The sequence below is a fragment of the Myxococcus sp. CA023 genome, assembly GCF_010998615.1.
Lineage (GTDB): Bacteria > Myxococcota > Myxococcia > Myxococcales > Myxococcaceae > Myxococcus.
Genome location: NZ_JAAEAH010000055.1, coordinates 1 through 57131, shown reverse-complemented (window position 1 = coordinate 57131; position 57131 = coordinate 1). Strand labels below are relative to the sequence as shown.

51 protein-coding genes, 1 tRNA gene and 1 pseudogene are annotated in these 57131 nt (G+C 68.7%); 19 read left to right on the top strand and 34 right to left on the bottom strand.

Features of this window, described 5'->3' with window-relative positions; genetic code table 11:
- The first annotated feature begins 130 nt into the window (after positions 1-130).
- Positions 131-919 (top strand): hypothetical protein, encoded by a 789-nt coding sequence (locus F8M74_RS23625; protein ID WP_141258461.1) that lies wholly within the window; start codon positions 131-133, stop codon positions 917-919.
- Between the two features lie 72 nt (positions 920-991).
- Here F8M74_RS23625 and fdxA read toward each other — a convergent pair whose 3' ends face one another.
- The 4 genes from fdxA to F8M74_RS23605 form a co-directional block, all read right to left on the bottom strand.
- A complete protein-coding gene (fdxA, locus tag F8M74_RS23620) occupies positions 992-1327 on the bottom strand; it encodes a ferredoxin FdxA (RefSeq protein WP_140862301.1) in 336 nt (111 codons plus the stop codon).
- A 111-nt stretch (positions 1328-1438) separates the two neighbouring features.
- Positions 1439-2527 (bottom strand): aspartate-semialdehyde dehydrogenase, encoded by a 1089-nt coding sequence (gene asd / locus F8M74_RS23615; protein WP_141258462.1) that lies wholly within the window; start codon positions 2525-2527, stop codon positions 1439-1441.
- Between the two features lie 82 nt (positions 2528-2609).
- Complete coding sequence (locus F8M74_RS23610; RefSeq protein WP_141258463.1) at positions 2610-2963, bottom strand: rhodanese-like domain-containing protein; 354 nt, start codon at positions 2961-2963, stop codon at positions 2610-2612.
- 118 nt (positions 2964-3081) lie between these two features.
- The gene (locus F8M74_RS23605; RefSeq protein WP_141256290.1) at positions 3082-4233 is read right to left on the bottom strand and encodes an acyl-CoA dehydrogenase family protein; all 1152 of its coding nucleotides are present in this window, start codon (positions 4231-4233) and stop codon (positions 3082-3084) included.
- Between the two features lie 159 nt (positions 4234-4392).
- Between F8M74_RS23605 and F8M74_RS23600 the strand changes: the two genes are divergently transcribed.
- Positions 4393-4464, top strand: a tRNA-Cys gene (locus F8M74_RS23600).
- Between the two features lie 72 nt (positions 4465-4536).
- Here F8M74_RS23600 and F8M74_RS23595 read toward each other — a convergent pair.
- Positions 4537-6216: a nitrous oxide reductase family maturation protein NosD gene (locus F8M74_RS23595; protein ID WP_141256262.1), complete on the bottom strand. Its 1680-nt coding sequence runs from the start codon at positions 6214-6216 to the stop codon at positions 4537-4539.
- Positions 6217-6301: 85 nt separating this feature from the next.
- On the opposite strand from F8M74_RS23595, the gene F8M74_RS23590 reads away from it, so the two are divergent.
- The 3 genes from F8M74_RS23590 to F8M74_RS23580 all read left to right on the top strand — a co-directional run bounded on the left by F8M74_RS23590 (position 6302) and on the right by F8M74_RS23580 (position 10530).
- Positions 6302-8218, top strand: a complete 1917-nt coding sequence (locus F8M74_RS23590; protein WP_141256263.1) for a SpoIID/LytB domain-containing protein — start codon at positions 6302-6304, stop codon at positions 8216-8218.
- Between the two features lie 119 nt (positions 8219-8337).
- The gene (locus F8M74_RS23585; protein ID WP_141256264.1) at positions 8338-9585 is read left to right on the top strand and encodes an energy transducer TonB; all 1248 of its coding nucleotides are present in this window, start codon (positions 8338-8340) and stop codon (positions 9583-9585) included.
- Positions 9586-9612: 27 nt separating this feature from the next.
- A complete protein-coding gene (locus F8M74_RS23580) occupies positions 9613-10530 on the top strand; it encodes a cation diffusion facilitator family transporter (protein WP_141256265.1) in 918 nt (305 codons plus the stop codon).
- 63 nt (positions 10531-10593) lie between these two features.
- Here the strand turns inward: F8M74_RS23580 and gcvP are convergent, their stop codons facing one another.
- The 3 genes from gcvP to gcvT all read right to left on the bottom strand — a co-directional run bounded on the left by gcvP (position 10594) and on the right by gcvT (position 15090).
- The gene (gene gcvP / locus F8M74_RS23575; RefSeq protein ID WP_141256266.1) at positions 10594-13509 is read right to left on the bottom strand and encodes an aminomethyl-transferring glycine dehydrogenase; all 2916 of its coding nucleotides are present in this window, start codon (positions 13507-13509) and stop codon (positions 10594-10596) included.
- A gap of 78 nt (positions 13510-13587) precedes the next feature.
- Complete coding sequence (gene gcvH / locus F8M74_RS23570; RefSeq protein ID WP_090492958.1) at positions 13588-13977, bottom strand: glycine cleavage system protein GcvH; 390 nt, start codon at positions 13975-13977, stop codon at positions 13588-13590.
- A 30-nt stretch (positions 13978-14007) separates the two neighbouring features.
- Entirely contained in the window at positions 14008-15090 is a 1083-nt protein-coding gene (gcvT, locus tag F8M74_RS23565; RefSeq protein WP_141256267.1) for a glycine cleavage system aminomethyltransferase GcvT, read from the bottom strand.
- Between the two features lie 96 nt (positions 15091-15186).
- Between gcvT and metF the strand changes: the two genes are divergently transcribed.
- The 3 genes from metF to F8M74_RS23550 all read left to right on the top strand — a co-directional run bounded on the left by metF (position 15187) and on the right by F8M74_RS23550 (position 17350).
- Positions 15187-16059: a methylenetetrahydrofolate reductase [NAD(P)H] gene (metF, locus tag F8M74_RS23560; protein WP_141256268.1), complete on the top strand. Its 873-nt coding sequence runs from the start codon at positions 15187-15189 to the stop codon at positions 16057-16059.
- Positions 16056-16478, top strand: a complete 423-nt coding sequence (locus F8M74_RS23555) for a hypothetical protein (protein ID WP_011553094.1) — start codon at positions 16056-16058, stop codon at positions 16476-16478. The genes metF and F8M74_RS23555 overlap by 4 nt, the downstream gene beginning before the upstream one ends.
- Positions 16479-16738: 260 nt before the next feature.
- Positions 16739-17350, top strand: a complete 612-nt coding sequence (locus F8M74_RS23550) for a DUF2378 family protein (protein ID WP_216620398.1) — start codon at positions 16739-16741, stop codon at positions 17348-17350.
- Here the strand turns inward: F8M74_RS23550 and F8M74_RS23545 are convergent.
- Positions 17347-18870: a sensor histidine kinase gene (locus F8M74_RS23545; protein ID WP_141256270.1), complete on the bottom strand. Its 1524-nt coding sequence runs from the start codon at positions 18868-18870 to the stop codon at positions 17347-17349. The genes F8M74_RS23550 and F8M74_RS23545 overlap by 4 nt on opposite strands.
- A gap of 421 nt (positions 18871-19291) precedes the next feature.
- Positions 19292-20242: an ADP-ribosylglycohydrolase family protein gene (locus F8M74_RS23540; RefSeq protein WP_141256271.1), complete on the bottom strand. Its 951-nt coding sequence runs from the start codon at positions 20240-20242 to the stop codon at positions 19292-19294.
- A 183-nt stretch (positions 20243-20425) separates the two neighbouring features.
- On the opposite strand from F8M74_RS23540, the gene F8M74_RS23535 reads away from it, so the two are divergent.
- Complete coding sequence (locus F8M74_RS23535; protein ID WP_141256272.1) at positions 20426-21235, top strand: class I SAM-dependent methyltransferase; 810 nt, start codon at positions 20426-20428, stop codon at positions 21233-21235.
- On the opposite strand, the gene folD is transcribed toward F8M74_RS23535, so the two are convergent.
- Positions 21208-22074: a bifunctional methylenetetrahydrofolate dehydrogenase/methenyltetrahydrofolate cyclohydrolase FolD gene (gene folD, locus F8M74_RS23530; protein WP_141256292.1), complete on the bottom strand. Its 867-nt coding sequence runs from the start codon at positions 22072-22074 to the stop codon at positions 21208-21210. The genes F8M74_RS23535 and folD overlap by 28 nt on opposite strands.
- 53 nt (positions 22075-22127) lie before the next feature.
- Between folD and F8M74_RS23525 the strand changes: the two genes are divergently transcribed.
- Genes F8M74_RS23525 through F8M74_RS23510 form a run of 4 tightly spaced genes read left to right on the top strand, consistent with a single transcriptional unit; the run spans position 22128 to position 25847 of the window.
- Positions 22128-22949, top strand: a complete 822-nt coding sequence (locus tag F8M74_RS23525) for a TerB family tellurite resistance protein (protein WP_141256273.1) — start codon at positions 22128-22130, stop codon at positions 22947-22949.
- Positions 22950-23000: 51 nt separating this feature from the next.
- Positions 23001-23714 carry a Smr/MutS family protein gene (locus F8M74_RS23520; RefSeq protein WP_141256274.1) on the top strand — a complete coding sequence of 238 codons (714 nt, stop codon included), beginning with the start codon at positions 23001-23003 and terminating at the stop codon, positions 23712-23714.
- Positions 23715-23751: 37 nt separating this feature from the next.
- Positions 23752-24747: an adenosine deaminase gene (locus F8M74_RS23515; protein WP_140790716.1), complete on the top strand. Its 996-nt coding sequence runs from the start codon at positions 23752-23754 to the stop codon at positions 24745-24747.
- Between the two features lie 8 nt (positions 24748-24755).
- The gene (locus F8M74_RS23510; RefSeq protein ID WP_141256275.1) at positions 24756-25847 is read left to right on the top strand and encodes a quinone-dependent dihydroorotate dehydrogenase; all 1092 of its coding nucleotides are present in this window, start codon (positions 24756-24758) and stop codon (positions 25845-25847) included.
- Between the two features lie 99 nt (positions 25848-25946).
- Here F8M74_RS23510 and F8M74_RS38005 read toward each other — a convergent pair whose 3' ends face one another.
- From F8M74_RS38005 to F8M74_RS23480, 6 genes are all read right to left on the bottom strand, one after another.
- Positions 25947-26633, bottom strand: coding sequence for a hypothetical protein (locus F8M74_RS38005; RefSeq protein ID WP_228560295.1), 687 nt, complete (start codon positions 26631-26633; stop codon positions 25947-25949).
- A 101-nt stretch (positions 26634-26734) separates the two neighbouring features.
- Positions 26735-27889: a spore coat polysaccharide biosynthesis glycosyltransferase ExoK gene (exoK, locus tag F8M74_RS23500; RefSeq protein ID WP_141256276.1), complete on the bottom strand. Its 1155-nt coding sequence runs from the start codon at positions 27887-27889 to the stop codon at positions 26735-26737.
- On the bottom strand, positions 27879-29159 hold the full coding sequence (gene exoJ / locus F8M74_RS23495; protein WP_141256277.1) for a spore coat polysaccharide polymerase ExoJ: 1281 nt from the start codon (positions 29157-29159) through the stop codon (positions 27879-27881). Before exoJ ends, exoK begins: the two co-directional genes overlap by 11 nt.
- Positions 29160-29309: 150 nt before the next feature.
- The gene (locus tag F8M74_RS23490) at positions 29310-31025 is read right to left on the bottom strand and encodes a DUF6178 family protein (protein ID WP_141256278.1); all 1716 of its coding nucleotides are present in this window, start codon (positions 31023-31025) and stop codon (positions 29310-29312) included.
- A gap of 35 nt (positions 31026-31060) precedes the next feature.
- Positions 31061-31681 carry a ribosome biogenesis GTP-binding protein YihA/YsxC gene (yihA, locus tag F8M74_RS23485; protein WP_141256279.1) on the bottom strand — a complete coding sequence of 207 codons (621 nt, stop codon included), beginning with the start codon at positions 31679-31681 and terminating at the stop codon, positions 31061-31063.
- A 4-nt stretch (positions 31682-31685) separates the two neighbouring features.
- On the bottom strand, positions 31686-32126 hold the full coding sequence (locus F8M74_RS23480) for a cytochrome c family protein (RefSeq protein ID WP_225888846.1): 441 nt from the start codon (positions 32124-32126) through the stop codon (positions 31686-31688).
- Positions 32127-32289: 163 nt separating this feature from the next.
- Here F8M74_RS23480 and F8M74_RS23475 point away from each other — a divergent pair, with 163 nt between their 5' ends.
- Genes F8M74_RS23475 through F8M74_RS23455 form a run of 5 tightly spaced genes read left to right on the top strand, consistent with a single transcriptional unit; the run spans position 32290 to position 35450 of the window.
- Positions 32290-32757 (top strand): hypothetical protein, encoded by a 468-nt coding sequence (locus tag F8M74_RS23475; RefSeq protein WP_141256280.1) that lies wholly within the window; start codon positions 32290-32292, stop codon positions 32755-32757.
- Positions 32758-32767: 10 nt separating this feature from the next.
- The gene (gene coaE, locus F8M74_RS23470) at positions 32768-33364 is read left to right on the top strand and encodes a dephospho-CoA kinase (RefSeq protein WP_141256281.1); all 597 of its coding nucleotides are present in this window, start codon (positions 32768-32770) and stop codon (positions 33362-33364) included.
- Positions 33365-33387: 23 nt separating this feature from the next.
- Complete coding sequence (locus tag F8M74_RS23465; RefSeq protein WP_171410356.1) at positions 33388-34530, top strand: SDR family oxidoreductase; 1143 nt, start codon at positions 33388-33390, stop codon at positions 34528-34530.
- 39 nt (positions 34531-34569) lie between these two features.
- Positions 34570-34965 (top strand): MaoC/PaaZ C-terminal domain-containing protein, encoded by a 396-nt coding sequence (locus tag F8M74_RS23460; protein ID WP_011553075.1) that lies wholly within the window; start codon positions 34570-34572, stop codon positions 34963-34965.
- Between the two features lie 5 nt (positions 34966-34970).
- Positions 34971-35450: a MaoC family dehydratase N-terminal domain-containing protein gene (locus F8M74_RS23455; RefSeq protein ID WP_141256283.1), complete on the top strand. Its 480-nt coding sequence runs from the start codon at positions 34971-34973 to the stop codon at positions 35448-35450.
- A 3-nt stretch (positions 35451-35453) separates the two neighbouring features.
- Here F8M74_RS23455 and F8M74_RS23450 read toward each other — a convergent pair whose 3' ends face one another.
- The 12 genes from F8M74_RS23450 to trmFO all read right to left on the bottom strand — a co-directional run bounded on the left by F8M74_RS23450 (position 35454) and on the right by trmFO (position 51433).
- Positions 35454-36338: a hypothetical protein gene (locus F8M74_RS23450; protein WP_141256284.1), complete on the bottom strand. Its 885-nt coding sequence runs from the start codon at positions 36336-36338 to the stop codon at positions 35454-35456.
- Positions 36339-38180, bottom strand: coding sequence for a molecular chaperone DnaK (gene dnaK, locus F8M74_RS23445; RefSeq protein ID WP_141256285.1), 1842 nt, complete (start codon positions 38178-38180; stop codon positions 36339-36341). It abuts the gene before it with no gap.
- A gap of 18 nt (positions 38181-38198) precedes the next feature.
- Positions 38199-39560, bottom strand: coding sequence for a J domain-containing protein (locus F8M74_RS23440; RefSeq protein ID WP_141256286.1), 1362 nt, complete (start codon positions 39558-39560; stop codon positions 38199-38201).
- A 108-nt stretch (positions 39561-39668) separates the two neighbouring features.
- A complete protein-coding gene (locus F8M74_RS23435; RefSeq protein WP_141256287.1) occupies positions 39669-40913 on the bottom strand; it encodes an acetylornithine transaminase in 1245 nt (414 codons plus the stop codon).
- Between the two features lie 37 nt (positions 40914-40950).
- A complete protein-coding gene (gene hslU / locus F8M74_RS23430) occupies positions 40951-42348 on the bottom strand; it encodes an ATP-dependent protease ATPase subunit HslU (RefSeq protein ID WP_141256288.1) in 1398 nt (465 codons plus the stop codon).
- A gap of 12 nt (positions 42349-42360) precedes the next feature.
- Complete coding sequence (gene hslV / locus F8M74_RS23425) at positions 42361-42888, bottom strand: ATP-dependent protease subunit HslV (RefSeq protein WP_011553068.1); 528 nt, start codon at positions 42886-42888, stop codon at positions 42361-42363.
- Between the two features lie 70 nt (positions 42889-42958).
- A complete protein-coding gene (locus F8M74_RS23420; protein ID WP_141279575.1) occupies positions 42959-44779 on the bottom strand; it encodes an SLC13 family permease in 1821 nt (606 codons plus the stop codon).
- A gap of 59 nt (positions 44780-44838) precedes the next feature.
- A complete protein-coding gene (locus F8M74_RS23415) occupies positions 44839-45120 on the bottom strand; it encodes a hypothetical protein (RefSeq protein ID WP_141258681.1) in 282 nt (93 codons plus the stop codon).
- 28 nt (positions 45121-45148) lie between these two features.
- A complete protein-coding gene (locus tag F8M74_RS23410; protein WP_140862268.1) occupies positions 45149-46051 on the bottom strand; it encodes a tyrosine recombinase XerC in 903 nt (300 codons plus the stop codon).
- A gap of 50 nt (positions 46052-46101) precedes the next feature.
- Complete coding sequence (locus F8M74_RS23405; protein WP_171410545.1) at positions 46102-48360, bottom strand: kinesin; 2259 nt, start codon at positions 48358-48360, stop codon at positions 46102-46104.
- 59 nt (positions 48361-48419) lie between these two features.
- A complete protein-coding gene (locus F8M74_RS23400; RefSeq protein ID WP_141258679.1) occupies positions 48420-50063 on the bottom strand; it encodes a PD40 domain-containing protein in 1644 nt (547 codons plus the stop codon).
- Positions 50060-51433 carry a methylenetetrahydrofolate--tRNA-(uracil(54)-C(5))-methyltransferase (FADH(2)-oxidizing) TrmFO gene (gene trmFO, locus F8M74_RS23395; RefSeq protein ID WP_141258678.1) on the bottom strand — a complete coding sequence of 458 codons (1374 nt, stop codon included), beginning with the start codon at positions 51431-51433 and terminating at the stop codon, positions 50060-50062. The genes F8M74_RS23400 and trmFO overlap by 4 nt, the downstream gene beginning before the upstream one ends.
- A gap of 271 nt (positions 51434-51704) precedes the next feature.
- On the opposite strand from trmFO, the gene F8M74_RS23390 reads away from it, so the two are divergent.
- Positions 51705-52097 carry a TraR/DksA family transcriptional regulator gene (locus tag F8M74_RS23390; RefSeq protein ID WP_141258677.1) on the top strand — a complete coding sequence of 131 codons (393 nt, stop codon included), beginning with the start codon at positions 51705-51707 and terminating at the stop codon, positions 52095-52097.
- A gap of 42 nt (positions 52098-52139) precedes the next feature.
- On the opposite strand, the gene F8M74_RS23385 is transcribed toward F8M74_RS23390, so the two are convergent.
- From F8M74_RS23385 to F8M74_RS23365, 5 genes and pseudogenes are all read right to left on the bottom strand, one after another.
- A complete protein-coding gene (locus F8M74_RS23385; protein WP_011553061.1) occupies positions 52140-52721 on the bottom strand; it encodes a biopolymer transporter ExbD in 582 nt (193 codons plus the stop codon).
- Between the two features lie 3 nt (positions 52722-52724).
- The gene (locus F8M74_RS23380) at positions 52725-53246 is read right to left on the bottom strand and encodes a biopolymer transporter ExbD (RefSeq protein ID WP_141258676.1); all 522 of its coding nucleotides are present in this window, start codon (positions 53244-53246) and stop codon (positions 52725-52727) included.
- Positions 53247-53265: 19 nt separating this feature from the next.
- Positions 53266-54003, bottom strand: coding sequence for a MotA/TolQ/ExbB proton channel family protein (locus tag F8M74_RS23375; RefSeq protein WP_026114210.1), 738 nt, complete (start codon positions 54001-54003; stop codon positions 53266-53268).
- A 160-nt stretch (positions 54004-54163) separates the two neighbouring features.
- Positions 54164-56737 carry a type I DNA topoisomerase gene (gene topA, locus F8M74_RS23370; RefSeq protein WP_141258675.1) on the bottom strand — a complete coding sequence of 858 codons (2574 nt, stop codon included), beginning with the start codon at positions 56735-56737 and terminating at the stop codon, positions 54164-54166.
- An 11-nt stretch (positions 56738-56748) separates the two neighbouring features.
- Positions 56749-57131 (bottom strand): annotated as a pseudogene (locus F8M74_RS23365) (DNA-processing protein DprA); the annotation flags it as partial.

Below are 57131 nucleotides of genomic sequence, written 5' to 3'. Positions count from 1 at the left end.
GCGCATCCCACGCCTGGACACCCGTCCACCCGGCGGTACCGCTTCCGCGGGGACGGCCTGAGGCTCTTCTAGCGACGGGGGCTGGCACGCCCCCTGCTTTGCTCCCCGCGCCTACCGCACGAGGGATGCCATGAAGGTCGACAGTCGCGAGCCCACCAGCGGATCCGGACAGACGAAGTCATCCGCCGACGGAGAGCGCTTCAAGAAGGCGCTCGACGAAGCGGACGCACGCAGCCCCCCACCCAGGCCCCAACGCTTGGGACTGAGCCCCCGAAGCGCCGCGCGCACGGGCCCCTCGCCCACTCTGCTGGCCCGCGCCGCGGGGCCCGTGCTCACCGCACAGCGCGGCGCTGTCTCCAGCCCCGAGAGCCTGGGACTCAAGCGGCAGGCGATGAATGTCGAAGTCCAGCGACTGGGCACCGTCCGGAGCGAGTCCCAGGCCCTGGGCCAGGAACGCACCGAACACCGGCTCCACGACCTCATCGCCCGCGAGCTGTCGAAGGACCTGCGCCCCGCCCTTCCAGTTCAGCCCGAAGCACGGCCGGCTCCCGGGCCACCGCCTCCGGATGAAAAGAGGCCTCTTCAGGAGCCGATTGGCTCGGAGAGCGCCACGGCGGTGACGGCGAGCGCGGGAGGCGCGCACGCTCCGGCCGAGGAAGTGAACCCCGCCGCACGCGCCGAGGCCGCGATGGCGCTCATCGAGCGCATCGAGGTGTTCGTGAAGTCCCAGCGACCCGCGCTCAGCATGAGCCTGCGCGGGCACCTGGACGCCACGGTGGAGGTCGAACGCACGGGCCCGCGCGAAGTGTCGCTGCGCATCCAGGGCCGGCACCGCCCTGTCGCGGCCGAGGACCTGAGCCGACTGCGCGACGCCCTGGAATCGCGCGGGTTGAAGCTGAGCTCTCTGCGCGCGGAGTAGTCCCCCCGCAACGGAGAAGGCCCTCTCGCCGTCGGGCGAAAGGGCCTTCCGGGCCACGCGACGGTCCGTGTGCTACGAGCCCGGCGCCGGATCCAGCAGGGAGCGCTTGCCTTCCTTCGACTTGAACTCCTCGGCCTCGGGCAGCGCGGACTTCTTCTCCGCGATGTTGGGCCACTTGGTGGACAGGTCGGCGTTCAGCGCCTTGTATTCCTTCCACTGCTCCGGGAGTTCCGTCTCCGGGAAGATGGCCTTGGTGGGGCACACCGGCTCGCAAGCACCGCAGTCGATACACTCATCCGGGTGGATGACCAGGAAGTTGGCACCCTCGTAAAAGCAGTTGACTGGGCACACCTCGACACAGTCGGTGTACTTGCACTTGATGCAAGGGTCGGCAACGACGTAGGCCATTGAAAAGTCTCCTCTCGGTTGAAACCAGGCGCGTCCGTGGGCGCGCAGAGTAGTGGTTCGAGCTGACGATGGCATCCTGAATCTGTGCCACCCCTTCGCCGGTAGCGGGGCTCAGCCCACCAAGCCCTGGGCCAACAGCAGCTCGGCCACGAGGATGGCGCCTCGCGCGGCTCCCATCTTGGTGTTGTGCGACACCAGCACGTACTTGAAGCCGTTCTCCAGGACGCCATCCTCGCGGATGCGTCCGACGGTGGTGGCCATACCGCCATGCGTGTCCCGGTCCAAACGGGGCTGGGGTCGGAAGGGATCGTCCAGCACTTCAATCCAGCGCGGTGCGGCGGACGGCAGGTTCCGAGCCAGCTCGGCGCCCTTCCACTCCCGCAGGGCCTGGGTCACTTCGGCCACAGTGGTCTTCCTGTCCAATGAGACGAAGACGGACTCGGTGTGGCCCTCCATCACCGCCACGCGGGTGCAGGTGCAGGACACCCGAACGTCATGCGGCGTGAGGCCGTCACCCGCTGGACGCAGCGCGCCGAGAATCTTCTTCGTCTCCACCTCGACCTTGTGCTCCTCCTTGGGAATATAGGGGATGACGTTGTCGAGGATGTCCATGCCGATGACGCCCGGCGAGCGGCCGGCGCCGGACATGGCCTGGAGGCTGGTCATCAGCACCGCCTTCACCCCGAAGCGCTCCACCAGCGGCGCCAGCGTCACCGCCAGGCCGGTGGTGGTGCAGTTGGGGATGGGGACGATGAAGCCCTTCCAGCCACGCCGGCGCTGCTGCTCCCGGATGAGGGGCGCGTGCGCGGCGTTGACGGGGGGAATCAGCAACGGGACGTCTTCTTCGTATCGGAACGCGCTGGCGGCGGAGAAGACCGGGATGTCCTTCGCCAACCGGGGCTCCAACTCGCGCGCCACGTCCGCCTCCACGGCGGAGAAGACCAGGTCGTAATCCTTGGCCTCGAGCGCGTCACCGGCCACCACCTTCATGCCGGCAAGCTCGGCGGGCAGCGGCTCCGGGACGAACCAGGCCGTCATGCCACTCGCCGTTTTCAGCGCCTCCGCATACGTCTTGCCCGCCGAGCGAGGCGAGGCCGCGAGCCCCGTCAGCTCGATGGAGGGGTGATTCTTCAGGGCGGCGATGAATTGCTGTCCGGCGAGTCCAGTGGCACCGATGAGGGCCGCGCGAAGCCTGGCCATGGGGGCGTTTCTCCAGTCTCCAGAGGAGGATGTCGCCCGCTCCATAACACCGTTTGACGACGCACCGCATCCACCCTGGTGCTCAGCGGGGCATCGCGGCGACGGGCGCCCGGGTGTGCCGCTCCGTGGGGAAGCCACCTGTGACCCACGCGAGCAGTCCGCCGTCGAGACAGACGGCCTCGCGGCCCTTCATCCGGAGCAGCCGGCAGATACGGCGCGTGTCCCTTCCGTCCGGCGAGCAACCACACAAGACGATGAGTTCGTCATCCGGGAGCATGTGGTGGTCGCGGGCGATTTCCGCGGACGTCATCCGCAAGGCCCCTGGGATGTGCTGGTCATAACGCTCCCAATCGGCAGCGTCGCGACAGTCGAGGACGAGCACTTCGTCGTCCCCCAGACGCATGTAAAGCTCGGCACAGACGATGATGGGCTCCACGGTGCCCTCCGCGGGGTCTCTTCGGGTAACCCGGAGCTCCCAGGGCCTCTTCCCACGCCGCCCCCCCGCCTGCCCTCCACGTGACAAGCGGGGCGCCGTGCCGCGCCGCGCCCCCGCCCTACAGGCCGAGCTGCTTGGCGATGATTTCGTTCATCACCTCACTGGTGCCACCGCCGATGGGCCCCAGCCGCGCGTCACGCCAGTGGCGCTGGATGTCGTACTCCATCATGTAGCCCGCGCCGCCATGGAGCTGGAGACACTCATCCGCCACGCGGCAGCACGTCTCGGTGGCCACCTTCTTCGCCATGGACGTCTGCGCCACCGCCCACTCGCCAGCCACGTGCAGGCGCAGCGCGTGGTAGGTGAGCTGACGCGCCGACTCGCGCGCGGTGAAGAGCTCCGCCAGCTTGTGGCGCACCACCTGGAACTGGTGGAGCGACTGGCCGAAGGCACGCCGTGACTTCACGTGCGCCAACACCGTCTCCAGCATGTCCTCCATGGCGCCCACCGCGCCCAACGCGAGCGACAGGCGCTCCCACTGGAAGTTGCCCATGATCTGCGCGAAGCCCTGCCCTTCCCCACCGAGCAGGTTCTCCGCGGGCACGCGGCAGTCCTCGAAGAACAGCTCCGCGGTGTCCGAGGCGCGCCAGCCGAGCTTGTCCAGCTTGCGCCCCACGGAGAAGCCCGGCGTGCCCTTCTCCACCACCACCATGGACAGGCCCTTGTGACCCGCGGACGGATCCGTCTTCGCCGCCAGCACCACGAAGTCCGCGCGCACGCCGTTGGTGATGTACGTCTTGGAGCCGTTGAGGACGTAGCTGTCGCCGTCGCGCCGGGCGGTGGTGCGCAGCCCCGCCACGTCCGAACCCGCGTCCGGTTCGGTGATGCCCAGCGCGCCAATCTTCTCGCCCCGGATGGCGGGGGCCAGCCAGCGGTGCTTCTGCGCGTCCGTGCCGAACTGATGGATGGGCCCCGTGGAGATGGTGAACTGGGCCCCCAGCCCCGCGGACACACCGCCCGAGCCACAGCGCCCCAGCTCCTCCAGCAACACCGCCTCATACAGCTCCCCCGCCGCCGAGCCCCCGTACTCCACCGGATACTTCAGGCCGAGGAAGCCCAGCTCGGCAAAGCGGGTGAAGAGCTCCCGGGGGAACTCCTCCCGGGCCTCCCACTCCTTCACGAAGGGAAGAATCTCCTTCTCCACCACCGCACGTACGGTGCGACGAAACGCGTCATGCTCTTCCAGGTACAGCCCTTGGCCGTGAAGCATCTTTACGAGCACCTCGTCCTTTCGGGTGCCCGTACGCACGCGCACCCGGGGTGGAACCTTCTGGTAACGGCATGGTAACGGGACGCATGCACAGCAGGCAGCTGTTGCAGCCTTGACCGCGTGGTGGCGGGCTGCGTATAAAGCCGACCCCATCGTCTCGGCGCCATAGCCAAGTGGTAAGGCAAAGGTCTGCAAAACCTTCATTCCCCGGTTCGAATCCGGGTGGCGCCTCAAAGAAACAAGGCCCGGTGCGGAAGTCACTCCGCATCGGGCCTTGTCCTTTTCAGGGGCTGAGTGGACGGGTCAGCAGCCCAGCTCCACCGCGCCGATGTCCGGCCCCCCGCCGCAGAACGGGATGCCGACGTCGACACCCGAGTCCACCGCCATGGGCCCCGGCGCGAACGCCGCCCCGAGGTCCGCCGAGCCGAGGCGTGAGGTGGTGTCTCCCGAGGTGGACTGGTAGGCCGTGAGGTCCACGGGCTTGCCGTCCTTCTTGAACTGGGCGCCCGCGGGGAAGAGGTTGTTGCCCAGTTTCATCCCCGGGGCCATCGGACCCATGTTCACCGCGATGGGGGCTTCCGCGAAGATGTTGTTCTGCACCACTGGGGACTGGGTGGGGCCGCCGGTGCCATGGCCGATGATGAGCGCCGTGGCCGCGCGGGTGACGGTGTTGTTCACCACCGTGGTGCCCTTCGAGTTCTCCAGGCGGATGCCCGCGCCCTCCCCGCCTCCGGCCTCGGTCATGTCGTACACGCGATTGCGGCGGATGACGACGCCGGTGGGAATGGCGCCTTCACGGGTGCCGCCCACCGCGATGCCCTTCGCGGCGTCGTAGATTTCGTTGTCCTCCACCAGCACGTTGCTCGCGGAGTAGTGGATGACGACGACATCCCCCCGCGCCGTGGAGGTCGGGAGGAATTGGTGCATCCGGTTGTTGCGGATGGTCACCCCGTAGCACGTCTTGATGTCCACGGCGTTCTCGCGGTTGCCGTAGAAGTGGTTGTTCTCCACCAGCAGGTTCTCCGCGGGCGGCAGGTTGCTGAAGCCCTCGGGCCCCAGGCACTGCACGGAGTCACCGGAGTTGTCGTGAATGTCGTTGTTGCGCACGGTGACGTCGCGCGACGTGGGCTGCACCACGACGCCGTGCGAGTCCTCGTTGTCGGTGGTCTTCACGAAGTCGTGGATGTGGTTGTTCTCGATGATGGGCCCGGTGGCGTTGTTGAACGTCGTCACCGCGCCGCCGCCCGTGCCGCCGTGCAGGTCCGAGTTGACGAGCATCGAGCCCGTCACGTCGCCCTCGAAGGTGACGGCGAAGGGCGTCTGGCCCTTCATATCGATTTCGAAGCCGTCGATGATCCAATGCGGCTGGCGCACCTGCATCAGCCCGTGCTCGCCGGGGCCCAGGACGATGCGCGGGCTGCCTTCGCCCTGGAGCGTGATTTTCGCGTCGGCCGTGCCCGGCTTCGCGTTGTCACCGATGATGACGCGCTCCGCGTAGGTGCCGGGCAGGACACGGATGAGCTCACCCGGACTGGCCAGGCCGATGGCCTTGTTGAGCGTGCGCAGCGGCTGCGCGGCGCTGCCATCCCCGGCGTCGTTGCCAGACGTGCTCACCACCCACTCACGGGTGTAGACGGGCGCCTCTGCGGCGACGACCATCGCCGTGGCGTTGACGGCCGGTTGGGGCGAAGGGTCCTTGATGTTCACGTGGTCCGTGTGTTCCGGCAGCGCGGCCACCGGAGTCCCCGCCACCGCCTGCACGCCGATGGGCGGACGCGTGGCGAAGGTTCGAGTGGGCGTGGGCGACTCCCCCGGCCCAGGCGCGGGCGTGGGCACGGGGCGAGGGACCGGCCTCAGAACGGGCACAGGCATCCCTTCACTGTCGGAGTCCGAGCAGGCCGCCAAGCTCAGCAGGAGCATGCTCGTAGCCAGGAACGTCAGCTTCAGGCAGTTGCCGTGTCGGGTTTTCATGAGCAGGGGCAACGCCGGAAGCCCTGTGCGCTATTCATCCCCTCGGGTCCCGGCACGGACCCGCCAGCCTGCCCGGCGGGCGCACGACGAACGGTCCGTGACAGCCTGGAGGTGCGACAGTACGGTGTCGCCCCCCGTGCGCCACGCCGTCACACAGCTTCTCGCCGCCGTCCTGCTCTCCGCCTGCGTGGCCTCGAAACCCGCGGCTGAAAGTCCCCGTGCATCCGCGACCGGGCCGGCCGTCGTTTCATCGTCCGAGGCCACGTCAGGCCCACAGGACAGCGAAGCGGGCGCTACCGGCACGGATGCATCGGCTTCCGGACCGGCAGCCCCGGGCACACCCGGAGCGTCGTCTGGCGCGACCGACAGCGCACCTGCGACCTCGCCCAACGGCCACGAGGCACCGTCAATGGGCACGGAGACACCGCCGCTAGAGGACCCGCTGGCGCAGGGGATTCCCACGCCGGGAGACCTCAAGCGCCTGGACTTCCGTGGGGGTGAGCCTCGCGTACCCGTGCGCCTGATGGAGGGCCGGAACGAGGTCACCTTCTCTCCGCGAGGCCGGATGCGCCTGCGCTTCGGAGGGCCCGACGAGAAGATGCTCGACGCGGCCGCGGGCACGCGCTGGACGGTCCGGGTGACGCAGGGGAGCCCGGCGGTGCTGTCCGCGCGCGTGCAGTTGGCCGAGTTCCGCATGGCCGACCGCGCGGGACTCCAGGCGGCGCTGGAGTCATGGCGTGAGAAGGGGCTCGCGGTCCGGGCCCAGGTCCTGGGCTCCGTCTACGGCATCGCTGGCAAGGTCATCGACAACCGGCGCACCCTGCTGTTGGTGGACGAGGTCCTCACGCCCGAGGCCGCCGGCCTCAAGCAGGCAGAGCTGCTGCGCAGCCACGGCGTCCAGACGACGCTCTTCGAGGAGGTGCGCACGCCCTCCAAGGCCATCCTGGAGGTGCGCGACGAGGCGGGCGTCGTCGTGGGCATGGCCCAGGACCGGCTGGACGCGGAGACGCCCGACGGCGCGGGCTTCGACGTGCGTCAGGTCGAATATGGCGTGGGCTACGACTTCCACGGCTTCGAGGACCGCACCTTCCGGGGCGCGCTCCAACTCGTCGTGGACCGTTCGGGCCAACTCGCGGTGGTGAACGTCGTTCCCCTGGAGGACCTGCTCAAGGGATTGGTCCCCGCGGAAATCTTCGCCCGCGCCCACTCGGAGGCGCTCAAGGCCCAGGCCGTCACCGCGCGCGGCGAGGTGTTGGCGAAGGTGGGCATCAAGCACCTGGCGGACCCCTACCTCCTGTGCTCGGAACAACACTGCGCCGTCTATCGGGGCCGTACCGGTGAGGCCGCCAGCACCACCGCCGCGGTGGAGGCCACCCGGGGCGAGGGACTCTTCAGTGAGGACGGCCGCCTGGTGGACTCCGTCTACAGCGCAGTCTGCGGCGGCCACACCGAGGACAACGACGTGGTGTGGGGCGGACCTCCGGACCCCAGCCTGCGTGGCCGCCCGGACGTCATCGGCCCCGTGGGCGCCCATCCCCTGCCCGCCAGCCTGGAGCGCTGGCTGACGACCGCCAACCTCCCGGCGGCCTGCCGGCTGTCCAGCTTCGCGCAGCCCAGCAAGTTCCGGTGGGAGAAGCGCTTCACGGCCGAGCAGGTGGACACCCGCCTGAAGCGGCTGGGCGTGGGGCGCGTCCAGGCCCTGGCGCTGACGGACCGGGGCGTCTCCGGCCGCGCGGCCGTGCTGACGGTGTCCGGCGACAAGGGGGCCACCCAGGTGCGCGGCGAGCTCAACATCCGCCGCCTGTTCGGCATGCTCAACAGCAGCATGGCGGTGGTGGAGGCCGAGCGGGACGCCGGGGGCCGACTCACCGGCTGGCTTTTCCGTGGCGGGGGCTGGGGGCACGGCGTAGGAATGTGCCAGACGGGCGCCATTGGCCGGGCGGAGGCCGGGCAGCGCTACCAGGACATCCTCCGTCACTACTTCAACGGTGCCACGGTGGCCCCCATCTATTGAGGCTGGGAGGGGTTATCCTTCAAACCCGTGCGCGGCCCGCGAGTCGACCTGACCTTTTACCTGTTCAGCCGCGAACGCGACGGGACTAGTCCGCCCGTTCGGAGGTTTATCATCCCGCCGTGAGCACGGGTTCTCCAACAAACTGGCGCCGCCGGAGGCGGCAGGGGTCGTCCGCGGGGCGTTTCGCCGCGGCGATTGCGCTCGCCCTGCTCCTCCATGCCGTCTACGTGGGCACCCTGCTTCTGACGAGTTCGTTCCAGGGCGACGGGAAGTCACGCAAGCCGGTGACGCGGCCCACCTCCGTGGCCGTACGTCCGCTCACCGCCGACCAATGGGCGCAGAACCGCGGCAAGGCCTCCCCTCAGACGAAGTCCCAGGCGTCGGAGCGTCCCAAGGCCCAGGACAAGAAGCCGGAGGAGAAGAAGCCCGACGAGACGCCCAAGGGTCAGGTGGTGGACGTCGCGCCCGGCAACAACGAAGTGGACCCGAACGCGAAGTACCTCGCGGAGAGCAACAACCGCGTGAACAAGGAGACGCGCGCTCGGGAGCAGACGCCCTTCTACCGGAACGCCATGCCCCAGCGGACGGCGCCGCAGAATCAAGAAGGTCAGGATACGGACGCGCAGTCGCCGCCGCGCATGGCCGGCAACAACGGCATGGGCAACGACGACCGGCCCGTGTCCCAGGGTGGCCAGAAGCCCGCCTTCGAGATTCCCGACGCCCGCAAGAAGAACGAGGTGGCGATGAAGACGGACCCGACGTCGCCGGGTCCGGGCATGGCGGTGAACAACCAGAACGAGAGCGACGAGGTGGTGGGCAACTCCAAGCGCCTCAACATCCAGCCCGGCACCGGCGGCGAGGAAGCCGGCTCCACGGGCCGCGCGGGCGCTCCGGGGCTGGCGTCGCTGACGCCGTCGCGCGCCGTCATGGACAAGGTCCTGGGCGCCGCGCCCAACGACCACCTGCAGGACGCCGAGGAAGGCGATGGCACCCTCCTCAACACGCGTGAGTGGAAGTACGCCAGCTTCTTCAACCGCGTGAAGCAGAGCGTGGGCATGCACTGGAACCCCAACGAGCAGCTGCGCCGGAGAGACCCCACCGGTGGCATCTACACGGGGCGGGACCGGTACACGCTGCTGCAAATCACGCTCGACGAGCGCGGCCAGGTGACGGACATCCAGGTGGAGAAGAGCAGCGGGCTCGACTTCCTCGACTTCGAGGCAGTGTCGTCCTTCAAACGCGCGCAGCCCTTCCCCAACCCGCCGCCCGGCCTGCTGTCGGACGACTCCAAGGTGAAGTTCCAGTTCGGATTCTTCATGGAAATGGGCGGCGGCCCGAAGATGCGGCTGTTCCGCCAGCCCAACTGAGCACGCACTGAAGTACCGTGCGGCGCCGTGGAAGCAACGACGCTCACCGACAGAAACCTCGCGCAGCAGGAGCGGAACCGGAAGGTCCGCAAAGTGCTGCTGGGCATCCTGGTGGCCAACTGGGTGGTGGCCAGCGCCAAGCTGCTCTTCGGAATGATCAGCCAGTCCGCGGCGGTGACGGCGGACGGGCTGCACTCGTTCATCGACGGCGGCTCCAACGTGCTGGGGCTGGTGGCCATGGGTGTGGCGTCACGCCCGGCGGACGAGGACCACCCCTACGGCCACGGCAAGTTCGAAGCGCTCGCGTCGCTGGGCATTGGCGCGATGATTGGCGTGGGCATGCTGGAGCTGGGGCGCATGGCGCTCGACTCGGTGCTCAACGACAAGCATCCGCAGGTGACGGGCACCATGGCGGCCGTCATGGCCTTCACCCTGGTGGTGAACATGGTGGTGACACGGGTGGAGCGGTACTACGGGCGCAAGTACAAGAGCTCCCTGCTGCTGGCGGACGCGAGCCACACGATGTCCGACGTCTACGTCACCCTCGCGGTACTGGGCTCCCTGCTGCTGGTGTGGCTGGGCTACCCGCGCGCGGATGGGCTGATTGCGCTGGCCGTGATGGTGTTCGTGGCCTGGGTGGCCTACGGCATCGTCCGGCAGGCGGTGGGCATCCTCTCCGACACGGCGCGCCTGGACCCAGACGAGGTGAAGCGGCACACGCTGGCCGTGCCGGGCGTGCGCTCCTGCCGCGACGTGCGCAGCCGCGGCATGGAGGAGAGCGTCTACGTGGACCTCAAAATCGAGGTGGACCCGCAGCTCACCACCGCGCAGGCCCATGAAGTGGCGGACCGGGTGGAGCGCACGCTGCAAGGTGCCTATCCCCAGGTGGTGGACGTGGTGGTCCACGTGGAGCCGGACCGCACCGCACTGGCCACGCCCGCGTAAAGACGAGGGCCGCCTCCCCGACAAGGGAGACGGCCCATGGCATCACCCGATGCGCGGGATGCGTCAGGCCGTGGCGGCCTTCGGCTCCGGCGACATGTAGTCCTCGATGGGCGGGCACGAGCAGACCAGCTTCCGGTCACCGAGCACGCTGTTGAGCCGGCCCACGGAGGGCCAGAACTTGTTGTCGCGGACCCACGGAGTGGGGAACACGGCCTGCTCGCGCGAGTAGGGACGGTTCCACTCCGGCGCGGCGACGACACGCGCGGTGTGCGGGGCGTGCTTGAGGACGTTGTTGTCCTTGGGCATGCGGCCCTCCTCGATGTCCCGAATCTCCTGACGGATGGCGATCATCGCGTCGCAGAAACGGTCCAGCTCCGCCTTGGACTCGCTCTCCGTCGGTTCAATCATGAGCGTGCCCGCCACCGGGAAGGACACGGTGGGCGCGTGGAAGCCGTAGTCCATGAGCCGCTTGGCCACGTCCTCCACCTCCACGCCCGCCGTCTTCTTGAGCGGGCGCAGGTCGACGATGCACTCGTGCGCCACCTTGCCGCGCTTGCCCCGGTACAGCACCGGGTAGTGGGCGTTGAGCCGCTCGGCGACGTAGTTGGCGTTGAGGATGGCCAGCTTGGTGGCCTGGGTGAGGCCCTCGCCGCCCATCATCGCGATGTACATCCAGGAGATGAGCAGGATGCTCGCGCTGCCCCACGGCGCCGCGGAGATGGCGCCAATGGCCTCCGAGCCGCCCGTCTGGATGACGGGGTGCCCCGGCAGGAACTTCACCAGGTGGCTGGCCACGCAGATGGGGCCCATGCCCGGGCCGCCGCCGCCGTGCGGGATGCAGAACGTCTTGTGCAGATTGATGTGGCACACGTCCGCGCCAACCAACCCGGGCGATGTGAGGCCCACCTGCGCGTTGAGGTTGGCGCCGTCCATGTACACCTGGCCGCCGCGCTCGTGGACGATGGCGCAGATTTCGCGAATCTCCTCCTCAAACACGCCGTGGGTGGACGGGTACGTCACCATCAGCGCGGCGAGCGCGTCCTTGTGCGCCTCCGCCTTCGCGCGCAGGTCATCCAGGTCGATGTTGCCGTTCTCATCGCACTTGGTGACGACGACCTTGTAGCCGGCCATCACCGCTGATGCCGGGTTGGTGCCGTGCGCGGAGGACGGAATCAAGCACACGTCCCGGTGCCCCTGGCCGCGGCTCTGGTGGTACGCGCGGATGACGAGCAGGCCCGCGTACTCACCCTGGCTTCCGGCGTTGGGCTGGAGCGAGCAACCCGCGAAGCCCGTCACCTGCGTCAGCATCTGCTCCAGCTGCTCGAAGATGACCTTGTAGCCAGCCGCCTGCGAGGTGGGCGCGAACGGGTGCAGCCGCCCGAACTGGGGCCACGTCACCGGAATCATCTCCGCGGTGGCGTTGAGCTTCATGGTGCAGCTGCCCAGCGGAATCATCGAGTGCGTGAGGGACAGGTCCTTCGCCTCGAGCCGCCGGATGTAGCGCAGCATCTCCGTCTCGGAGTGGTAGCTGTGGAAGACGGGGTGCGTGAGGTACGCGCTCGAGCGGCGCAGCCCCTGCGACACGGCGCTCTCCACGCCGTCACCCACCAGGTCCGCAAGCACCGGCGCGGAGGACTTGCCGGTGCCGGTGGCGAAGGCCGCCAGGATGTCCTCCACGTCCGCGGGCCGCGTCGTCTCGTCCAGGGACACGCCCAGCGTCTTCTCGTCGATGCGGCGGAAGTTCATCCGCGCCGCCTCGGCGGCCCCCAGCACCGCGCGCACGTGCGCGGCCGTCAGCTCCACGCGCAGCGTGTCGAAGTACTGGTCGTGCTTCAGCTTGAGGCCCAGCTTCGCCAGCCCGCGCGCCAGCAGCACCGTCAGGCCGTGCACGCGCTCGGCGATGGCCTTCAGCCCGGAGGGGCCGTGGTAGACGGCGTACATGCTGGCGATGACGGCCAGCAGCACCTGCGCGGTGCAGATGTTGCTCGTCGCCTTCTCGCGGCGGATGTGCTGCTCACGCGTCTGGAGCGCCATGCGCAGCGCGCGGCGCCCCTGCGCGTCCTCGGACACGCCGATGATGCGGCCGGGCATGACGCGGGTGTACGCGTTCTTCGTGGCGAAGTAGCCCGCGTGCGGGCCGCCGTAGCCCATGGGCACGCCGAAGCGCTGGGCGCTGCCCACCGCCACGTCCGCGCCGAACTCACCCGGCGGCGTCAGCAGCGTCAGGCTGAGCAGGTCCGCGGCCACCACGAACAGGCCGCCCGCGGCGTGCACCTGCTCGCCGAAGGCCCGGTAGTCATGCACCGCGCCGTCGGTGGTCGGGTACTGCACCAGCGCGCCCACGAACTTCTTCGAGCTCAAGTCCACCGTGCGGTGGTCGCCCACCACCACCTCCACGCCCAGCGGCTGGGCGCGGGTGCGCACCACGTCCACCGTCTGCGGGTGGCAGCCGTCGGAGACGAAGAAGGCCGCGCCGGACTCCTCGCCCTTCTGGTGCACGGCCAGGGCCAGGGCCATGGCCTCGGCGGCGGCGGTGCCTTCATCCAGCAGCGAGGCGTTAGCCACCTCCAGACCCGTCAGGTCCATGACCAGTGTCTGGAAGTTGAGCAGCGCCTCCAGCCGGCCCTGCGCAATCTCCGCCTGATAGGGCGTGTACTGGGTGTACCAGCCCGGGTTCTGGAAGACGTTGCGGAGGATGACGTTCGGCGTGTGCGTGTCGTGATAGCCCATGCCGATGAAGGACCGGAACACCTGGTTCTTCGCGGCGATGGACTCCAAGGCCGCCAGCAGTTCGTGCTCGCCGCGCGCGGTCGCGAGCTTCAGCGGCTCCTTGGCGCGGATGGCGGGCGGGACTGCCTGGTCGATGAAGGCATCGAGCGAGTCCACGCCCAGCGCGGACAGCAGCTGCTTCAGCTCGGTGTCATCCGGACCATTGTGACGGCCGGCAAACGGCTCCTGATACTTCCAGTTCAAGGACATGGCTTTGTAGCTCGCGGGCGAGTCGTGCGTCGAGAAGTCGAGGACCGTCCCTAACAGCCAGTCCCCTTCCCTTCACTCTCAGCTGTTCTGGAGCAGGGCGGTGTACGCGGCGGCGTCCAGGAGTCCGTCCACCTGCTTGGGGTCCGAGGGCTCGATTTCCACAATCCAGCCCGCACCGTAGGGGTCGGTGTTCACGGTGGAGGGGTTGTCCGACAGCCCGTCGTTCACCTTCACCACCTTGCCCGTCAGCGGCGAGTACAGCTCCGACACCGCCTTGGTGGACTCGATGACGCCGAACTGCTTGCCCTCCGTCACCGTGGAGCCCACCTTGGGCAGCTCCACGTAGACCACGTCGCCCAGGGACTCCTGCGCGTGCTGCGTGACGCCCACCACCACCGAGGTGCCCTGGACGCGGGCCCACTCGTGCTCACGGGTGTACTTCAGGTCGCCGGGGATGTTGTCGGCCATGTCGTTGCTCCTGGTTGGAACGGGAATGCTTCAGGGCTTCTTGTGGAACGGGGTCTTCACCACCACGGCGGGCACCGCGCGGCCGCGGATGTCCACGTCGAAGGTGGAGCCCTCCGCGGACAGCTCGGTGGGCACGTAGCCGATGCCAATGGCCTTCTTCACGGTGGGGCCCATGGTGCCGCTGGTCACCTCCCCCACCGGCGCGCCGTCCTTGAGGATGGCGTAGCCGTGGCGCGGAATGCCGCTGCCGGTCAGCTCGAAGCCCACCAGCTTGCGCTTCACGCCCGCGGCCTTCTGCGCCACCAGCGCTTCCTTGCCAATGAAGGCCGCCTTGTCGAGCTTGACGATCCACCCCAGCCCGGCTTCCAGCGCGGTGTGCTGGTCGTCGATGTCGTTGCCGTAGAGCGCGTACTTCATCTCCGTGCGGAGGCTGTCCCGGGCGCCCAGGCCACACGGCTTCACGCCGTCCTGCTGGCCTTCGGTGAGCAGCGCGTCCCACAGGGCCACCGCGTCCCCGGCCGCGCTGTACAGCTCGAAGCCGTCCTCGCCGGTGTAGCCGGTGCGGGAGATGAGGCACTTCACACCGGCGACCTCGCCCTCGGCGAAGCGGTAGGTGCCAATCTTCGACAGGTCCGTCTTCGTCAGGCGCTGGACCAGGCCGGTGGCCTTGGGGCCCTGCACGGCAATCTGCGCGTAGTCGTCGCTCCGGTCCACGGGTGCCACACCCTTGGCGTGCGTCTTCATCCACGCGACGTCCTTCTCGCGGTTGCTGGAGTTGACGCAGATGAGGATGCGCTCGGGGCTGAAGCGGTAGGCGACCACGTCGTCCACGAAGGTGCCCCGCTCGTCGAGCAAGCCCGCATACACCGCCTGCCCGTCCGCGACGCGGGCCAGGTCGTTGGAGATGAGCGCGTTGACCGTGTCCAGCGCGCCGGGGCCGGAGAACTCCACCTCGCCCATGTGGGAGACGTCGAACAGGCCGACGCCGGTGCGCACGGCTTCATGCTCGCCGATGACGGAGCTGTACTGGACGGGCATGTCCCAGCCAGCGAAGTCGACCATCCGGGCCCCCAGCTTGCGGTGGGCCGCGTTGAGGGGCGTTTGCCGGGCCATCTTCATTCTCCTGGAGGGGTGTGGAAAACGGCGCGGACTATAGCCGCGAGACTTGCCCGATCAAGGACGACGCGGAGCGTCTACACTGGGGGCGACATGAAGATTCGTAATCGGTTGAATCCTTCCGACCCGTGCTTCTCCTTCGAGTTCTTCCCGCCCCGGACGGACGAGGGCGAGGCCAACCTGCTCAAGGCGCTGGAAGACCTGGCGACCCTGCAGCCGGGTTTCGTCTCCGTGACGGAAGGCGCGGGAGGCAGCACTCGGGCGAAGACGGTGGAGTTGGTGCTGCGCATCAAGCAGGAGGCGGGCATCGAGGCGATGGCGCACCTGACGTGCGGGGGGCACTCCCCGGCGGAGTTGCGCACCGTGTTGGAGCGGCTGTCCGCCGCGAAGGTGGACAACGTCCTGGTGCTGCGTGGAGACCCGCCCAAGGGCCAGACACTCTTCGAGCCCGCGCCCGGGGGTTTCCGCTACGCGTCGGAGATGGTGCGATTCATCCGAGAAGAGGATTTCAACTTCTGCCTCGGGGGAGCGTGCTATCCGGAGGGCCACGTGGAGACGCCCTCCCGTGACGACGACCTGCGTCATCTCAAGGCCAAGGTGGATGCCGGCCTGGACTTCGTGGTGACGCAGCTCTTCTTCGACAACGCGTTCTACTTCGACTTCGTGGAGCGGGCGCGCCGCGCGGGCATCAACGTCCCCATCGTCCCCGGCATCATGCCCATCACCAACTACGAGCAGATCCAACGATTCACGCGCCTGTGCGGAGCCACCGTGCCCATGCGCCTGGCGTTGCAGCTCGAGCGGGTGAAGGACAACCCGGAGGCCATGGCCCAGCTCGGCGTGGCCCATGCGACGGTGCAGTGCATGGAGCTGCTGTCGCGCGGCGTGCCTGGCATCCACTTCTACACGCTCAACAAGTCCCCGGCGACGCGGATGATCGTGAGCGCACTGCGAGCCCGTTCATGAGTGGTCCTGGAATCCACCTGCCCCCAAGCGACCCGCGTAGCAAGGTCCTCAACATCATCCGTCCGCCCGCCTTCTTCCTGCTGTGCGTGGGCGTGCTGAACGTCATCTACAACATCGCCGGTTTCGTGCTGGCGGCGCTGAAGGTGACCTCCCCCTTCGTCCCCGCGGGCGCGGAGGCCTCCACGCTGGAGCTGTCACCCACGCTGGCGCTGATGCTGCTGGTGGGCATCCTCTGCGGGGTGCTGTCCGCCTGGGGCGCCATCAGCGCGCTCAACCTGAAGGGCTACGGTCTGGCCACGGTGGGCGGCATCACCGCGCTCTACATCCTGTCCCCCGGCTGCGTCATTGGCGTCCCGGTGGCCGTGTGGATGCTCTTCACCTTGCGTCGAGACGGGGTTCGCGAAGCCTTCCAGGCCTGAGCGTTCAAAACGCGGCGGTTGGAGCGTCAGCCAACCGCCGTGAATTGATGTTCAGGCCACACCGCCCGCGGCCACGCCTCCTGGCATCTGAAGCCCGGCGCTCCCTCTGACGCAGCCCCCACTCTGTTCACCAATGGCGCTCCCCCTGCCCTGGGGTTGCAGCCGTGCGGGCTTTCACACTTTCTCGGTTTCCCTCACTTTCGTAGCCACACAAGGAGGGGCGCGCACGTCGAGTGCCGCCTCCCAGCGCAGGGGTGGCCATGATTGCGTTTGAGGTCGAGCGGGGAACGCCTGAACCTTTGACGGAGCTGGCTCGGCGGCTGAGCCGCGCGGAGGAGAAGGACCGTGCCCGGGGCATGTTCTTCCTGGGGGCGCTGGACGTGGTCCGGAAGGAAGCGGGGGAAGCCGCCGCGGCGCGGTGCCTGGCGGCCTCGCGCGAGCGCGCCTTCGTGCCCTTCTTCCTGTACCCCATCACCAGCTTCCTGCGGCTGTCCTTCAGCGCCGCGGGGTTGCTGGCGCCGCGGCTGGGCGGCTTCGAGGCGGCCATGCGGACCATTGGCGCCCGGTCCGCGCAGGACTTCCTGAGCACCGTGGTGGGGCGCAGCTTCCTGGCGTTGTCCGGTGGCTGCCCGCGCCGGCTCGTCAGCAACCTGCCGTCCGGCTACAGCACCGCCGTCAGCTACGGCGAGCGGGACGTGGAGTGGATGGGCGAGCGCCAGGGCCGCCTCAACATGTTCCGCGACTTCATGCCGCACAGCTACCACGAGGGCGTGCTTCGCGCGGCGCTGGCCGCCATTGGCGCCCGCGACACGCACATCCGCGGGCGTGCCACGGGCCTGCTGGATGGCGAGTACGAGGTGTCCTGGAGCTAGAGGGCGGCCTCGGCGGCGGGGCAACCCGCCGGGAGGCAGAGGGTGAAGACGCTGCCCTCCCCTTCCCGGCTCTCCACGCGCAGGGTGCCGCCGTGCTGCCGCACCGTGCTGGCCACCACCGACAGTCCCAGGCCCGTGCCCGCGGGCTTCGTCGTGAAGAGCGGCTCGAAGATGCGCTCCTGCATCGCCTCCGGGATGCCCATGCCGTTGTCGGACACGCGGATGATGAAGGCGCTGCCATTGCCGCCTTCCGCGAACACGTCCACCCGGCCCAGACGGCCCGCGGGCATGGCCTCCACGGCGTTCTGCACCAGGTTGATGAGCACCTTGCGCAGCAGCTCCCGGTCGACCCAAGGCGATTCCAGCGAGAGGGGGACGCTGTTCTGGATGCGCACGCCTTCGCGGCCCGGCACCACGTCCAGCACCTCCTCCATCAACGCGTGCAGCGAGCAGGGCCGCAGCTCCAGCGGACGTTCGCGGGCGAAGTCCAGCAGTTCGGAGGAGATGCGTGAACACACCGCCAGCTCGCGCTCGATGATTTCCAGGAAGCGCTGGAGCCGCTGGTCCGCCAGCGTCACGTCCAGCTTGCGCAGGTGACGGACGACCACGGCGTTGGCGGTGCGGGCCGCGGCCAGCGGGTTGCGCAGCTCGTGGCTCACCGTCGCCGTCATCCGCCCCACCGCCGCCAGCTTCTCCACCCGCGCGGCCTGTTCGCGGTAGGAGCTCATCTCCCGGCGCACGCGTGCCAGCGCATGCTCATGGTCCACGCGCTCGTTCGCGTACGCGCCCTCCAGCAACACCTGCTGCACCGCCACGCGCCGCATCTCCCCCAGCGTCTCGCGGCACGCAATCACCAGCACCCCGTTGACGAACACCATCCAGAAGGCGTGCTCCAGGAAGCGCCACCACGCGGGATTCGACACGCCGAAGATGGACTCTGGCCACCAGATGCCGCGCAGGCAGTGCTCCAGCACCGCCGTGGCGGTGGCGGTCGCCATCACCGCCGGGTCCCGGTAGAAGGCCAGGAAGGCCAGCGAGCCGAACACATAGAAGTGCGTTTCGATGCGGCCACCCGTCAGGTGGATGAAGAGCGCGGCCCAGAGCATCTGCGCTACCGCCACCACGTGCCGCGTGACGACGTCCCCGGGCCGCAGCCGCACCAGCACCAGTGGGAAGGCGGACAGCAGGGCACCCAGCACCACCGCCACGTGCAGATGGGGATGCACCACCCGCGACGTCCCCTGCCAGGCGAAGGGCGACAGCACCGCCGCCACCGCGATGGCGACCAGCCACTGCCCCACCATCAGCACCGCGAAGCGAGAGTCCACCCGCCGTCGCACGGCCTCCAGGTGCTCGCCGAGCAGTGCTTCCACCCGCACCTCAAGCGCGTCGACCCCACGTGTGAGCACCATGTTGCCGGAAGTCTCCGTTGACACGGTACCCTCCGTCCGCACGTTCTCCCCGCGTGTATGGCCGAATCGCCCCCGAAGCACAGGCGCGCCCACATCCTGGTCAATCATTGCGTGACTCACCCCGGCCATACCGGCCCCCCCGGATGAGTCGCATCCTAACCCCTTACACACCCCTGGCAATCCAAACTTGTCGGAATAAGCGGACTGTTCCAACAGAAACATGCAACTTGCCCTCGGGGCTCGTTGATGACGCTGTGAAACACACCGTCACCCGCTCGTTCCATCGACAGGGATTGAACAAGCGTCGAACAACCGTGGCATGTGTCAGGGGGTGGGCATGGTAACCATCACCAGTTGCTCCGGAGGGGCCAGCGACCCGTGCACAGGCTGACACTGGGCGGGCGTGGGGGTGCCAGTGCCTATCCCCTGAGTCCCCGAGGTCGGCGCGGCGCTCACACAGACCTGGTAGCTGCCCGGCACGACACTCGCGAATCGCGCGGGCTCGCTCAGGGGCGACGCCGGGTCAAACTCAACTCACGGCGCACTTGAGCAGCCTCTGCAACATGGGATGTAACAACTCGCCCCCGCGCAACGACTCACGCCAACGCGCGGGGATGCCATTCACGCCGTGGATGAGCCCGGCGATACCTCCCGCCACCGCCGCGGTGGTGTCGGTATCCCGGCCCAGGCGCACCGCGGCCTTCACCACCTGCGCGTAGGTGTCGTGCTCGACCACGCACTGGTACGCGGAGCGGAGGCAATCCACCACGTAGCCCGTGCCCGTGCCTCGAATCTCCTCCCAGCCCGGCGGCAGGACATGCGTGTCCAGTTCGGTGCGAGCCTCGAAGCCTTCGGGATACAGTTTGCGAAACGTCTCCACCGCGTCCGTCCATGCATCCGAAGCACGCGCGCCCTGAAGGATGCGGCGGGCCCACAAGCAATACAGCGCACAGCACACCTGGGAGCGCATGTGTCCATGCGTGACGCGAGACTGAGTCATCGCGTCCGAGGCGAGCTTCGCGTCATTGCCTGAATGCCAGAGCGCCAATGGCAGCACGCGCATCAACGAGCCATTGCCGTTGTCCCGTTCGCCCTTGGGGCCGGCCATCAGCGCGGGCGTCCCTGCGTGGACCATGGCCAGGGCCGTGCGAGTCTGGATGCCCACGTCGAACACCTGGCCATCCACCGCGAGGTAGCCCCACTCCAGCCAGTTCACCAGGCGGCGGCCCAGGTCTTCCGGGTCCAATCGCCCATGGAAGAGCAACGAGTCCAGCAGGCACAGCGCATGCGCGCCATCGTCGGACCAGGTCCCCGGCGGAACCCCGTCATGCGCGCGCTGGAAGCCCTCGGGCGGCTGGAAGTCGATGTCCTCGGGCGGTGGAATCCGCGCGGGTGCGTGGAACTCGTAGGGCACGCCCAAGGCGTCCCCCACCAGCAATCCGTAGATTCCCCCGGCGATCTGCTCCTCGCGACTCGGCATGGTGTTGCCTCCCCCACGGTGAGGCCAAACACGCTAGGACAACGCCCGAGCGCGCGTACAGCGGACGCACGCCGCTGAACGCTGGCGGCCATGGCTGTCGCAACAAAATTGCGCCATCAGGCCCCACCATGCAGGCTTCCACGCGAACCGGGCCATGCCGAGCCCCCACGTCCAGGAGCCCTCATGTCCGCCGTATCGCCCCTTGCCCAACCCGAGGCCTGGAACCTGGTGGCGCCGGAGTACGTGCGCGAGCTGATGCCCACCTTCGAGACGTTCTCCAGGGATGCCCTGCTCCGGGCCGGCGTGGCGCAAGGGACGCGTGTCGTGGACGTCGCCACGGGGCCGGGCACGCTCGCGCTGCTCGCCGCGCGCGACGGCGCCCGCGTCACAGCTGTGGATTTCTCTCCGGAGATGATCGCCGCCCTGCGCGCCCGGACCGCGGAGGCGAAGCTCGACATCGACATCCTGGAGGGTGACGGCATGGCGCTGCCCTTCGAGGCGAACGCGTTCGACGCCGCCTTCTCCATGTTCGGCCTGATGTTCTTCCCGGACCGGGCACGTGGCTTCCAGGAGCTTCACCGGGTACTGAAGCCGGGCGGCCGGGCCGTCGTGTCCAGTTGGACGCCCTTCGAACGCTCGAAAGAGCTGCGCGCCGTGTACACGCGCCTCTGGGAGCAGATGGGCGCGAAGCCATCGCAGCCGGGCACCATCCCTCTGTGCGACCCCGACACCTGTCAGCGGGAGATGTCCAGCGCGGGCTTCACCCACGTCACGGTGAACGAAGTGGAAGGCTCCATCGACTACCCGTCCACGGCGGCCATGGTGGATGCCACCACCCGCTCCAGCGCGCCCGTCGTGCTGGCACGCAGGGCGCTGGGCGCGCAGTGGGAGCCGCTGCTCTGGTCCATGCACGAGCACGCGCAGGCGGAGCTGGGACCGGGGCCCCAGCGCGTCACCCTCACGGCCTACCTGACGACAGGCACCAGGCCGTAGCGGACGGCCGCGTCGAGCGTGTTGCGCATCAGCATGGCGATGGTCATGGGCCCCACGCCACCGGGCACGGGGGTGATGAACGACGCGCGCTCGGCGGCGGCCGCGAACTCCACGTCGCCCACGAGCTTGCCGTCCGGCTTGCGATTCATCCCCACGTCAATCACCACCGCGCCGGGCTTGATCCACGCGCCCTTCACCAACTCGGCCCCCCCCACCGCCACCACCAGGATGTCCGCGCCCTCCACTTCACGGCGCAGGTCGCTCTTGCTGTGGCAGATGGTCACCGTGGCGTTCTTCTGGAGCAGCATCAGCGCCATGGGCTTGCCCACGATGTTGCTGCGCCCCACCACCACCGCCCGCTTGCCCGCGGGGTCGCAGCCAATCTCCTCCAGCAGCCGCATCACCCCGTAGGGCGTGCACGCCCGGGTGGTGGACCGGCCCAGCAGCAGGTTGCCGGCGTTGAGCGGGTGGAAGCCGTCCACGTCCTTCTCCGGCTTCACGGCGGAGATGATGACGTCCGGGTCGATGTGCTTGGGCAACGGCAGCTGGACCAAGATGCCGTGCACCGCCGGGTCCGCGTTGAGCTGGTGGATGACCTCCAGCAGCGCCGCCTGGGAGATGCCCTCGTCCGGGTGGAGCTCCCAGGAGCGGAAGCCCACCTCCTCCGCGGCCTTCTTCTTCCCATTGACGTAGACCTTGGAGGCGGGGTCCTCCCCCACGCGCACCACGGCCAGCCCCGGCGTCAGGCCATGCTCGTACTTGAGCCGGTCGACCTCCGCCTTGACCTCCGCTCGCACGCGCGCCGCAACTGCCTTGCCATCAATCAACTGGGCGTTCACCCATGCCACTCTATGCGAAACTCCCCCGCCGGAAAGGGAGCGGAACGTCGGCCATGGGCGCAGGAACAGTTCTGGGAGCAATGCTGGGGTTGATGGCGGGGCTGCTCGTGGGCAGCCCCTGGGCCATTGTCCTGCTGCTCATCGCGGGCGGCTTCGCGGGGCGCTACTACGACGCCCAGAACGCCCTACCGCCCGAAGACCCGGAGGCGTTGTCCGGCTTCTCCCACGCCCCCTACGCCTCCGCCCATGACGCCACGTCGGAGGCGGCGCTCGTGCCTCGCGAGGAGGAGCCCTACGAGCAGTTCGCCAGTGACTTGTGCGCAGTGTTCGTCGAGGTGGCCCACGCGGATGGCGAGGTCCGCCGCGACGAGGTGCGCGTGGTGCGGCGCTACTTCCAGACGACCCTGGGCTACGGACCCGAGGCCCTGGAGGTCGTCCGGAGCCACCTCAAGGTCTTCCTGGCCCACCCGCCCGACCTGGACGCGGCCGTCAGCGCCTGCCATGCCCAGCTCCCCTCGGCCGAGCGGCACCGACTGCTGGACACGCTCTACGAGCTGGCGCTGGCAGACGGAGGAATGCAGCGCTCCGAACGGGAGGTCCTGCGCCGCGTCGCCGAGGGCCTGGGCATCTCCGAGGCGGACGAGCAGGCCATCATCGCCCTGCACCTGGGCGCCGGGGATGAACACTACGCCGCGCTGGGCCTGACGCCGGACGCCACCGACGTCGAGGTGAAGCGAGCCTTCCGGCAGCTCGCCGCGGAGCACCACCCCGACAAATCCGCCCACCTCGGCCGTCAGGCCGCCGAGCAGGCCGCCCGCCGCTTCCAGCAGGTCCGCGACGCCTACGAAGAGATTCGGCGCCTGCGCGGGCTGTAGCGCCGGGTTACATCCCTCACAGTCGCCCACGACGAGGACGCACTTTCCGCCATGAGTCAGCAGCGCAACGGCCCCAAGAAGAAGGAAGCGGCTTTCAGCAACAACCCCTTCAAGTCCGCCATCCAGGTGATGAAGGAGCAGGAGAAGAAGGAGGCGCAGGAGAAGGCCGCGGCGGAGGTCGTGAAGCGCAAGGTCGCGGCGCCCCCGCCCCGGGCCACGAAGGCGCCCAAGGTCCGCGAGGAGGACGATGCCTCCCTCTTCTTCTCCGCCATGGACGGCGTGCAGCAGCTCACCAACCGGGGCGAAGCGCCCGCGCCCAACCCGCGCCTGCCGGCCATCATCGATGAAAACGCGGAGGCGCTCGCGCAGCTCTCCGAGCTGGTCGCCGGCCAGGGCGACTTCGACTTCACCGGCACGGATGAGTGCATCGAAGGCGCGGGCCCCGGCATCGACCGGAACCTGCTGCGCGCGCTGCGCCGGGGCGACTTCGCCATCCAGGGACAGCTGGACCTGCACGGGAAGACGCAGAACGAGGCGCGCGACGCGCTGGAGCGTTTCCTGGGTGACAGCCGCCGCGCGAAGAAGCGCTGCGTGCTCGTCGTGCACGGTCGCGGTTTGAACTCCAAGGACCAGATTCCCGTGCTGAAGGAGCGGCTCAAGGGATGGCTGTCCGAGAAGCGGATTGGCCGGATGGTGCTGGCGTTCGCTACCGCACGGCCTCAGGACGGAGGCACCGGCGCGGTGTACGTGCTGCTCCGGCGGTAGTCTTTACGCGAGCCCGGCACTGTGCATACATGCCGCCATGGCACGCGATCTGATCGACCTGCATATCCACGTGGGTGGCGCTGTGGCGCCCCACATCCTCTGGTCCATCGCCCACCAGCAGGGCTTCAAGCTCCCGGTGAAGAACTACTTCGACTTCGTGGAGCTCATCACCTCCCGTCCGGGCAAGGTGGGAAGCCTGGACGACTACCTGAAAATCCTCCACACCTGGACGGAGAAGATCCAGTCGTCCCCCAGCGCGATTGAGCGCTCCGTCTACGAGGTCATCGGCAAGGAGTACCGCGGCAGCCGCGTGACGCAGATGGAGCTGCGCTTCAACCCGATGAAGCGCAACCTGAACTCCGAGCTGGACCTGGACCACATCATCCACGCCGCGCTGCGCGGCATGGACCGCGCGGTGCTGGAGTACGGCGTGAAGATGGGCCTCATCTTCTGCCTGGCCCGCGAGTTCGACCACCGGCTCAACAGCATCATCGTGGACAAGGCCATCAAGTACCGCACGCGAGGCGTGTACGGCATCGACCTGGCCGGCACGGAGACGAACGCCATGGAGCTGAAGCCGGAGGTCGTCACCCAGTACGAAGAGCTCTTCTCGCGGGCGCGCCGCGCCGGGCTCAAGTGCACGGTGCACACCGGCGAGACGCGCGGCACCGGCGCCGAGGGTGTCATGGCCGTGGTGGAGAAGCTCCAGCCGCACCGCATCGGCCACGGCATCCGCGCCGCCTACGACGAGCACGCGATGAAGGTGCTGCGCGAGCGCGACATCGTCCTGGAGCTGTGCCCCACGTCCAACCTGCACACCAAGGCCGTGGAGGGCGTGGAGGAGCTGCGCCACATCGTCCGCACCTTCTGGGACCGCAAGGTGAAGTTCACCATCAACACCGACGGCCCCTACCTGCTGGAGACGGACATGCGGCGGGAGATCGACATCATCGAACAGAACGGCATCCTCACGCCCGAGCAGGTGGATCAGACGCTCGCCTGGGCCCGTGAGGCCTCGTTCATCCCTGCTTGAGCCACGCCATGTACGGACTCACCCGCTCGCTCCTCTTCCAGCTCTCCGCGGAGCGCGCGCACCGGCTCGGCATGGCGGGGCTCCACTACCTGGGCCGCTCACGGGACTTGTGCGAGTCCCTGCGCGAGAAGGCCCTGGAGGGCGCCCCGCCCGGCCTGGCCGTCGAGGTGGCCGGCCTGCGCTTCGCCCACCCCGTGGCGCTGGCCGCCGGCCTGGACAAGGACGCGGAGGCGGTGGACGGCCTCTTCGCCTGCGGCTTCTCCGCGGTGGAGATTGGCACCCTCACGCCAAGGCCCCAGCCCGGCAACCCCAGCCCTCGCCTGTTCCGCCTGCCGGAGCACCGCGCGGTCATCAACCGCATGGGCTTCAACAACCACGGCGCGACCCAGGCCGCCGCGCGGCTGAGAATGCAGACGTGGCGTCCGGGCCCGCTGGGGGTGAACATCGGCAAGAACAAGGACACGCCGCTGGAGCAGGCGGTGGATGACTACGTGGCCTGCGTGGACGCGCTGGCGCCCCTGGGCGACTACGTGGTGGTCAACGCCTCGTCCCCCAACACGCCGGGCCTGCGCAAGCTCCAGGAGCCCGAGCAGCTGGGACAGCTCCTGGGGGCGGTGCAGGAGCGCCTGGCCACCGTGGCCCCGGGCAAGCCGCTGTTCCTCAAGATTGCCCCGGATCTGTCCCCCGAGGCCGTGGACGAGGTGGTGGATGTCGCGCGGGCCCAGAAGCTCGCCGGCCTCATCGCCACCAACACCACCGTGGCCCGGCCCTTCGAGCATCCCCTGGCGAAGGAGGCCGGCGGCCTGTCCGGCGCGCCCGTCCGTGAGCCCGCCAACGCCGTCATCCGCCGCGCCTGGCTGCGCAGCGGGGGCGCGCTGCCCATCATCGGCGTGGGGGGCGTCTTCACCGCCCAGGACGTCTACGAAAAGCTGCGCGCGGGCGCGTCGGTGGTGCAGGTGTACACGGGCTTCATCTACGAGGGCCCGGGCATGGTGGGAAACATCCTCCCCGCCCTGGCCACCCTGCTCGCCCGCGACGGCTACAAGCAGGTCCGCGACGTCATCGGCGCCGAGCACCGGAAGCCGGGCGCATCCAACTGACGCATCGCATCAATTCGCGGACAAAAAATGAGCGCTCGCCGGCGCCTTGGAGTTTCACCGGCGAGCGCCCCGGGCCCAGTGCTTGACGGGCCTCGAAAGCTATTGCTGCACGGTGAGCGAGCCGCCGACCGTGCTGACATCCACCGCATGGGTGCCAGAGCCATACGTCTGCTCGCGGCCGCCCAACCTCGCGGGACTGTCGTTGAAACGACCACCGACAGTATTGAATTCCAATCTCACATCCGCCTGGGCCGGCGGCTTCAGCCGGACATCCCCGCCCACCGAGGACACAGAAGTAGCCACGACCTTCCGCGGTGCCAATGCCACGGTGCCGTTCACCGTGCTGACATCCAACCGCTCCTCCGAACCGTTCACTTCCACACGGCCATTGACTGTCGCCAGCGACTGCCGCCCCGTCACGCCCGCCACCGTCACCGGACCGCCCACCGTCGCCAAATCCAAACGCGCCCGCCGTGGCACCTTCGCAGTGAATCTCACCGCGGGCCCGCTCCGACGGCAGGACCGCGTTTCTTGTTCACACGGACCGCAACAAACCCGCGCCCGGATGACACCCTTTTCTTGGACGACTTCCACGCCCACTTCGTTCCGGGAACTCTCCGCGCCTTCCCAAACAACCGTGATTACCACGTCATTCCCGTCTACCGCATCTACGCGCACCGCGCCATCAACATTGCCGATGTGAACTTCAGGCGTACCGTCCGTGTTGAACGTCCACGTCTGGGTGGACGGCGCGGCGGCGAGGATGAGCAGCAAGGGCAGGACCATGTGCGGGCTCCGGAAGGGGTGGGATACACCCTTCCCTACGCCCCGGCCCCGCCCTCATTGCGCCCGGTGGAGACGCAGTATCCACACCGCTCTGACATGCCTCAGGCGTCCGCGCCCCGGGCAATCCGCTGATACAGCGCGTCATGGCGCCGGACCATCTTCTCCAGGGAGAGCTCGCGCGCCACGAAGTCCCGCGCCGTATGCCCCATGCTTCTCGCCTTCTCGGGATTCGCGAGAAGCTGACGGAAGGCCTGGGCCAACTGAGCGGGACGCTCGGGGTCCACCACGAGGCCGCGTTCGCCATCGCGAACCAGGTCGGTGTTGCCACCCACGCGCGTCACCACCATGGGAAGCCCTGCGGCCATGCCCTCCATCACCGCGTTGGACATGCCCTCCGCGTTGGAGCAGAGGACGCCGAAGGTCGCCCTGGCGTAGATGGCGGGCACGTCCGTGCGGTGCCGTAGGAAGTGCACGGTATCGGACACACCCAGCTCACCGGCCAGCTTCTCCAGGCCCGGCCGGCGCGGACCGTCTCCCACCAGGAAGGCGTGCAGCGTGCTACCGGCATGGCGCAGCTGGGCCAGCGCGAGCAGCAGGTCCTCCTGCCGCTTCACCGGATGATTCATGTTGGCCACGTGGACCACCACCGGCGCGGCCCCCGTGTCGGGGAGCGGCCCGCGCAGCCCTTCGCGCCTGCGGGACTCGAAGCGCGGCAAGTCCAGGCCGTTGTGGATGACGGACACGCGCGAGGCCAGCAGGCCCTCCTCGGTGATGAGCTGGTGGCGGATGGCCTCCGCGTTGCCAATCACATGGTCCGCCATGCCGCACAGCCGCGACTGCACCGCGCGCCGCGCCCGCCCCTGCCAGTGCGCCAGGTCCAACCGGCCCACGATGACCTTCGTACCCGCGAGCTTCGCCGCCGGCACGGCCACCATCGTGGAGTAGAAGTCATGCACGTGCACCAGCTCCACGCGGTTCGCCTTGAGCCAGCGTGCCATGCGGTACACCTGATACGCCGTGTTCGGCTGCACCACGGAGCCCTTGAGCGGGAAGGCCGCGGGCGCGTGGCCCAGCTTCCACACCGCGCCAATCAGCGGCCCCGAATCATCCAGCACGGACACCTGCAACCGGTAGCTGGCGGGCAGTCCCCGCAACAGCTCCAGCACCTGAACCTCGGTCCCTCCAATGTGGAAAGACCGGGTGAACTGGACCAGACGGAGGGGCTCCTGCCCCATCCGCGCCTCCTCACGCCGCATGTCCGGACCCCTCCCACGTCGCCACCACCGGCTCGCCCGGAGCCGGAACCCGTTGCCTGTCCGCCGCCTCGGACGCGCGCGCCACCCGGTGCGCCGCAGCAGCCAGGCCGAAGAGCACGTAGCAGTGCGCGGCCAGGATGTAGCCGGAGAACAAGTGACACACGAGGTAGCCCACCACCGACGCGGACAAGGCTCGCGCCAGCCACCCCACTTCCTTGTCCCGCGACGCCTCGAAGGCGCCGCCCGCGGCACCACCCGCGAACACCATGAAGAACAGCAAGCCCACCCAGCCCAGCTCGCCAATGACATCCAGGAAGATGTTGTGGGCCACATACGCCCGGCGCGCCTCGGGGGGCGCGTACATGGGCCACGCGTAGCGGAAGCCGCCCGCCCCCACGCCCAGCAGCGGCTTGTCCAGGCTGATGCGGCTGGCCACCTGCCACGCGTAGACGCGGCCCATGGCGGACGCATCCTCGTGGAACTCGGCCACTGTCTCGTTGCGCTGCCAGAAGCTCTGCGGCGCGAAGACGAGCAGGCCCATCACGAAGAGCGAGCCCACGACAATGGCCTGGATGCGGCGCTTCTCGCGGATGGCCCACAGCGCCATGGCCGCGGAAAGACCGATGAAGCCGCCGCGCGAGTGCGAGACGACGATGGCCGCCACCGCCAGGATGGCCGCCGTCAAACACGCCAGACGCCACAGCCAGCCGCTGCCCTTACGGGCCACGAAGGCCACCGCCAGCGGCACCACCAGCGCCAGGTTCATGGCCATGTGGTTCGGGTCCGCGTAGACGCCCACCCAGCGCGCGCGGAAGCCTTCCACCAGGTCCTCGCCCACCAGGTACCAGTTGATGGCGCCAATGGACGTCACCACCGACGCCAGCACCATGGCCCCGCACACCACCGCCAGCCGGCGGCCGGTGGTGATGACGTTGACGAAGGTGATGTAGATGGCCGTCAGCTTCAGCAGCTCGATGCCCGTGGCGGTCGTCACCTCCGGATTCACGGACCAGCCGACGGACACCACCGCCAGCATGGAGAAGGCGATCAGCGCAAGACCGCGCGAGCCGTCCACGTACAGCGGCTCCGCCCGCCCCAGCCGGCGCATCACCATGAGACCCGCCGCCAGCCCCGACGTCACCAACGCGAGGCGCAGCGGTGCGAGCGCCGGGATCCACTCACCCGGTACCGAGTACATGACCGCCGCGAAAGCGGTCAGCGCATAGAAGGCCCACACGTCACGGCGCTGCCCCTGCTCTCCCAGCACCATTCACTCCACCTCCCGGCAGTTGCGTCGCGCACCAATACGCGTGCCTGGGCGAAAGCAGAGGACATGCCAGGGGCCCCGTCGGGCAAAGCCCTGAATCTTCTAGAACGGGGCGGCCTCGCCGGACGTGCGGGCCGCCCCGGACTGAAATTCCTACGGGACGGGGCCGCTCTCCATCGGAAGAACCGCCGAGGCCACCGGCTCCAGCCGCCCGTCTTGGAGCCAGGGCGTGCCCAGTTCCTCCAACAGCCGCGACAGGGTCAGCGTCACCAGACGGCGCAGCTCCGCATGCGACTCCGGCGCCACCACCGGCTCCAGGCCCTTCTGGGCACGCTCGACCGCGGAGGCGCGCAGGCGCGGCGCTTCCGGAGCGCCCTCGAAAAGGCGCTGCCCCAACTCCACCACGCGCCCCAGCGGCACCGGACGCGCGTCCGCGCGCTCCTCCAGCACCGCCATGGCCACCACCGCGGCCAGGAGGCGCTCCAGGCCCAGCGTCTCCAGGGGCACGCCGAAGCGGGCCAGGACCTCGCGCGCGGAGCCGTCGGTGCCGCCCAGCACCCCGCGGAACACCTGCACCTGGGCCTCCGCGCGGGTCAGCAACGCCTCGGAGGCGGCTAGCTCGCGCCGGGAGCGGAACGGCACCGGCTCCGCGCCTTCCACGCGCAGCGCCCGCCGGGGCCGCTTCTGGCGCAGCGCGGAGATGGCGGCCGCTTCCTCCGGAAGCACCATCAGCACACCCTCGACCAGGGCGCCCGGCGCCTTGGCCAGCCGGTCCGCGCGGAACTTGAGCTGGAGCGTGAGCGAAAAGCCCGTCTGGAAGATGCGCCGCAGCGGCGTGTCGCGCAGCACGTCCGTGGCGCGCTCCGGGTCCGCGCCCGTCAGGTGTTCGAGCGCCAGGGACAGGTAGTCGCGCACCGTCTCGCTCGCGCGGCGGATGGCGTCCAAATCCCCCGGGTCCGCCAGGTCCGCCACCAGCGCGGCGCTGGCCACCTCACGCAGTTCGTCCTCCGCGTTCACCGCCTCCACCATCGTCAGGCCGCGGAAGGCCGCCTCCAGGTAGTCCACATGGCCCGTGGTGGGCGCCAGCCCTGGACGCGCGGCGGACACGGGCGCGGGCACCACGTCCACACGGCTGAACAGGGACACCGCCTCCTCCAGCGACGGGAAGCCCATGTCCTGGAGCCGGCCGCGGCGGAACTGGTACGCCGTCTCCTCCATCTCACTGGGAATCTCCCAGCGCGCGGCCTCCAGCAGGCGCACGGCCTCGAAGGGGTTCTCCGCGATGAGGTCGTTGAGGAGCGAGCGGACGGCGGACATCTCCACGCCCTCCACCTTGATTTCGACGAGGTAACGCCCCTCCGGGGTCTCCATCGTCACGCCCGGCGGGTTGACGTCCGGGTTCTCTTCCAGGTCGTGCACCTCGATGAACTCGCGCAGGAGGATTTCGAGCACTTCCAGGTCCAGCGTGTGCAGCTTGCGCAGGAACTCCCCCGTGTCCTCCACCCCGCCCCGCGCGGCGCGCAGCCAGGTGAGGACGGCGTGCGAGTCCAGCGCATCCCGCCGCCAGCCGGCCAGGTCCACGAAGGCGCGGAACTGGCCGGGTGAGGCGAGCTGCACCAGCTCCGTCGAATCCGCGAGCCCCAGCTCCTGGATGGTGACGTAGAGGTCCTCGGCGGGCATCGAGCGCACCAGCGCGCGGGCCTCCGCGACATCCAAGAGGGCGTCCACCCGCTGACGCGGGGACAGCCTCATCAACCGCTGACGCAGCTCCCGGGGAGCCAGCTGCGTGTCGCTTCCATTTCCCTTGCCGTTTTCGGACACGGCGCGGTCCCTACCACAGCGCCCCCCGGCCCGGGAGCAGAACCCCACCGGGAGCGGCGGCTACCGGATGATGCCGGCGGCCCTCAGACGCGGGTGGACTTGCCGAAGGTGTCGAGCAGCGCGCCCCAGACCTCATCCACGCCCAGCTTCTCCGTGGAGGAGAAAGGGAGGATGACCTCCAGCGGCAGGTCCATCAATTTGGAGAGCTCCACCAGCCGAGGCTTGCGCTTGGCCTTGGTGAGCCGGTCCACCTTGGTGGCCACCACCAGCACCCGGCGGTTGTGCGCCTGGAGATAGTCGAGCGTGGTGAGGTCGTCCGGCGTGGGGCCCACCTCCACGTCCACGATGCTGACCACGGCCTCCAGGCGGTGCCGCTTCTCCAGGTAGGTGGTGATCATCTTCTCCCACTGGGCCTTGTCCGCCTTGCTGGCCTTGGCGAAGCCGTAGCCCGGCAGGTCGGCCAGGCGGAGCTGGTGGCGCACGCCGCCGCGCTCCAGGTCCACGTCAAAGAAGTTCAACGTCCGGGTGCGCCCCGGCGTGTTGGACACGCGCACCAGCTTCCTGCGGCCGGTGAGCGCGTTGATCATGGAGGATTTGCCCACGTTGGAGCGGCCGACGAAGGCCACCTCCGCCGTGTGGTCCGTCGGGTAGCCCTTGGGCTCCACGGCGGTGGTGACGAAGCGTGCGTCGAGGACCTTGATCACAACGTCATTTCTTGGCCGACGGATCCGCGGCGCGGCGGGCGCGCTCGGCGGACCAGTGGTCGATGGCCTTGAGCGACTCCTTGAAGTCGAACGGCCGGAGGGAGGGCGAGGAAGCGTCGTGGCAGGAGCGGCACTGCTTCTCAGAGGGGTCCACCAGGCCCACCAGGCGCGCCAGCTCCGAGTCCTTCATCACGTACTCGGGCGAGTAGTACTGCCCTCCGCCGTGGCACGTCTCACAGGTGACATTCACCGTCGCCTGGGTGACCTGCTCCGGCGAGTGGCAGGACAGGCAGCGCCCGTCCTTCTTCTGCTGGTCGGTGAGCGAACTCTCCGCCCGGGCGTGCTTCGACTGCATCCAGGCGTCGTAGGCCTCGGGGTGGCAGCCCTTGCAGCTGTCCGGGCCTACGAAGTCGGCGCCCCCGGCCGCCCCAGCGGCGGCCAGCACGAGAAGGGAGAGTATCCTGATGCCAGGAACGCGCATGAAGCCGGAGTAGCAGAGCCCCCCGGACGGGGCAAGGCGTCTCGTGGTTGAATGACCGGCAGAAACTTCCGTCGGGCATAGGGGATTGCTAGAGCCTTGCCCGCCCGTTCCAGCAGGGAGGAGCCGTATGCGCATCCTGACCGTCCTCGCCGTCCTCACCTTCGCCGTCCCCGCCGCCGCCAAGCCCTGGCAGGGCATTGAGCCGGGCGTGTCGAAGCGCGACGAAATCATCAAGAAGTTCGGTGAGCCCTCGCGCACCGTCAAACAGGACGGCAAGGAGATCATCGCCTACCTATCCAAGGAGGCCATCAAGGGCACCACCCAGACCCAGTTCAAGGTGGATCCGGACACGCAGCTGGTGGAGCGCATCGACGTGTTCCCCGGGCCCATCATCGACAAGGAGACGGTGGAGAACAGCTACGGCCCCTCCTGCCCCTCCGGCGCCGCGCCCGCCACTCCTTGCTACCTGCGCAAGCTGACGGACGACTTCCGCACCTACTTTCTCTACCCCCGCCTGGGCCTGGCCATCTTCTTCAACGAGGACGGCAAGACGGTTCAGTCGTTGACGTTCACCACGCAGAAGGCCGCGAAGTAAGGCCACGCCCGTGCACGTCTTCGGACTGACGGGAGGCATCGCCTCCGGCAAGAGCACCGTGACGCGCGTCCTGCGGGAGCTGGGCGCGGAGGTGCTGGACGCGGACGTGATTGCCCGCGAGGTGGTGGAACCGGGCACGCCCGGGCTGGCCGCGGTGGCGGCGCGCTTCCCCGGCGTGGTGGGCTCGGACGGCCGGCTGGACAGGGCGAAGCTGGGCGCACGCGTCTTCGGGGACCCCGCAGAGCGCGCCGCGCTCAACGACATCACCCACCCGCTGGTGCGTCAGGCCTTCATGGACAAGCTCCAGGCGCTGGAGGAACGGGGCGTGGCGCGCGTCATCTACGACGTGCCCCTGCTCATCGAAAGCGGCATGCACGCCTGGATGGAGGCCGTGGCGGTGGTGTGGGTGCCCCGCGCGCTACAGAAGGCCCGGCTGATGTCGCGCGACGGGCTGGACTCCGACGCCGCCGACGCCCGGCTGGCCGCCCAGCTCCCCCTGGACGACAAGCGCGCCCATGCCACCTGGGTCATCGACAACAGTGGGGACCTGGCCTCCACCCGCGCCCAGGTTGAAGCGATGTGGCGCGCCATGCTCGCGCGCGGCTGAGCGCCGGGTATGCTGCGCGCCGCATGAGCGAGACGCGCAAGAAGGCCACGGCCGGAACGTACTTCCTCACCGGCTACCCGGGATTCATCGGCAAGCGGCTGGTGGAGCACATCGCCCGCGAGGACCCGAAGGGGCACATCTACGCGCTGGTGCAGCCCAAGTCGTTCAAGGAGGCGCAGCAGCACGCCGCCCGCGTGAAGGGCGCCAAGGTGGAGCTGCTCACCGGCGACGTGGTGGACATGCACCTGGGCCTGTCGGGCGAGGAGTACCAGCGCCTGTGCGAGCGGGTGACGGACATCTTCCACCTGGCGGCGGTGGCCCAGCTGGGCGTGGCCAAGGAGACGGCCTGGCGGGTGAACGTGGACGGCACCCGCAACATGCTGGAGCTGGCTCGGGACTGCGGGAAGCTCACGCGCTTCAACTACTTCTCCACCTGCTACGTGTCCGGCGACCGCCTGGGCGTCATCGCCGAGGACGAACTGGACCGGGGCCAGGGCTTCCGCAACGCCTACGAGGAGACAAAGTTCCAGGCGGAGCGGCTGGTGCAGCGCGCGGGCGCCACCCTGCCCATCACCGTCTTCCGGCCCTCCAGCGTGGTGGGGGACTCCCGCACGGGGGAGATTGACCGCTTCGAGGGGCCCTACTACCTGGGCATCCTCCTGGTCACCTCGCCGCTGGTGGTGCCCCTGCCCCTGCCGGGCAACGGCGTGGCGCCGCTGAACGTGGTGCCGGTGGACTACGTGGTGGAGGCGGTGTGGCGCCTGTCGAAGGACCCGCGCGCCCAGGGCAACACCTTCCACCTGGTGGACCCCAACCCGATGAGCGCGCGCCGCGTGTACGAGCTCATCGCGGAGAAGTCGAACAAGAAGCTGCCGCGCTTCAACCTCTCCGCGCGGGCGGCGGACGTCATGCTGCGGCTGCCACTGCTGGAGAAGCTGGCCCGCCCGCAGCGCGCCGCCATCAGCTACGTCAACCACCTGGCCATCTACAACTGCCACAACACGCTGGAGCTGCTGGACGGCACCGGCGTGCGGTGCCCTCCCCTGTCGTCCTATCTGGATCAGCTCGTGGCCTACGTGCGGGACCAGTACCGCAAGCGCCGTGAAGGCTCGGATGAGGACGACCCGTTGGATCAGGGCGCGGCACCCGACGCGGAGCGTCCCTGAGCACGCGCGGCGGCCAGCCGTGGTAGATCCACGGTTCCCATGCCACGCACCTACCAGCCAGGCGACACGTTCACGCACGTCCGCGAGTGCGACCGGTACCGGCCGATTTACTACGCGGGCGCTTCGGGGGATTACAACCCCATCCACATCGACCCGGAGGCGGGCTCCGCCGCCGGGCTCAACGGCAACATCCTCCAGGGGCTGTGCACCCTGGGCTGGGTGGTGGAAGCCATTGCCGGCTTCGTGGAGGACCCGGGCCGGGTCCGCCGCGTGAAGGCGCGCTTCTCGCGCCCGGTGCGGCCCGAGGACACGATTACCTTCCAGGGTCGCGTCACCGCCGTCCAGGACGGGCGGCTCACGGCGGAAGTCTCCGCCACCAACCAGCGCGGCGAGGACGTCCTCAAGGGCGCCGTCGTCGAAGCCTTCATCGGGTAACGACCATGGCCCTCGACAAGCAATTCATCGGCCGTGAGTACGGCCCGTACCGCTACACCCTGGGCGAGGAGAAGATGCGCGAGTTCACGCTCGCCGTCGGCGGCGCGAAGCCGGGCGCCGGAACGCCGGGCGAGCCTCCCGCGCACGTCAGCCCGCTCCTCTACGACGAGCAGGCCGCCAAGGCGGGGCCGCACGGGGGCCTCATCGCCTTCCCCAGCTTCGCCGTCGTCTTCGCCATCCGCCCCTTCAGCGCCGCCATCGCGGACCCCGCGTTGAACATCAACATGCAGATGCTGGTGCACGGCGAACAGGACCTGGAGTTCCTGGACGTCATGCGCCCAGGCGATGTGATGACGACCACCGGCCGCATCGCGGACCTCTACGAGCGCGCCCGCATGGGCTTCGTCATCGTCACCAGCGAGTCGCGCAACCAGCACGGCACCCTGGTGGTGAAGGGCACGTGGTCGGCCATCATCCGCGGCTAGCCGTCAGCCCGCGGAAATGACGCCTTCATCGATGAGCTGGACGAGGATGCGCGCGGTATCCAGCCGCGTCATCCCCGACAGCGAGAAGAGGTCCTCGTAGCTCACCGAGCCGTCAATCTGCGCCAGCACGAAGCCGGCGCGGTGGTCCAGGTTGAGCCAGATGATGTCGTCCGGCTGGAGGCGCACCGCGGGCACCCGGCCCAGGTCCCCCAGCTTGGACTCCAGCCGGGCCATCAGCATCCGCTCACTGCGCGCGCGCAGCGACTCCACGCGGATGTCCGATGGCGCCAGCCCCTTCGCCTTGAAGAGCAGGTCCACCGCGCCGGAGTGGTCATCCAGCTCCAGCAGGTCCTCGGCCCCGCGCAGGAGCAGGTCCAGCTCGCTCTCCGCCACGGGCAGGCCAAACTCCTGGGTGTGGCCCTCGGGGATGCCGTACTCGTCGGTGTCCCCCTTCGTCTGGATGACGGGCTCGTCGAACTCGATGACCACGTCACGCGCCAGCAGCTCCAGCACGTCCGCCGGCGCGCCGTCCAGCGCCTCCCGAAGGACGACGGGCGCCGGGGGCGACTTGCCACCGGCCTCCGAGGGGCCGCCCTGCCCTTCCGCCCATGCGCCCCAGTCGCCTTCCAGCGCCGGTGAGACGGGCAGGTCCGCGTCGGTAGGCGCCAGCCGCCCCAGCGAAGGCTCCAACTCCGGAGGCCGCTCGAACGGCGTCGCCGCGCCCCGCGAAGGCGCGCCCGCGGCGGCCGCCAGGTACTCCCGGGCGCGGGTGTTGGTCGAATCCAGCTCCAGCGCGCGCTCAAAGAGCCGCTGCGCCCCCTGGGCGTCGCCACTGAGGCGCAGCCACAGTCCTGCCTCGATGAGCTGGTTCGCGCGCTGGCTGCTCATCTACCGCCCCGTGCCGCCGGGCGCCGGGCCCTTGAGCTGCGCCAGGCATCCCGTGAGCAGTTCACACGCGCGGCCCAGCGCCGCCACGTCCTCGCCCGCACGGACCGCGCGCGCGTGCTCCAGCACCTGCTCCGCGCGAGGCATCACATCCGGCGCCAGGCCTCCTCCGCCCGGCAGCAGCCGCGCCCGCGTGAGCGCGTCCACCACGTCGCGCGCCAGCGAGTCCAGCTCCACGCGCCGCGTCTTCAGCTCCTCGGACGCACGCGCGGCGATGAGGTAGCCGCGCTGCTCGTCCATGATGCGCTGGAGCTCCTCCTCCGTGAGGCCGCTGGACGCGGTGACGGTGATGGACTGGCGAAGCCCCGTCTCCCGGTCCTTCGCGTGCACGGAGACGATGCCCTCCGCGTTGATGTCGAACGTGACGTCGATCTCCACCTGGCCCCGTGGCGCTTCCCGCAGGCCGGTGAGGACGAACTCGCCCAGCAGCTCGTTCTGGTGCGCCAGGTCGTGCTCGCCCTGGAGCACCATGATCTTCACGACGCGCTGGAAGTCCTTCGACGTGGCGAAGACCTCCGTGGCCGACGTGGGCACCGTGGTGTTCTTGGGGATGAGCCGGCGCACGGAGCCCCCGGCGATGGCCACGCCCAGGCTCTGCGGCGTCACGTCCAGCAAGAGCAGCTCATGCTCCGGCTGCACCAGCGCGTGGGCCTGAATCGCGGCGCCCAGCGCCACCACCTCGTCCGGATGGACGCCCTTGCAGGGCTCGCGGCGGAAGTAGCCGCGCACGGCCTCCACGATTTTCGGCATGCGCGACATGCCGCCCACGAGGATGACTTCCTTCAGCTCGGAGGCGCGCACGCCCGCCTCGCCGAGCACCTCGGTGGTCAGCCCCACCACCCGCTCCGCCAGGTCGGACGTCAGGTCATCCAGCTTGTCGCGGCTCAGCGTGGCTTGCAGGTGCAGCGCCGCACCACCGCCGGGCGGCGTGCAGATGAAGGGCAGGTTGAGCCCCGTCTCGCGCACGCTGGACAGCTCCACCTTGGCCTTCTCCGCCGCGTCCTTGAGCCGCTGCAACGCCATGCGGTCCTTGCGCAGGTCGATGCCGTGCTCCTTCGCGAAGCCGAAGACGAGCCATTCGATGATGCGGTTGTCCCAGTCCTCACCGCCCAGATAGGTGTCACCGCCGGTGCCCACCACGTCGAAGACGCCCTGGGAGATATCCAGCACGGACACGTCGAAGGTGCCGCCACCCAGGTCCAGCACCGCCACGCGCCCGTTCACCGTGCGGCCGAAGCCGTAGGCCAGCGCCGCCGCCGTGGGCTCGTTGATGATTCGCAGCACGTCCAGCCCGGCGATGCGGCCCGCGTCCTTGGTGGCCTGGCGTTGGGCGTCGTTGAAGTAGGCCGGCACCGTGATGACGGCCTTGGAGACGGGCCGGCCGAAGTGCGCCTCCGCGTCCGCCTTCAGCTCCTGGAGAATCATGGCGCTGATTTCGGGGACGGACAGGTCCTTGCCGCCCATGCGGATGCGCAAGTCGTCGTGCTGCCCCGCCACCACCTCGTAGGACAGCGCGCGCAGCGAGTCCTGCACCTCGTGCGAGGAGAACTTCCGACCGATGAGCCGCTTGGCCGCGTACACCGTCTCCTGCGGATTGGTGATGGCCTGCCGCTTGGCGATGCTGCCCACCAGCCGCTTGCCATTCTTCGCCATGGCCACGACGGAGGGCGTGAGCCCCTGGCCCGTGCGGTTCTTGATGACGACGGGCTGGCCGTCCTGGACGGTGGCGACGATGCTGTTCGTCGTTCCCAGGTCGATGCCAATGAGGGGTTCGGGCTCAGCCATGGGGAACCGTACTTACTCCTAGAACGTCCAGCGCAGCTTCTTGAGCGCGGCCTTCGCTTCCGCGTTGTCCGGGGCCAGCTTCGCCGCCTCCTCGAAGGCCCGCTTCGCGAGTTTCTTAGATCCGGTGTCCAACAGCACCTTTCCCAGCGTCAGTTGGTGCTCGACCTTGTCGGGGGCCAGATCCACGGCGCGCTGCGCCAGCCCTCGGCTTTCAGCGGCATCCTGCCCCAGCAGCTGCCCCAGGCGGGCGCAACGCCAGGCGGCCTCGGCGTTCTGGTCGTCCAGCGAGCAGGCGAGCCGGTAGGCCGCCATGGCTCCATGCGTGTCGCCATGCCGCTCCATCTCCCGCCCTCGAGCGACTTCGATGGTCGCCCGCTGCGAGTCATGCCCCCGGCGCGCCTTGACCAGGAGAAGAGCGACTTCGCGGTTCTTCGGGTCCATCGTCTGGACCTGATGGAAGTCGTGATAGGCCCGCTCCCAGTCGCCACTGGCGATGGCGGCCTTGCCCCGGGCAATCAACTCGGCCAGCCGGCCCGTGCGGGCCAGGTAGGGATGCCGGGCCAACCGGGCCTGCCGCTCCGCCCGGCGCGCTTCGGACGCGCCATCATCCGGCGGTGGCGCCAGCGGACGCGACGGCGGCGGAATGGATGAAGGCCCGCTGGACGCCACGGGCGGACGGGGCGCCGGGGGTGGCGATGAAACCTGATGCACCGGCGGCGGCTCTGGCGTCAGCAGCTGCTGCGCAGGCGCGGACGGAGGCGGTGCGGAGGGTGGCGGCGGCGCGGCGGCGCGTTCGGCCTGGGCCAGTGCCGGATTCGCGCGCAGGTAGGCCTCGCGCTTGTCGGGCTGCATGAGCACGTTGTGCGCATCCGTGAGGCGCCGGAAGATGCGCTCCATGCGGGCACGGAAGCTGCCCAGGTTCTTCCCGAAGTAGCGGTCCGGATGGAAGCGGCGCGAGGCGTTGTAATACGCCTGCTTCACCTCCGACGCCGGAGCCCCGGGCTTCAGCCCCAACACGGTGAAGTGGTCCATCGCGTCGAGCGAGCGCTCCAGCTCGATGATCTCCTTCTTCCGCTCCGGCTCGAGGTCCACCTGCTCGGCCATGGCCGCGTCCACCACGGGCGCGGGCGCGCCCCGAGGCACCACCCGGGCGGGGACGATGGCGCCCTTGGCCCGCAGCGCCAGCAGCACCGCGATGGTGCGCGGCTCGCCCAGCTTGGAGCGTGCCAGCACCTGGTCGATGCGCTCCACGCGCCCCACGAGCTGGAGCACCGAGCTCTCTTCCGCGGTGAGCTGGAGACGCGCTGCATCCAGTTGGGGCACCGTGGCGATGTGATCCGTCAGGGCCCCCAGCCCGATGATCGTGTTTGGCGCACTCACAGTGACAGTCCGAGGAAAGACTTCCGGAGTTTCCAGACTAGGGTTCCGGACGCAGGGCGTCAAACGTCCGTGAACCCTTCCCCATGCGGTGGAACGCGGCCACGCCGGTCAGTTGGCGGCGAGCACGCGCTCGAGAATGGACAGGCCTTCATCCAACTCACGCACGGTGACGATGAAGGGCGGCGCGAAGCGCAGCGTGCGGTCGCCGGCGGCATTCACCAGCAGCCCCTCTCCGCGCAGTTGGGCGATGACGGGCGCCACCTCGCGATCCAACTCCACGCCCACCAGCAGCCCCTGGCCGCGCGCGGCCTGGATGCGGCCCGCGGGCAGCCGGCCCTGGAGCTCACGCGCCCGGGCGAGCAGATAGGCCCCCTTCTCCTGGACCTCGTCCAGGAAGCCGGGACGGCGGAGGATGCGCATCACGGCATTGGCGGCGGCCGCGGCCACCGGATTGCCACCGAAGGTGGAGCCGTGCGTGCCCGGCGTGAGGCTGGCGCCCAACTCTTCCTTGCAGAGCATGGCGCCAATCGGCAGGCCGTTGCCCAGCGCCTTCGCCACGCTGATGCCGTCCGGGACGATGCCCTCATGCATGAAGCCGAACGGCTTGCCGGTGCGGCCCATGCCCGTCTGCACTTCGTCCACCAGCAGCAACAGCCCGTGCTCGTCACACAGCGCGCGCAGACCGGCGAGGAAACCCGGGGGCGCCATCCGCACCCCGCCCTCCCCTTGGATGGGCTCCACGAGGATGGCGGCGGTCGCCGGGCCCACGGCCTTGCGCACCGCTTCGAGGTCGCCGTAGGGCACGTGGGTGAAGCCGGCGGGCAGCGGCTCGAAGCCCTTCTGGTACTTCGGCTGGCCGGTGGCGGTGACGGTGGCCAGGGTGCGGCCGTGGAAGCTGCTGTCGAAGGAGATGACCTCGAAGCGCTCCGGCGTGCCGCGGTCCTTCATCACCTTGCGCGTCAGCTTGAGCAGCGCCTCGTTCGCCTCCGCACCCGAGTTGCAGAAGAACGCGCGTGACAGGCCGGACCACTCGGTGAGCTGCGCGGCCAGGTCAATCTGGGGCTGAGAATAGAACACGTTGGAGACGTGCCACAGCGAATCCAGCTGCGCCTTCGCGGCGGCCACGACGTCCGGGTGGCAGTGTCCCAGCGCGCACGTGGCGATGCCACCAATCAGGTCCAGGTACTCGCGGCCATCCGTGTCCCAGACACGAGCCCCCTGGCCCCGCGCCAGGACGAAGGGCGGCTGCTTGTAGTTCTGCAGCAGGTGGCGCTTCGCCTTCTGGACCAGGGAGTCGGTGGAGGAGTCGGACGATGCGGAGGGGGAAGGCTCGGATTGCGACAAGGCAGTCATCCTTCGTGCGGTACGGTACCCCTCCGCATATAGCGCGCTACAGGATGTAGCGCGACAGGTCCTCGTCCTGGACGATGGCGGCCAGGCGCTCGCGCACGTAGGCGGCGTCCACCTGGAAATCCCGGGGTCCCATCTCACTGGCGGAGAAGGACACCTCGTCCAGCAGTCGCTCCAGGATGGTGTGCAGCCGCCGGGCTCCGATGTTCGCCGTGCTCTCGTTTGCCTGCTGGGCGATGCGCGCCAGCTCCGTCACCGCGTCGTCGGTGAAGGACAGTCGCACACCTTCGGTGCTGAGCAGGGCCGTGTACTGTCGCAAGAGCGAATTCTTCGGCTCCCGGAGGATTCGGACCAGGTCCTCGCCCGTCAGGGGCTCCAGCTCCACGCGGATGGGAAAGCGGCCCTGCAATTCAGGGATGAGGTCGCTGGGCTTGGACACGTGGAAGGCGCCAGCGGCGATGAAGAGCATGTGGTCAGTCTTCACGACGCCATACTTGGTGTTGATGGTGGAGCCCTCGACGATGGGGAGGATGTCCCGCTGGACGCCCTCCCGGGACACGTCCGGGCCGCCCCCGCCCTTGCCGCCCTCACGGCTGGCAATCTTGTCGATTTCGTCGATGAAGATGATGCCGTTCATCTCCGCGCGGACCACGGCCTCGCGCTGGACGCGGTCGGGGTCCACCAGCTTGGCGGCCTCTTCCTTGCGCAGGAGCTGAAGCGCCTCGGGCACGCGCACGCGACGGCGGCGCGTCTTGTTCATGCCCGGCATGTTCTTGAAGAGGTCCTGGAGGTTGACGCCAATCTCCTCCATGCCCTGGCCGGAGAAGCCCCGCATGAAGGTGGGCGACGACTCCGCGGTCTCCACCTCCACCTCCACGTCATCCAGGGTGCCAGCGCGGAGCTGGGCGCGGAACTTCTCGCGCGCTGTGTCGCTGACACGCTGGACCGGTGGGGGTGGCGGTGGGGCGAAGCCGAACGGCGGCGTCGCGGACGACGACTTCACGCCGCCGCCCTGCATCAGCTCGATCACGCGGTCCTCGGCCAGTTCCTCGGCGCGGGGACCGACCTTCTCGGTCTCCTCCTCGCGGACCAGCGCGATGGCGGCCTCGACGAGGTCGCGAATCATCGACTCGACGTCACGGCCGACGTAGCCGACCTCGGTGAACTTGGAGGCCTCCACCTTGACGAAGGGCGCCTGGGCGAGCTTCGCCAGGCGGCGGGCAATCTCCGTCTTCCCCACGCCGGTGGGGCCAATCATGATGATGTTCTTCGGGTGGATTTCGTCCCGCAGGTCGTCGTTGACCTGCTGGCGGCGCCACCGGTTGCGCAGGGCAATGGCGACGGCGCGCTTGGCGGCGTTCTGCCCGACGATGTAGCGGTCCAGCTCGCTGACGACCTCGCGAGGCGTGAAGGCGGACAACTTGCGCGATTCGGCCACGGGGTGTGTCTCCTAGAGCTCTTCGATGGAGATGTTGGCGTTGGTGTAGATGTCGATTTCACCCGCGATGGTGAGCGACTGGTGCACCACGTCGCGAGCAGACATCTGCGTGTGCGCCATGAGGGCGCGCGCGGCGGCGAACGCGTAGGGGCCACCACTGCCCACGGCGGCGATGCCGTAGTCGGGTTCAATCACGTCACCCGCGCCGGAGAGGATGAACGTCTTCTCCTTGTCGGCGACGATGAGGAGCGCTTCCAGCCGGCGGAGGAAGCGGTCGGTGCGCCAGTCCTTGCCCAGCTCCACGCAGGCGCGGGCCATGTTCTTCTGGTGCTCCTTGAGCTTGGCCTCGAAGCGCTCGAAGAGCGTGAAGGCGTCCGCGGTGCTGCCAGCGAAGCCGGCGAGCACCTGGCCTTCGCCTAGCCGGCGGACCTTCTTCGCCGTGTTCTTCATCACGGTCTTTTCGAGGGAGACCTGGCCGTCGCTGGCGATGGCGACCTTCCCGTCGCGCCGCACGCAGAGAATGGTGGTGCCGTGGAACATAGGACCCGGGGTTTAACAAGCCGGGCGCGGTGTTTCCAAGGAACAGTGACTGGCTGTCTGCTCTCAGACTTCAAAAAGGAAGCACCCACGGCACCACCAGCACCGCCAGCGCGACGATGAGCACCTGGAGCGGGATGCCCACCCGAGCATAGTCGGCGAACCGGTAGCCCCCAGGGCTCATGACCAGCGTGTTCACGGGCGACGCGATGGGCGTGGCGAACGCCGCCGACGCGGTAATGGCCACCGCCATCAGCAGCGGCTCGGGCCGGAGTTCCATGGACTCCGCGATGCGGAGGGCCACCGGGGCCACGAGGACGGCGGTGGCCGTGTTGGAGATGAACAAGCCCAGGGTGGACGTCACGATGGCAAGCACCGCCAATACGGCGTGAGGGCTTGCGCCGGTGAAGAGCCGCTCCAGGCCCGCCACCGCCAGTTGCGTCACGCCGGTCCGCTCCAGCGCGGTGGCCAGCGGGAACATTCCGGCGATGAGCACGACGCTCTCCCAGTTGACCGTGCGGTAGACTTCCGAGGAGCGCACGCAGCCCGTGAGCACCATGGCCACCGCCGCGAGCAGCACAGCGACCACGTTGGGCAGCAGGCCCAGGGCCATCACCGTCAACATCGCCAGGGTGATGACGACGGTGAGCGCCGCCCGCCGTGGGTCCGCGAGGCGGTCGGTGCGCGGGTCGGGTTCGGCGAGCAGCACGAGGTCTCTTCGGGCCTCGGACAGGTTGCGCAGGTGCTTCTTGCGGCCCTTCACGAGCAGGGTGTCGCCGCGCCGCAGCGTGAAGTCTTTGAGTGCGGGAGACGAGGCATCCACCACCGCGTCCGTGCCCCGGCGAATCGCGAGCACCGTGGCCCGGAACTGGTCACGGAAGCGCGCCTGACGGAGCGTCCGGCCCACCAGCGCCGAGCGGCGGGGAATCACCACCTCCGCGAGCGACTCCTCGGGAGGCAGCGACAGCGATTGCAAGGACGGGAGCCGCTCCAACCCCCAGTGCTCCACCGTCGCGACGACTGCATCCTCATGGCCCTGGACGACCAGGACTTCGTTCGCTCCGAAGGGACGGTGCGGAACCACCGGATGCGCATCGCCCGCCAATGAGATGCCCACCACATTCACTGCGTGCGCGGAGCGCAGGTTGGCCTCGCCGAGCGTCCGGCCCACGAGCTTCGAGCCACGGGGAACACGGAGGGCATGAAGCAACGTTCCCAGGCCGTACTCAGTGGCGAAGTCCTCGGGCGACAGCACGGCCTGCGCCGCGACCTGCCCCTGCGCCGCCGAGGGCAGCAGGTATTTGCCGGCGAAGATGAGGAACAGCATGCCCGCGGCGAGCATCACCACGCCGATGGGGAAGAAGGTGAAGAAGCGGAACGGCTCATGGCCTGCGTCCCGAAGCGCCCCACTCACGATGAGGTTGGGCGGGGTGCTGATGAGCGTCAGCATGCTTCCCAGGTGGGCGGCGAACGCGAAGGGCAGGTAGATGCGGGCGGGCGCGATTCCGCGCCGGAGGGCGAGCGTCCCCACCACCGGCATCAAGATGGCCACGGTCCCCGTGGAGCTCATGAAGGCGGACAGGGCGGCGGTGGCCAGCATCACCACGGCGATGGTGCGCCCCTCCCCTTCCCCCGCGAGGTGCCCCAGCCGCTGTCCCAGCCACCCCGCCAGTCCTGTCTCCGTGATGGCGCCGCCAATCACGAAGAGCCCCACCAGCATGATGACCACCGGGTTGCTGAAACCCGCGAGCGCATCCTCCACAGGAACGATGTCGAAGAGGAGGAGCGACAGGAGCGCGAGCAGCGCCACGATGTCCAGCCGTACCCGGTCGCTCACGAAGAGCACCAGGGAGACGGCGAGGACGCCAAGGGTGATGAGCGCGGGAAGGGTCACATCGAGCAGCTATGACACCCCACGTGGGGATCCGCTACCCCAACGCCCCAGGCTCGACGTCACGACCGCTGGCGCGCCAATAGCACCGGCAAGCCCCACTGCACGCCCAGATGGACGAGACAGAGCGCCACGAGAACCGGGGCAAAACAGGACAGGGACAAACCCGAGCGAATGGCGCAGAACTGCGCGTAGAACAGCAATGCAACCACGGGAACGCCCGAAGCCATCCGCTTTCTGAGTGCTGTCGTCACCAACAGGAACACGGTGAACCCGTCTGACAACACGCCCAGTGCCAGGAAGAACCAGGCCAGCCCGTTCGCCATGGCGGCCACGGTCTGCATCACGTTGCACCGCCTGGACTCATTGCACTCACGCCCGCGGATGCGCGGAGTCGTAGACCTGCTGGAGCTGCTCCCACGTCACCTGGGTATACCGCTGCGTGGTGGACAGGCTCGAATGGCCCAGCAGCTCCTGGATGCTGCGGATGTCCGCGCCCCCGCCCAGCAGGTGCGTGGCGAAGGAGTGACGCATGGCATGCGGGCTCACCTTCCGCGTCAGCGCGCACTTCAGCACGTACGTGTCCAGGTGCCGCGCGATGCTCCTCGGCGTCAGGCGGCCACCCCGGAAGTTGAGGAACATCGCCTCTGGCGCCTGGTCCTTCCGAATCGTGGCCAGCAGCTCTCCCCGCCTCGCGAGGTACGCCTCCAACGCCCGGATGGACTGCGCGTTCACGGGCACGAGCCGCTCCTTGCTCCCCTTGCCCATCACCCGGACGATTCGCCCGCTGCGGTCGATGTCCAGCAGGTCCAACCCGCACAACTCACTGATACGCAGGCCGCCACCGTAGAGCAGCTCCAGAATCGCCCGGTCCCGCAGCCCGAGCACCGTCTTCACGTCAGGCATGTCCAGGATGGCGAAGACCTCCTCCACCGGCAGCACCTTGGGCAGCGTCTTCGGCAGCTTCGGGCTCTTCACCAACTTCGCGGGGCTGGCCGGTAGCAGCTTCTGCCGCACCAGGTACTTGTAGAACGACTTGATGCTCGCCAGCCGCCGCGCCCGGCTCGCGGGCGCGTGGTCCGTGCTCAACGTGCCCAGGTAGCCACGAATCGCCGCGTGCGTCCCCGACAGGAGCGACAGCTTCACTCGCTCCACCAGGTAGCGCTCGAAGTCCACCAGGTCGATGAGGTAGTTGCGCACCGTGTGCGGGGACGAGCCCTTCTCGTCCTCCAGGTGGGCGCGGAACTTCTCCAGCAGCGGCGACAGGCTCGTCATCGAGGACGAGCCTACGGGCCGGAGAAATCCTGGCAAGATTCGCGGTGGGCCTACGGTGCCTTGGCCGGAGCCGCGGCAGGCGCTGCTGCCGCCGCAGGAGCCGGCTCCGCCTGGGACGGCAACACCGCCAGGCAGGTGTCCTGAGACAACCAGCCCGCGTGGCAGAACCAGGTCAACAGCGGAATCCGGACCTGCCAGAGCAACACGAAAATCACCGCCAGCGTGATGGCCAGCTTCGTCCACCCGGACGTGCCCTCCGCCTCGTCGTCCTCCTGTTGCCGGACCAGCGCCGAGCGCACCATGTCCAAGCGGTCCACCCGGGCGTTCGAGGGCAGTTTCGGACGGCGCGTCACCAGCGAGGACAGCTCCGGCGTCAGCATCAGCCGGTCGTTCAGCGCCCAGCCCGAGCCTTCCAACAGCAGCGCCAGGTTGCGCCGGCGCAGCTTCAGCCAGCCCAGGAGCCCCGCCGGGGCCATGACGACAATGGCAATCAGCGTCGCCGCGGAGATGAGGTCCACCAGCGTCAGCGACTTCACCTGCGTCATGATGAACGCGAAAGACGAGCCCAGCGCCGCCGCCGCCAGGCCGCCCGCCGCCACGATGCCCGCCAACCCGCCTCCCGCGGGCGCCGCCGCGGCCGGAGCCGGGCCCGCCGCCGGAGGAGGCGCCACCGGCGGCGCATTCGTCGCGTTCGTGTAGCCCTGCTCCAGCGTCGAATCGAACGTCTTCTCGCCCGCCGACGCCAGGCCCTCCACCTTCTGGGTGATGAACTCGCCGATGCGCGCGAAGGGCATGGTCATCGACTCCCACAGTGACACGGGCTGACGAACCACCTGCGTCACGATGGCGTCGCTCTCCACGCCGTCCACGTCGTAGAAGACGCCCCGCTTGCCCACCGCGAGCTCCGTGCTTCGGCCGCTCGTCACCGGCACCGCCACTTCATACCCGGGCGTCCCGTCCTTCGGCGCCACCTGGACATAGAGGATGCAGGTGGTCCCCAGCGCGGTGAGCGCGGAGTGCGCGGCCCGGTTCGTCACCAGCACCGACAGCGTGTACTTGCGCCCGCCCAGGATGAGCGTCCCCTTCTCCACCAGCGCCAACCGCTTGGGCATGTAGAGGTTGGGCATGCTGATGAAGTTGTTCGCGAACAGCAGCAGCCAGCGCTGGTAGAGCACCAACCGCTCCAACTCGTTGACGGCATCCAGCGTGGGCTTGAGCGCGAGGTCCGCCGCGCTCGCGGCTCCCAGGGCATCCAGGTCCGCGTCCGAAACCGACGGCAGCGTGTCCATCAGCTTGCGCACCGGGTTCGCCTCGAGCTGCGCCTGCCACGCCAGCACGCCGTCCGCCTTCGCCGCCAGCTCTCGCCACGCCGAGTCCGACAGCCGCTGCGAATCCCCCGTCATCGGCGTGGCGACGTCCGTCCGGAACGCCTCCACCACCTCGTACGCGGGCCCGCGCAGGAGACGGGACCACTCCAGCACACCCGACGCATCCGGCGGCGCGATGGGCAGGTCGCCCGCCGCCTTCCCCAGCGCCGCCACGTCGCCCAGCGCGCCCTCCACCCGCTCCGCGCGCAGGCGCAGGCTCGCCGCCGCTTCGGGCTGCGCTGCCACCAGCCGGCACTGCACGAAGTACGCATCCAGCAGCGGCGCCACGTCGCGCACGCGCTTCGCCGTCTCCAGGCTGACGTCACCCCAGACGAACGCCGCGCCCTGCTTCTCCCGGTGCTCCCGCAGCTTCGCGCGCTCCTCGCGGAAGCGCTTCACCAGCGTCGCGTCCACGCCCACCTTGCCCGCCCGGTTCGTCAGCGCGGGAAAGCTGGCCATCAGCTCCTGGGCCAGGGGCCGCAGGTGCTCGGGCAGGTGATCGGGCGCGACGATGCCATCGCCGTTCTGCCCGGTCTCTCGCAGGGCCTTCTCGCTCTCGCGAACCTGCGCCAGTGAGATGCGCCCGGCGTCCGTCGCCTTCAGCGTCCGGAGAATCATCTCCGCCGCGCCGCGCAGGGGCCGCGCCCCCTCGCTGAGCGCGTCCAGCTCCAGCACGTCACTGGAGGCGTCCGCGCCGCGCCGGTCCTTGAGCTGCTTGGCGGCCCAGTCCACCGCCGTGCGCACCTCCGCCACGCGGATGCGGCCATTGCCGTCCGCGTCCATCAACGTCAGCAGGCGTGGATCACAGCTCAGGCCCTCCAACGGGCACGCCGTTGCAATCCACTGCGTTTCGGGGATGCGGATCGCCTCCACCAGCACATCGAAGGAGGGGATGTCGACCTGGAGCGAGCCGCCGTAGCGGCGATAGATGAGCGAAGCCATGCAGGCGGCGGAAGTAAGCACACCGCCCGGCGAATCGCACGATCCTCAACAGTCAAAAGCTACAGCGTCGCGGGGACGCTGTAGATGCCGGCCTTCGGGCCCTGCGTAATCGCGTACACGGCCAGCGAGTCATTCGTGCCCCCGAAGGACACCGGCACCTGGACGCCCTGGTCCAGCGTCTTCCGCGCCTGGGTCTTCACGTCGAACACCGCCACGTCATAGGTGTCCGAGTCCATGCGGGCATAGGTGACAAGCACCCGCTGACCGTCCTCGGACAGCTTGTAGCTGAAGATGCCCTGCAGCCACGTGCGGGGGTCCGCCTGCCGGGGCAGGTCCATGGCCATGAAGTCACACGAGCGCCCATTGCGGATGCAGTTGGAGCGGAACACCACCTGCCCGTTGCCCGGCGTGAAGCCATACCCGAAGACGCCCTGCTGCACCTTGGCCGCCCGCTCCTCGCCCAAGGTGTACAGCATCAGGTCCACCGAGTATGCGGGCTTGAGGATGCGCGAGAGGAACGCCACATAGCGCCCGTCCGAGCCCCAGACGAAGTTGGGCACGCGGCCGCCCACCTGCTTCGTCGTGCCGTCCGGCAGCGCGGCCACCGACATCAGCCCCGCGTTCGCCGTCGAGTCATACTTCTCCAGGAAGCCCACCGCCTGCGAGTCCGGAGCGAAGGCCAGCTTCTCCACCTGCACGCCCAGCTTGCGCCCCGCGCCACCCGTCGCCGGGCCCAGGTACAAGTCCCCTGGCACGTTCGGCTTGCCGTTCTCCGTGCGCGCCAGCCACTTGCCATCGGGCGAAAAGGCAAACACACCCGAGGCCACCGCCAGGCGCTTCACCTTCAGCTCCGGCAACTCTGCCAGGTACAAGTCATACAGCCCCCGCACCGACTCGCTGCGCACCTGGAAGGCCACGCGCTGACCATCCGGGGAGACTTCGTAGTCCCCCACCTGGTCCCCCACCTTCACGGGCGGCGCATCTGGATTCTCCACGGAGATGGCCGCCAGGCCCCCCGCCGCGGCCAGTCGGCGCTTGAAGAGCAGCGTCTTGCCGTCCGGCGTGAACTGGGCGGTGCTGACCTCCCCCGCCACGTCCGTGAAGGGCCCTGACGGCAGCGTGCCCAGCTTCAGCTTGCCGCCGTCCACGTAGGCCAGCTTCGTCCCATCCGGGCTGGGCAGCATGTAGCTGACCGCCGTGCCCAGCACGACGGGCGCCGCCTTCGCGTCATCCAGCGACGCCACGTTCAGCGCGCCCGACTGCGTCGCCGGGTTGTAGCCGGTGAGGAAGAGGACGTGCTTCGAGCCCGGCGCCACCAACTGTCCGCCGGGGACGTTCGTCACGCCCTCGCCCAGCTTGCGCGGCTCGCCGCCCTCCACGGGCACCACGTACAGCTCGCCCAGCACCATCTGCGGCGGAATGCCGTCCAGCCGGGGCTTCTGCCCGTTGACGATGTACGTGGCGAAGCGGCCGTTCGGCGTCACCCGCAGGTCCGTCACGCGGCCCGCGGCCAGGAGCGTGCCCTGCCCCGCGCCGGGGGCACCGGGCGGAGGTGGCTTCTCCGCCGTCGCGGCGGCCTTGGCGCGCCGCACGCCCGGGGCCTCCGAGCCGCCATTTTCGCCCGGCTTGCAGCCCGTGCCCGCCATCACCAGCGAGGCCATCAGGCCCGCGGTCCACAGCCGCCCCTGCCGCATCCGCATCATGCGCTCCTCTGATCCACGTGCTCGGGGGCGCCCGCCGCCGGGACGCCCGCATGCGGCAGCCATGCCGCCAGGTCCTGCTTCGCGCGCGCCGAATACGCCGCGCGCTTCTCCGCCTTCTTCATCCGCCCGGTCAGCGGCGGAAAGATGCCGAAGCTGATGTTGGAGGGCTGGTGCGGGTAGTCCGGCGGGTGCGCTTCGCCCGTCACGTGCCGCAGCAGCGCGCCCATCGCCGTGGTGGCCGGCGGCGGAACGAACTCCGTCCCCGTCAGCCGTGCGTGCAGCGCCAACGCCACCAGGTATCCACATGCCGCGCTCTCCACGTAGCCCTCCACGCCGGAGATCTGCCCCGCGAAGTAGAGCCGGGGCTCCGTCTTCAGCGACAAGTCCTTCGTCAGCAGCCGGGGCGAGTCGATGAAGGTGTTCCGGTGGATCTGCCCCATCCGGAGGAACTCCGCTTGCTGAAGTCCGGGGATGAAGCTGCTGAAGATGCGCTTCTGTTCACCCCAGGTCAGCCGCGTCTGGAAGCCCACCATGTTCCAGGACGTGCCGCCCACGTCCTCCATGCGCAGCTGCACCACCGCGTAGGGCTCCTGGCCCGTGCGCGGGTCCCTCAGGCCCACCGGCTTCATGGGCCCGTAGGCCAGGGTGTCGTCGCCACGCTCGGCCATCACTTCAATGGGCAGACACCCTTCGAAGTACTTGGGTTCCTCGAAAGCGTGCGGCACCACCTTCTGACCCGCCTTCACCTCGGCGATGAAGCGGTAGTACTCGTCCTTCGTCATCGGCAGGTTGAGGTAGTCGTCCCCGCCGCCCTTGCCGTAGCGGCTCTGGCGGAACGCCACGTTCATGTCGATGGAGTCCGCCGACAGGATGGGCGCGATGGAGTCATAGAAGTAGAGCTTGGTGCCCACGTGGCGCTCCAGCTCCCGCGTCAGCGCATCCGACGTGAGCGGTCCCGTGGCAATCACCACCGGGCCGTCCTCGGGCAGCTGCTCCACCTCGCCGGCCACCAGCTCCACGCCGGGCTGGCGCAGCAGGGACTCCGTAATCGCGGCGGAGAAGCGCTCGCGCTCCACCGCCAGCGCGTCCCCCGCGGGCACCCGGTTCGCGTCCGCGGCGCCCAGCACCAACGAGCCCAGCGCGCGCAGCTCCGCGTGCAGCAGGCCAACGGCGCTCTCCGGGTTGTCCGAGCGCAGCGAGTTGCTGCACACCAGCTCCGCCAGCGTGTCCGACTTGTGCGCGGGCGAACGCTTCTGGGGCTTCATCTCCCGCAGCACCACCGGCACCCCGCGGCGGGAGAGCTGGTAGGCGCACTCCGTCCCCGCCAGGCCGCCGCCAATCACCGTCACCCGCTGCTTCTGATCCGCCATCCGCTTCCTCCAGGCCCGCGCCGCGCGGCGTCCAGCAACTGTTAGCAGGACTGACACGCCCTGGCCCAGCGTCGATTCAACCGTGTGCACCCCCACGCTTTCGCTCCGGATTCACGCCTGGCCGGCTGCCCACCGGCCCACCTCCGCCTCCCGCTGGAAGGCGCGGTTTCCCTACCTGGGTTGCACCCCTACGTTTCTCGCGTTCGCCGCTCGGGGGCGGCCTGCATCCGGGCGAGCGCCACTGAACTCGTAGACTGGGAGTACCGAAGCCATGGCGACCCGCCGAAACCAGGACCTGAACCGGATCCGCGAACTCCTGCAGCGCCGCCGCCGGGAGATCCTCAGCGCCAACGAGGGGGCGCACCGCGAGCTCACCGCCCTGAAGAACCAGGAGCGGGACCCCGAATACGAAGAAAACGCCCAGTCCGAGCTGGCCGACTACACCCTCTCCAGTCTGATGGAATCGCAGCGGCGCGAAATCATGCTCATCGACGCGGCGCTGCGCCGCATGGAGATGGGCGTGTTCGGCGAGTGCGTGGACTGCGGCTTCGAGATTCCCATCGAACGCCTGGAGGCCCTGCCCTTCGCCATCCGCTGCGAGGAGGACGCCAGCATCCACGAACTCGAGACGCGCGGCGGCCCCATGGCCAGCCCGTCTCTCTGAGGCGATGCGAGCGCGCGCTCCCGGTGCCGCCCCGGGGGCGTGCTACTCGCCCTCTTTCTGGAGCACCACGAAGCGGTAGTTCTCCAGCTCGTTCTGCCCCGCCGTGTAGAGCACGGTGAGGAGCATGTCGTAGGGAATCTTCTTGTCCGCGATGACGGACAGCTCCCCGCTGAAGGGCGCCGACGGGTTGCGCGCGGCGATGTACTTCAGCTTCTCCACTTCCTTCTTCAGCTGCGCATCCAGCGGCAGCACCAGCCGCCCCTGGAGCTTATCGGCCGGGAACTGACCGTTCTGCAGCCGCAGGACCTCCCGCTCACCCACCAGCACATTCCTGGGCGTGATGGTGACGGCTACGGTGTCCTTGGGCGTGGCGCGCGTGGAGGACACGGGCGGACGCACGTCCTCGGACGCCGTCACCGCCGCGGACGACGAGGCGAAGGACTTGAGCAGGAACACCAGGAGGATGGTCATCATGTCCATCATCGCGGTGATGTTCAGCTCCTTGATCTCCCCCGCCGCCTCGCGCTCCTTGCGCTTCTTGCGCGCCAGGGCCCGGCGGTAGCTCAGCCGCGCCACGGCTTCCGCGTCGGGCGTGTCCACGGCGGATGTCGTCGGGTCGGCCATGGCTCAGATGGCTCCCAGGGTGACGTCCGGGAACAGCAGCCGGCGCTCGCGGCCCTGCGTCTCACGGATGGCGTCCAGCGTCTGCGTCAGCGTCTCGTAGGGGACGTCCGGGTCCGCGCCCACGATGACCTTCGTCTCCTTGGGGAAGGCGGACTTGATCTCCACCATCTTCGCGTTGAGCGCGGAGAAGTCGTGCACGCCATCCGCCTTCACGGGGATGGTGGGCGTACCCGCCTCTCCGAGGATGGCGTTCTCGCTGCTGACGAAGTGCCCCTTCTTGGAGATGAGCACGGACAGCGTCAGCTTCGGCGCATCGTCCGGGTTCTCCTGGGCCATGCCCGTCGTCGGCGCGCCATAGGCGGGGGCGTTGACGTTGATGATGCCGAACGTCGTCAGGCCGGTGATGGACAGCAGCATGAAGATGATGAGGTTCATGAGGATGTCGAGGTACGGGACGATGTTCAGCTCGCCCGCCTCTTCTTCCTCACGGACCTTCAGCTTGCGCCGGGAGTAGTGGAACGCCATGGCCGCGTGCCCTTGCGCTCTACGAAGCGCGCGCCTCGAGCTCCGTGGTGGCCGGGTCCACGGAACCGCGGCGCGACAGGAGGTTCTCCAGCTTGAGCGCGTTGAGCTCCAGCCCCTCCACCATGCTCTTCGCGTACGACGTGAGGAACAGGTGGAAGATGATGCAGATGACGGCGATGGAGAGCGCGAAGGCGGTGTTGTTCATCGCCTTGGAGATGCCGTCCGACAGCAGCACCTGCTTCTGCTCCGCCGGCACGTTGCCCAGCGCCTGGAAGGTGCCGATGAGGCCGAAGATGGTGCCCACCAGCCCCACCAGCGTGGCGATGTTCGCCAGGGACCACAGCCAGGGGATGCGCTTGGACACGTTCGGGCTGTGCTCGACAATGGCCTCTTCCACCGCCTTGGAGACCTCAATCTCACCGCGGTTGGCGTTCACCAGGCCCGCGCGGACCACCTTGGCCAGCGGCGCGTTGGGCGCCATGGCGCACACCTTCACGGCCCGGTCCAGGTTGCCGCTGCGCACCAGCTTGGCAATCTGCTCCATGAAGGGCGGCGCGTTGAGGTTGTAGCGGAACACCAGGGTGACGATGCGCTCCAGCGCGACCGCCAGCGAGCACGCCAGCCAGAACAGGTTCACGAACATGAACGGTCCGCCATCCTTGAAAAACTTGATGACGGAGTCCGTGACGCCCAGCTTGCCCCCTTCCGTGGCCGCGAGGGTCACGTCCAGCAGCAGCTCGCTTACCGAGGGAATCATTGCGCCCAGAGTCCTTTCGACGCCCGCCCCCCGGGGCGCGCCCATCCGGACGCGGGCACCCGTTCGACGTTCCCGGGGAGGGAGCAGCCTGGACTTCTAGGGCGGGCCCGCCAAGGCTGTCAAGCCGAGGACGGGCCATGCCCATGTAACTACTGGGCTTTCAAGCAGCCGAGGAGGCTTCGGGTGACCCACCCGGGCCCCCGGGCTGCTCGGTGATTTCGCGCCGGTAGTCGCACTCCTTGTTGGGGCACGCCACGTACGGGCCGTCCCGCTTGGAGAACTTCTGGAGCAGGTAGGGGGACGCGCAGGTGGGGCACGGCTCGGCCAGCGGCCGGTCCCAGGCGGCGAACTTGCAGTCCGGGTAGCGGTTGCAGCCGAAGAAGATCTTCCCGCGGCCACTGCGGCGCTCCGTCAGGTAGCCCTCCTTGCACTCCGGACACGCCACGCCGATGGAGATGGGCTTGGACGTCTTGCAGTCCGGGTAGCCGGAACAGGCCAGGAAGCGCCCGAAGCGGCCCCGCTTGATGACCATGGGCTTGCTGCACTTCTCGCAAGTCTCGTCGGTGGTCTCCTCCTCCACCATGACGATCTTGCCCTCGGCGTCCCGCTTGAAATCCTTCGTGTTCTTGCAGTCCGGGTAGTTCGAGCACGCGAGGAAGTGCCCCATCTTCCCGAACTTGATGACGAAGAGGTTGCCGCACTTCTCGCAGGGGATGTCCGTCTTGATCTCCTCCCGCTTGACGTCGCGCATCTCCGCTTCGGCCTTCTCGAGCGTCTCCTTGAAGGGCCCGTAGAAGTCGTGCAGCACGGACTTCCAGTTGGCGCCGCCCTCGGAGATCTGGTCGAGCTTCTCCTCCATCGTCGCCGTGAAGGTGACGTCCAACTCGTGGGGGAAGTGCTTGACCAGCATCTCGTTGGTCATGTTCCCCAGGTCCGTGGGCCGGAAGCGGCCCTCCAGCTTCTCCACGTACTTCTTGTCCTGGATGGTGGAGAGAATGGCGGCGTAGGTGGACGGGCGACCGATGCCGCGCTCTTCCAGCTCCTTCACCAGCGTGGCCTCGCTGAAGCGCGGAGGCGGCTGGGTGAAGTGCTGCTCGTGGAGCAGCTTCTGGAGGTTCAGCGCGTCACCGTCGTTGAGCACCGGCAATTCGCCCACGGCGTCGGCGCCCTCGGCGTTCTCGTCACCGGCGGCCTTGGCCTTCTCCTTCTCCGCCTCTTCCTCCGGCGTCAGGCCGGCGCCGTAGACCGCCAGGTAGCCGGCGAACTTCAGCGTGCTGCCGGAGGCGCGGAAGGTGGCCCGGCCCGCGGCGATGTCCGCGCTGGTCTGGTCATAGACGGCGGGCTTCATCTGACACGCGACGAAGCGGTTCCAGATGAGCTCGTAGAGGCGGTACATGTCCTCCTCGCCCATGGCTTCGAAGAAGGGCTTCACCCGCTCCGGCGGATACTCCAGCGACGTGGGCCGGATGGCCTCGTGCGCGTCCTGGGCGCTCTTCTTGCTGCGGTACACCATGGGCTCGTCGGGCAGGAAGTCCTTGCCGTACTTGCCGTCGATGAACTCGCGCACCTGCTTCACCGCGTCGTCGGACAGACGGGTGGAGTCCGTACGCATGTACGTGATGAGCGCCGTCTGGCCTTCGTCACCCAGCGGCACGCCTTCGTAGAGGCGCTGCGCCAGCGTCATCGTCTTCTTCGCGGTGAAGGACAGCCGGTTGGCCGCCTCCTGCTGGAGCTTGGAGGTGATGAACGGCGCGGGCGCGTTACGGCGGCGCTCGCGGCGGTCCACCTTGGCCACCACGAAGCTGGCCGTCTGGAGCTCGGCGACCAGGCTCTCCGTGAAGACGCGCTCCTTCAGCTCCACCTTCTTGCCGTCCAGCTTGGACAGCTTGGCCTTGAACGGCGGCGGGCCGGCGGGTCCCTCCAGCAGCGCGTCCAGCGTCCAGTACTCCACGGGGACGAAGGCCTTGATTTCGTCCTCGCGCTCCACGATGAGCCGCACCGCCACGGACTGCACGCGGCCAGCGGACAGGCCACGGCGCACCTTCTTCCAGAGCAGCGGGGAGATTTGATACCCCACCAGCCGGTCGAGGATGCGGCGCGTCTGCTGCGAGTCGTAGTTGTCCTGGTTGAGCTGGCGCGGCTGCGCGATGGCTTCCTGGATGGCCTTCTTGGTGATTTCGTTGAAGGTCACCCGGAGCGCGTCGGGATGCGCCAGCTCCTCCTTGATGTGCCACGCAATGGCCTCGCCCTCGCGGTCGGGGTCCGTGGCCAGGAAGACGCGGTCGGCCGACTTCGCCATCTTCTTGAGCTCGTTGAGGACCTTCTCCTTGCCCTTGATGACCGTGTACTCGGGCTGGAAGTCGTGCTCCACGTCGACGCCCATCTTGCTCTTGGGCAAATCCTTCACGTGGCCCACGGAGGCCTTCACCGTGTAACCGGAGCCCAGGTACTTCTTGATGGTCTTCGCCTTGGCGGGAGACTCCACGACGACCAGGTAGTGCGGGCCCTTGCCACGGGGCGTGACCTCCTCCTCCGCGTCTGCTTCCACGGTGGGGAGTTCGTCCTCGTCGCCCTTCTTGGTGCGGCGGCGGGCCGCCGTCTTCTTCGCGGCGGTCTTCTTCTTGGCCGCAGGCTTCTTCTTGGCGGCGGCCTTCTTGGCGGCGGCCTTCTTGGCGGGCGCCTTCTCCTCGGCCGCCTCAGTCTCTTCCACCTTCTTCTTCGTCCGCGTGGCCATGACTCTCCTACCTAGATTCTTTCGTACAGCCTTCCGGGGTGCTGGATGACCAGCCCCGTCAATTCCAACTCCACCAGCGCGCTGGCGAGCGCCGCCGGTGAGAAGGTGCTGCCGACCAGCACCTCGTCGAAGCTCCGGGGAACCCGGTCCAACATCGCGAAGGCCCCCTTCGCTTCCACGGAAAGGTCCTCCCATGAGCCCATCGTCCCAGGAGGAACCGCCGCCAGAGGGTCGACTTTCAGCACCCTCCACACATCATCCGGGCCCAGGCAAACCGCCGCCTCCCCGTCCCGCAGCAATGCGTTGCAGCCGGCCGCCTCCTCCTGGCGTACGTCACCGGGCATCGCGAACACCGGCCGCCCCTGCGCCCGCCCCGCCTCCGCCGTGTACAGGC

Bases quoted from the DNA above. Each gene is read 5' to 3' on its own strand.
- F8M74_RS23380 (WP_141258676.1), bottom strand. From the start codon at position 53,246: ATGGCGTTCCACTACTCCCGGCGCAAGCTGAAGGTCCGTGAGGAAGAA.
- F8M74_RS23385 (WP_011553061.1), bottom strand. From the start codon at position 52,721: ATGGCCGACCCGACGACATCCGCCGTGGACACGCCCGACGCGGAAGCC.
- exoK (WP_141256276.1), bottom strand. From the start codon at position 27,889: ATGCGGCGTGAGGAGGCGCGGATGGGGCAGGAGCCCCTCCGTCTGGTC.
- gcvT (WP_141256267.1), bottom strand. From the start codon at position 15,090: ATGGCCCGGCAAACGCCCCTCAACGCGGCCCACCGCAAGCTGGGGGCC.
- F8M74_RS23525 (WP_141256273.1), top strand. From the start codon at position 22,128: ATGGGCGCAGGAACAGTTCTGGGAGCAATGCTGGGGTTGATGGCGGGG.
- F8M74_RS23405 (WP_171410545.1), bottom strand. From the start codon at position 48,360: ATGGCTTCGCTCATCTATCGCCGCTACGGCGGCTCGCTCCAGGTCGAC.
- dnaK (WP_141256285.1), bottom strand. From the start codon at position 38,180: ATGGCTGAGCCCGAACCCCTCATTGGCATCGACCTGGGAACGACGAAC.
- fdxA (WP_140862301.1), bottom strand. From the start codon at position 1,327: ATGGCCTACGTCGTTGCCGACCCTTGCATCAAGTGCAAGTACACCGAC.
- metF (WP_141256268.1), top strand. From the start codon at position 15,187: ATGAAGATTCGTAATCGGTTGAATCCTTCCGACCCGTGCTTCTCCTTC.
- F8M74_RS23540 (WP_141256271.1), bottom strand. From the start codon at position 20,242: ATGCCGAGTCGCGAGGAGCAGATCGCCGGGGGAATCTACGGATTGCTG.
- F8M74_RS23460 (WP_011553075.1), top strand. From the start codon at position 34,570: ATGCCACGCACCTACCAGCCAGGCGACACGTTCACGCACGTCCGCGAG.
- F8M74_RS38005 (WP_228560295.1), bottom strand. From the start codon at position 26,633: ATGGTCCTGCCCTTGCTGCTCATCCTCGCCGCCGCGCCGTCCACCCAG.
- F8M74_RS23545 (WP_141256270.1), bottom strand. From the start codon at position 18,870: ATGATTGACCAGGATGTGGGCGCGCCTGTGCTTCGGGGGCGATTCGGC.
- F8M74_RS23510 (WP_141256275.1), top strand. From the start codon at position 24,756: ATGTACGGACTCACCCGCTCGCTCCTCTTCCAGCTCTCCGCGGAGCGC.
- F8M74_RS23625 (WP_141258461.1), top strand. From the start codon at position 131: ATGAAGGTCGACAGTCGCGAGCCCACCAGCGGATCCGGACAGACGAAG.
- F8M74_RS23555 (WP_011553094.1), top strand. From the start codon at position 16,056: ATGAGTGGTCCTGGAATCCACCTGCCCCCAAGCGACCCGCGTAGCAAG.
- F8M74_RS23455 (WP_141256283.1), top strand. From the start codon at position 34,971: ATGGCCCTCGACAAGCAATTCATCGGCCGTGAGTACGGCCCGTACCGC.
- hslV (WP_011553068.1), bottom strand. From the start codon at position 42,888: ATGTTCCACGGCACCACCATTCTCTGCGTGCGGCGCGACGGGAAGGTC.
- F8M74_RS23435 (WP_141256287.1), bottom strand. From the start codon at position 40,913: ATGACTGCCTTGTCGCAATCCGAGCCTTCCCCCTCCGCATCGTCCGAC.
- F8M74_RS23375 (WP_026114210.1), bottom strand. From the start codon at position 54,003: ATGATTCCCTCGGTAAGCGAGCTGCTGCTGGACGTGACCCTCGCGGCC.
- F8M74_RS23535 (WP_141256272.1), top strand. From the start codon at position 20,426: ATGTCCGCCGTATCGCCCCTTGCCCAACCCGAGGCCTGGAACCTGGTG.
- trmFO (WP_141258678.1), bottom strand. From the start codon at position 51,433: ATGGCGGATCAGAAGCAGCGGGTGACGGTGATTGGCGGCGGCCTGGCG.
- F8M74_RS23515 (WP_140790716.1), top strand. From the start codon at position 23,752: ATGGCACGCGATCTGATCGACCTGCATATCCACGTGGGTGGCGCTGTG.
- exoJ (WP_141256277.1), bottom strand. From the start codon at position 29,159: ATGGTGCTGGGAGAGCAGGGGCAGCGCCGTGACGTGTGGGCCTTCTAT.
- gcvP (WP_141256266.1), bottom strand. From the start codon at position 13,509: ATGTCCTTGAACTGGAAGTATCAGGAGCCGTTTGCCGGCCGTCACAAT.
- F8M74_RS23450 (WP_141256284.1), bottom strand. From the start codon at position 36,338: ATGAGCAGCCAGCGCGCGAACCAGCTCATCGAGGCAGGACTGTGGCTG.
- asd (WP_141258462.1), bottom strand. From the start codon at position 2,527: ATGGCCAGGCTTCGCGCGGCCCTCATCGGTGCCACTGGACTCGCCGGA.
- gcvH (WP_090492958.1), bottom strand. From the start codon at position 13,977: ATGGCCGACAACATCCCCGGCGACCTGAAGTACACCCGTGAGCACGAG.
- F8M74_RS23415 (WP_141258681.1), bottom strand. From the start codon at position 45,120: ATGCAGACCGTGGCCGCCATGGCGAACGGGCTGGCCTGGTTCTTCCTG.
- F8M74_RS23465 (WP_171410356.1), top strand. From the start codon at position 33,388: ATGAGCGAGACGCGCAAGAAGGCCACGGCCGGAACGTACTTCCTCACC.
- topA (WP_141258675.1), bottom strand. From the start codon at position 56,737: ATGGCCACGCGGACGAAGAAGAAGGTGGAAGAGACTGAGGCGGCCGAG.
- F8M74_RS23605 (WP_141256290.1), bottom strand. From the start codon at position 4,233: ATGCTTCACGGCCAAGGGCTGTACCTGGAAGAGCATGACGCGTTTCGT.
- F8M74_RS23550 (WP_216620398.1), top strand. From the start codon at position 16,739: ATGATTGCGTTTGAGGTCGAGCGGGGAACGCCTGAACCTTTGACGGAG.
- F8M74_RS23400 (WP_141258679.1), bottom strand. From the start codon at position 50,063: ATGATGCGGATGCGGCAGGGGCGGCTGTGGACCGCGGGCCTGATGGCC.
- F8M74_RS23390 (WP_141258677.1), top strand. From the start codon at position 51,705: ATGGCGACCCGCCGAAACCAGGACCTGAACCGGATCCGCGAACTCCTG.
- F8M74_RS23410 (WP_140862268.1), bottom strand. From the start codon at position 46,051: ATGACGAGCCTGTCGCCGCTGCTGGAGAAGTTCCGCGCCCACCTGGAG.
- F8M74_RS23520 (WP_141256274.1), top strand. From the start codon at position 23,001: ATGAGTCAGCAGCGCAACGGCCCCAAGAAGAAGGAAGCGGCTTTCAGC.
- F8M74_RS23475 (WP_141256280.1), top strand. From the start codon at position 32,290: ATGCGCATCCTGACCGTCCTCGCCGTCCTCACCTTCGCCGTCCCCGCC.